50 protein-coding genes (1 of these 50 running past the window's edge) are annotated in these 53179 nt (G+C 64.5%); 25 read left to right on the forward strand and 25 right to left on the reverse strand.

Annotation, left to right across the window (positions count from 1 at the left end; all coding sequences use genetic code 11):
• On the reverse strand, positions 1–863 hold the 5' portion of the coding sequence (locus F3N42_RS01100; RefSeq protein ID WP_150862532.1) for a glycoside hydrolase family 43 protein. Its footprint begins 151 nt before the window's first position; the window shows 863 of its 1014 coding nt (coding positions 1–863); it begins with the start codon at positions 861–863; the stop codon falls past the left edge of the window.
• 88 nt (positions 864–951) lie between these two features.
• Here F3N42_RS01100 and F3N42_RS01105 point away from each other — a divergent pair, with 88 nt between their 5' ends.
• Together F3N42_RS01105 and F3N42_RS01110 are read left to right on the forward strand one after the other, a co-directional pair.
• Complete coding sequence (locus F3N42_RS01105) at positions 952–1869, forward strand: DMT family transporter (protein ID WP_150862534.1); 918 nt, start codon at positions 952–954, stop codon at positions 1867–1869.
• 54 nt (positions 1870–1923) lie between these two features.
• A complete protein-coding gene (locus F3N42_RS01110) occupies positions 1924–2703 on the forward strand; it encodes a ThuA domain-containing protein (protein WP_150862536.1) in 780 nt (259 codons plus the stop codon).
• Positions 2704–2728: 25 nt separating this feature from the next.
• Here the strand turns inward: F3N42_RS01110 and F3N42_RS01115 are convergent, their stop codons facing one another.
• A complete protein-coding gene (locus F3N42_RS01115) occupies positions 2729–3271 on the reverse strand; it encodes an NADPH-dependent FMN reductase (protein ID WP_150862537.1) in 543 nt (180 codons plus the stop codon).
• A 47-nt stretch (positions 3272–3318) separates the two neighbouring features.
• Here F3N42_RS01115 and F3N42_RS01120 point away from each other — a divergent pair, with 47 nt between their 5' ends.
• Together F3N42_RS01120 and F3N42_RS01125 are read left to right on the forward strand one after the other, a co-directional pair.
• Positions 3319–3585 (forward strand): DksA/TraR family C4-type zinc finger protein, encoded by a 267-nt coding sequence (locus tag F3N42_RS01120; protein ID WP_150862538.1) that lies wholly within the window; start codon positions 3319–3321, stop codon positions 3583–3585.
• Between the two features lie 70 nt (positions 3586–3655).
• The gene (locus tag F3N42_RS01125; protein ID WP_150862539.1) at positions 3656–5365 is read left to right on the forward strand and encodes a vWA domain-containing protein; all 1710 of its coding nucleotides are present in this window, start codon (positions 3656–3658) and stop codon (positions 5363–5365) included.
• Positions 5366–5415: 50 nt separating this feature from the next.
• Here F3N42_RS01125 and F3N42_RS01130 read toward each other — a convergent pair whose 3' ends face one another.
• The 3 genes from F3N42_RS01130 to F3N42_RS01140 form a co-directional block, all read right to left on the reverse strand.
• The gene (locus F3N42_RS01130) at positions 5416–7260 is read right to left on the reverse strand and encodes a right-handed parallel beta-helix repeat-containing protein (protein WP_150862540.1); all 1845 of its coding nucleotides are present in this window, start codon (positions 7258–7260) and stop codon (positions 5416–5418) included.
• Positions 7261–7335: 75 nt separating this feature from the next.
• Positions 7336–8352 (reverse strand): DUF2235 domain-containing protein, encoded by a 1017-nt coding sequence (locus F3N42_RS01135; RefSeq protein WP_150862541.1) that lies wholly within the window; start codon positions 8350–8352, stop codon positions 7336–7338.
• On the reverse strand, positions 8352–9770 hold the full coding sequence (locus F3N42_RS01140) for an alkaline phosphatase (protein WP_150862542.1): 1419 nt from the start codon (positions 9768–9770) through the stop codon (positions 8352–8354). The genes F3N42_RS01135 and F3N42_RS01140 overlap by 1 nt, the downstream gene beginning before the upstream one ends.
• A gap of 130 nt (positions 9771–9900) precedes the next feature.
• Between F3N42_RS01140 and F3N42_RS01145 the strand changes: the two genes are divergently transcribed.
• On the forward strand, positions 9901–10353 hold the full coding sequence (locus tag F3N42_RS01145; protein ID WP_150862543.1) for a CBS domain-containing protein: 453 nt from the start codon (positions 9901–9903) through the stop codon (positions 10351–10353).
• On the opposite strand, the gene F3N42_RS01150 is transcribed toward F3N42_RS01145, so the two are convergent.
• Positions 10347–10637 (reverse strand): DUF3579 domain-containing protein, encoded by a 291-nt coding sequence (locus F3N42_RS01150; RefSeq protein ID WP_150862544.1) that lies wholly within the window; start codon positions 10635–10637, stop codon positions 10347–10349. The two genes, F3N42_RS01145 and F3N42_RS01150, sit on opposite strands and share 7 nt — an antisense overlap.
• A 178-nt stretch (positions 10638–10815) precedes the next feature.
• Positions 10816–12681 (reverse strand): DUF885 domain-containing protein, encoded by a 1866-nt coding sequence (locus F3N42_RS01155; protein ID WP_150862545.1) that lies wholly within the window; start codon positions 12679–12681, stop codon positions 10816–10818.
• A gap of 89 nt (positions 12682–12770) precedes the next feature.
• Here F3N42_RS01155 and F3N42_RS01160 point away from each other — a divergent pair, with 89 nt between their 5' ends.
• Entirely contained in the window at positions 12771–13433 is a 663-nt protein-coding gene (locus F3N42_RS01160; RefSeq protein ID WP_150862546.1) for a Fe2+-dependent dioxygenase, read from the forward strand.
• A 22-nt stretch (positions 13434–13455) separates the two neighbouring features.
• On the opposite strand, the gene F3N42_RS01165 is transcribed toward F3N42_RS01160, so the two are convergent.
• Entirely contained in the window at positions 13456–14535 is a 1080-nt protein-coding gene (locus F3N42_RS01165; protein WP_150862547.1) for a hypothetical protein, read from the reverse strand.
• 76 nt (positions 14536–14611) lie between these two features.
• Positions 14612–15958, reverse strand: a complete 1347-nt coding sequence (locus F3N42_RS01170; RefSeq protein ID WP_150862548.1) for a GntP family permease — start codon at positions 15956–15958, stop codon at positions 14612–14614.
• Between the two features lie 124 nt (positions 15959–16082).
• On the opposite strand from F3N42_RS01170, the gene F3N42_RS01175 reads away from it, so the two are divergent.
• From F3N42_RS01175 to F3N42_RS01185, 3 genes are read left to right on the forward strand one after another with little or no spacing between them, the layout of a single operon-like run.
• The gene (locus F3N42_RS01175; protein ID WP_150862549.1) at positions 16083–16616 is read left to right on the forward strand and encodes a gluconate 2-dehydrogenase subunit 3 family protein; all 534 of its coding nucleotides are present in this window, start codon (positions 16083–16085) and stop codon (positions 16614–16616) included.
• Positions 16613–18301 (forward strand): GMC oxidoreductase, encoded by a 1689-nt coding sequence (locus tag F3N42_RS01180; protein ID WP_150862550.1) that lies wholly within the window; start codon positions 16613–16615, stop codon positions 18299–18301. Before F3N42_RS01175 ends, F3N42_RS01180 begins: the two co-directional genes overlap by 4 nt.
• Positions 18298–19053: a 3-keto-disaccharide hydrolase gene (locus F3N42_RS01185; protein WP_150862551.1), complete on the forward strand. Its 756-nt coding sequence runs from the start codon at positions 18298–18300 to the stop codon at positions 19051–19053. The genes F3N42_RS01180 and F3N42_RS01185 overlap by 4 nt, the downstream gene beginning before the upstream one ends.
• A 5-nt stretch (positions 19054–19058) precedes the next feature.
• Here F3N42_RS01185 and F3N42_RS01190 read toward each other — a convergent pair whose 3' ends face one another.
• Entirely contained in the window at positions 19059–19241 is a 183-nt protein-coding gene (locus F3N42_RS01190) for a hypothetical protein (protein ID WP_150862552.1), read from the reverse strand.
• Between the two features lie 86 nt (positions 19242–19327).
• Between F3N42_RS01190 and F3N42_RS01195 the strand changes: the two genes are divergently transcribed.
• Both F3N42_RS01195 and F3N42_RS01200 read left to right on the forward strand, forming a co-directional pair.
• Complete coding sequence (locus tag F3N42_RS01195) at positions 19328–20404, forward strand: glycoside hydrolase family 88/105 protein (RefSeq protein WP_191621152.1); 1077 nt, start codon at positions 19328–19330, stop codon at positions 20402–20404.
• A 48-nt stretch (positions 20405–20452) separates the two neighbouring features.
• Positions 20453–21577 carry a mechanosensitive ion channel family protein gene (locus tag F3N42_RS01200; protein WP_150862554.1) on the forward strand — a complete coding sequence of 375 codons (1125 nt, stop codon included), beginning with the start codon at positions 20453–20455 and terminating at the stop codon, positions 21575–21577.
• Here the strand turns inward: F3N42_RS01200 and F3N42_RS01205 are convergent.
• Entirely contained in the window at positions 21562–23325 is a 1764-nt protein-coding gene (locus F3N42_RS01205; RefSeq protein ID WP_150862555.1) for an N-acyl-D-amino-acid deacylase family protein, read from the reverse strand. The two genes, F3N42_RS01200 and F3N42_RS01205, sit on opposite strands and share 16 nt — an antisense overlap.
• A 79-nt stretch (positions 23326–23404) precedes the next feature.
• Here F3N42_RS01205 and F3N42_RS01210 point away from each other — a divergent pair, with 79 nt between their 5' ends.
• The 7 genes from F3N42_RS01210 (at position 23405) to F3N42_RS01240 (ending at position 30232) form a co-directional block, all read left to right on the forward strand.
• Positions 23405–24496, forward strand: coding sequence for a serine hydrolase domain-containing protein (locus F3N42_RS01210; RefSeq protein ID WP_191621153.1), 1092 nt, complete (start codon positions 23405–23407; stop codon positions 24494–24496).
• 126 nt (positions 24497–24622) lie between these two features.
• The gene (locus F3N42_RS01215; RefSeq protein WP_150862601.1) at positions 24623–25675 is read left to right on the forward strand and encodes an SAM-dependent methyltransferase; all 1053 of its coding nucleotides are present in this window, start codon (positions 24623–24625) and stop codon (positions 25673–25675) included.
• Positions 25672–26457 (forward strand): DUF1295 domain-containing protein, encoded by a 786-nt coding sequence (locus F3N42_RS01220; protein WP_150862557.1) that lies wholly within the window; start codon positions 25672–25674, stop codon positions 26455–26457. Before F3N42_RS01215 ends, F3N42_RS01220 begins: the two co-directional genes overlap by 4 nt.
• Positions 26457–26984 carry a lipocalin family protein gene (locus tag F3N42_RS01225; RefSeq protein ID WP_150862602.1) on the forward strand — a complete coding sequence of 176 codons (528 nt, stop codon included), beginning with the start codon at positions 26457–26459 and terminating at the stop codon, positions 26982–26984. The genes F3N42_RS01220 and F3N42_RS01225 overlap by 1 nt, the downstream gene beginning before the upstream one ends.
• Complete coding sequence (locus tag F3N42_RS01230) at positions 26981–28258, forward strand: NAD(P)/FAD-dependent oxidoreductase (RefSeq protein WP_150862558.1); 1278 nt, start codon at positions 26981–26983, stop codon at positions 28256–28258. Before F3N42_RS01225 ends, F3N42_RS01230 begins: the two co-directional genes overlap by 4 nt.
• On the forward strand, positions 28227–28994 hold the full coding sequence (locus tag F3N42_RS01235) for a DUF1365 domain-containing protein (protein WP_150862559.1): 768 nt from the start codon (positions 28227–28229) through the stop codon (positions 28992–28994). The genes F3N42_RS01230 and F3N42_RS01235 overlap by 32 nt, the downstream gene beginning before the upstream one ends.
• Entirely contained in the window at positions 28994–30232 is a 1239-nt protein-coding gene (locus tag F3N42_RS01240) for an SAM-dependent methyltransferase (RefSeq protein WP_150862560.1), read from the forward strand. Before F3N42_RS01235 ends, F3N42_RS01240 begins: the two co-directional genes overlap by 1 nt.
• Here F3N42_RS01240 and F3N42_RS01245 read toward each other — a convergent pair whose 3' ends face one another.
• From F3N42_RS01245 to F3N42_RS01260, 4 genes are all read right to left on the reverse strand, one after another.
• Positions 30233–30895 (reverse strand): DUF6134 family protein, encoded by a 663-nt coding sequence (locus tag F3N42_RS01245; RefSeq protein WP_150862561.1) that lies wholly within the window; start codon positions 30893–30895, stop codon positions 30233–30235. It abuts the gene before it with no gap.
• A complete protein-coding gene (locus tag F3N42_RS01250) occupies positions 30892–31401 on the reverse strand; it encodes a DUF2878 domain-containing protein (RefSeq protein WP_150862562.1) in 510 nt (169 codons plus the stop codon). Before F3N42_RS01250 ends, F3N42_RS01245 begins: the two co-directional genes overlap by 4 nt.
• Before the next feature lie 87 nt (positions 31402–31488).
• Positions 31489–32775 (reverse strand): sensor histidine kinase, encoded by a 1287-nt coding sequence (locus tag F3N42_RS01255; protein WP_150862563.1) that lies wholly within the window; start codon positions 32773–32775, stop codon positions 31489–31491.
• Positions 32765–33451 (reverse strand): response regulator transcription factor, encoded by a 687-nt coding sequence (locus F3N42_RS01260; protein WP_224784620.1) that lies wholly within the window; start codon positions 33449–33451, stop codon positions 32765–32767. The genes F3N42_RS01255 and F3N42_RS01260 overlap by 11 nt, the downstream gene beginning before the upstream one ends.
• 245 nt (positions 33452–33696) lie before the next feature.
• On the opposite strand from F3N42_RS01260, the gene F3N42_RS01265 reads away from it, so the two are divergent.
• The 4 genes from F3N42_RS01265 (at position 33697) to F3N42_RS01280 (ending at position 37932) form a co-directional block, all read left to right on the forward strand.
• On the forward strand, positions 33697–34770 hold the full coding sequence (locus F3N42_RS01265; protein WP_191621154.1) for a DUF4397 domain-containing protein: 1074 nt from the start codon (positions 33697–33699) through the stop codon (positions 34768–34770).
• Between the two features lie 161 nt (positions 34771–34931).
• Positions 34932–36992: a TIR domain-containing protein gene (locus F3N42_RS01270; RefSeq protein ID WP_150862565.1), complete on the forward strand. Its 2061-nt coding sequence runs from the start codon at positions 34932–34934 to the stop codon at positions 36990–36992.
• A gap of 60 nt (positions 36993–37052) precedes the next feature.
• Positions 37053–37472, forward strand: coding sequence for a hypothetical protein (locus F3N42_RS01275; protein WP_150862566.1), 420 nt, complete (start codon positions 37053–37055; stop codon positions 37470–37472).
• A gap of 256 nt (positions 37473–37728) precedes the next feature.
• Positions 37729–37932: a cold-shock protein gene (locus F3N42_RS01280; protein WP_150862567.1), complete on the forward strand. Its 204-nt coding sequence runs from the start codon at positions 37729–37731 to the stop codon at positions 37930–37932.
• A 118-nt stretch (positions 37933–38050) separates the two neighbouring features.
• On the opposite strand, the gene F3N42_RS01285 is transcribed toward F3N42_RS01280, so the two are convergent.
• The 5 genes from F3N42_RS01285 to F3N42_RS01305 are packed head-to-tail and all read right to left on the reverse strand — an operon-like array spanning position 38051 to position 44089.
• Positions 38051–41005: a M14 family metallopeptidase gene (locus F3N42_RS01285; RefSeq protein ID WP_150862568.1), complete on the reverse strand. Its 2955-nt coding sequence runs from the start codon at positions 41003–41005 to the stop codon at positions 38051–38053.
• Between the two features lie 42 nt (positions 41006–41047).
• Complete coding sequence (locus tag F3N42_RS01290) at positions 41048–41839, reverse strand: HEAT repeat domain-containing protein (protein WP_150862569.1); 792 nt, start codon at positions 41837–41839, stop codon at positions 41048–41050.
• Positions 41836–42768 carry a HEAT repeat domain-containing protein gene (locus F3N42_RS01295; protein WP_191621155.1) on the reverse strand — a complete coding sequence of 311 codons (933 nt, stop codon included), beginning with the start codon at positions 42766–42768 and terminating at the stop codon, positions 41836–41838. Before F3N42_RS01295 ends, F3N42_RS01290 begins: the two co-directional genes overlap by 4 nt.
• Before the next feature lie 50 nt (positions 42769–42818).
• Positions 42819–43559, reverse strand: a complete 741-nt coding sequence (locus tag F3N42_RS01300; RefSeq protein WP_150862571.1) for a hypothetical protein — start codon at positions 43557–43559, stop codon at positions 42819–42821.
• Complete coding sequence (locus tag F3N42_RS01305; protein WP_150862572.1) at positions 43556–44089, reverse strand: RNA polymerase sigma factor; 534 nt, start codon at positions 44087–44089, stop codon at positions 43556–43558. The genes F3N42_RS01300 and F3N42_RS01305 overlap by 4 nt, the downstream gene beginning before the upstream one ends.
• A gap of 241 nt (positions 44090–44330) precedes the next feature.
• Here F3N42_RS01305 and F3N42_RS01310 point away from each other — a divergent pair, with 241 nt between their 5' ends.
• Positions 44331–44852 carry a glycine zipper 2TM domain-containing protein gene (locus tag F3N42_RS01310; protein WP_150862573.1) on the forward strand — a complete coding sequence of 174 codons (522 nt, stop codon included), beginning with the start codon at positions 44331–44333 and terminating at the stop codon, positions 44850–44852.
• On the opposite strand, the gene F3N42_RS01315 is transcribed toward F3N42_RS01310, so the two are convergent.
• From F3N42_RS01315 to F3N42_RS01325, 3 genes are all read right to left on the reverse strand, one after another.
• A complete protein-coding gene (locus F3N42_RS01315; protein WP_150862574.1) occupies positions 44849–45643 on the reverse strand; it encodes a thioredoxin family protein in 795 nt (264 codons plus the stop codon). The two genes, F3N42_RS01310 and F3N42_RS01315, sit on opposite strands and share 4 nt — an antisense overlap.
• 124 nt (positions 45644–45767) lie before the next feature.
• Positions 45768–47933, reverse strand: coding sequence for a catalase/peroxidase HPI (katG, locus tag F3N42_RS01320; RefSeq protein WP_318190942.1), 2166 nt, complete (start codon positions 47931–47933; stop codon positions 45768–45770).
• 196 nt (positions 47934–48129) lie between these two features.
• A complete protein-coding gene (locus F3N42_RS01325; protein WP_191621156.1) occupies positions 48130–48669 on the reverse strand; it encodes a hypothetical protein in 540 nt (179 codons plus the stop codon).
• Between the two features lie 122 nt (positions 48670–48791).
• Here F3N42_RS01325 and F3N42_RS01330 point away from each other — a divergent pair, with 122 nt between their 5' ends.
• Both F3N42_RS01330 and F3N42_RS01335 read left to right on the forward strand, forming a co-directional pair.
• Positions 48792–49220, forward strand: a complete 429-nt coding sequence (locus F3N42_RS01330; protein ID WP_150862577.1) for an acyl-CoA thioesterase — start codon at positions 48792–48794, stop codon at positions 49218–49220.
• A 123-nt stretch (positions 49221–49343) separates the two neighbouring features.
• A complete protein-coding gene (locus F3N42_RS01335) occupies positions 49344–49985 on the forward strand; it encodes a DUF3313 family protein (RefSeq protein WP_150862578.1) in 642 nt (213 codons plus the stop codon).
• 82 nt (positions 49986–50067) lie between these two features.
• Here F3N42_RS01335 and F3N42_RS01340 read toward each other — a convergent pair whose 3' ends face one another.
• Positions 50068–51750, reverse strand: a complete 1683-nt coding sequence (locus F3N42_RS01340) for a tetratricopeptide repeat protein (protein ID WP_150862579.1) — start codon at positions 51748–51750, stop codon at positions 50068–50070.
• Positions 51751–51794: 44 nt separating this feature from the next.
• Positions 51795–53072: a replication-associated recombination protein A gene (locus tag F3N42_RS01345; RefSeq protein WP_318190941.1), complete on the reverse strand. Its 1278-nt coding sequence runs from the start codon at positions 53070–53072 to the stop codon at positions 51795–51797.
• Between the last annotated feature and the right edge of the window lie 107 nt (positions 53073–53179).

Raw genomic sequence — 53179 nt, forward strand, 5'->3', positions numbered from 1 at the left:
GAGTGGTGCGTGGTCCAGCCCACCACCGGCGTCATGATGGCCCCGCCGTAGGTAAACGGCCCGTAGGGGTTGTCGGCAGTGGCGTAGCACAGCCGGTGCGTGTCGCCGGTGGAGTAAGAGAAGTAGTAGCGGCCCTGGTGTTTGTACACCCAGGCGGCCTCGAAAAAGCGGCGATCGTTGTCTCCGGCCAGCAGCGGCTCGCCGTTCTCATCCAGGATCAGGATCTCCCGCGGCGGCTCGGCAAACGAGACCATGTCGGCGGCCATGCGTGCGACGATGGGGCCGAAGGCCGGTTCGTCGTCGGCGCGCAGGTCGTTGGCCTCGTCGTAGACGTGGTCGCGGTATTTCTGCAGCTGGCCGCCCCACAGGCCGCCGAAGTACATGTAGAACTCGCCGTCGTCGTCCTCGAATACGGCCGGGTCGATGGAGTAGCTGCCGTCGATGGCGGAGGGCTCCGGCGTGAACGGGCCGGCCGGCGAATCACCCACCGCGGCGCCGATCTGGAAGATGCCATCGGCCCGCTTGGCCGGAAAGTAGAAGTAGTACTTGCCGTTGCGGCAGGCCGCGTCCGGCGCCCACATCTGCCGTTCGGCCCAGAGCACATCGTCGACATGCAGGGCCACGCCATGGTCGGTGACCTCGCCGCCGGGGCGGTCCATCGACAGCACGTGGTAGTCCTCCATGCCGAAGTGGTCGCCGTTGTCATTGAAGGGGATGCCGGCCTCGATGTCATGCGACGGGTAGATCCAGATGCGGCCCTCGAACACGTGCGCGGACGGGTCGGCGGTGTAAATGTGCTCTACCAGCGGCTGCGACAGCGCGTGGGCTTTCAGGTGTTCCAGGTCATCTTGGACTTCGGACATGGGGGTCTCCAACGTTGTTTTATTCTGAAAGCTGGGATTCTACGGTGAATGACGCATAATTTGCGGTTTGCGGGGAAATGGCCAGGCGATGGACAGGAAAGACAAACGCGGGATTCTCTTGGCGCTATCGGGGTTCAGCATGTTCTCGATCGGCGACCTGCTGATCAAGTTCCTGGCCGAGGACGGCTTCGCGCCGCAGGAAATCGCCTTCTACCTGCAGCTGTTCTTCCTGCCGATGCTGCTGTTGCTGTCGCCCTGGCTGGGGGGTATTAACGCGGCGCTGCGCACGAAGAACCTGGGCCTGCACCTGGCGCGCTCGCTGTGCGGCGTGCTGATTTTCTTCATGATGATCACCGGTTTCGACAGGCTCGGGCTGGCCATGTCCTATACGCTGATCTTTGCCGGGCCGTTTTTCGCCACGGTGCTGTCGGCGCTGTTCCTGAAGGACAAGGTCGGGCGTTATCGCTGGATCACGCTGGCGACCGGCTTTATCGGCATCCTGGTGGTGCTGCGCCCCAGTACCGACAACCTGGACCCGACGGCGCTGGGCATCCTGCTGGCGGCGTTCCTGTTTGCCGTCACCACCATCCTGGCGCGGCGCATCGGCGAGCATGAACCGCTCCTGGCGTTTTCGCTGTTCGGCTCCGTTGTTTCCATGACTGTATTCGCCGGCCTGACCTTCTGGGACGGCGAGGCGAATATCCCGGTGGGCCGGCAATGGGGACTGCTGGCGCTGATCGGCGCCTTCCACGTGACCGGCAGCCTGATGACCGCGCGCGCGTTCTCGATGACTGAAACCGCCCTGGTGGCGCCGTTCCATTACGTCCAGTTGCTGTGGGGCACGCTGTTCGGCGTGCTGATTTTCTCCACGGTGCCGGATGTCTGGACCGCGCTCGGCGCCAGCATCATCGTCATGAGCGGCCTGTTCCTGATCTACCGCGAGTACGTGCGTCACCGCATGCTGACGGCCGGCGTGACTTCGCACGGCGGCTTCGGCCAGGACTGAGCGGGCTCGTTTATACTCGGCAGAAATTCCAACCCCATGGCTCGAGAAAAACACATGCCCAGACTGATCCGCTTCGCCCTCATCGCCACGTTTGCGCTGGCGCTCCCGCTCACCACGCTGGCCGGGGACGGCCCGTCGAAGGCCGTGTTTGTATACGGCGGCTGGGATGGTCACGCGCCCAAGCGCTTCCGCGACCTGGTGGTGCCGTGGCTGGAGTCCGAGGGCTTCGAGGTGACGGTCTCCGACTCGCTGGACATCTATGCCGATGCATCGGTCATGGCGGAAGTCGACCTGGTCGTGCACCTGTGGACGCAGGGCGAGATCACGAAAGAACAGTTCGAGCCGCTGCGTAACGCGGTACAGGAGCGTGGCGTCGGGCTGGCCGGCTGGCACGGCGGCCTGGGCGACTCCTTCCATCGCAACCAGGAGTTCGAGTACATGGTCGGCGGCCAGTGGGTGCGTCACCCGGGCAACGACGGCGTGCGCTTCACCGTGAACATCATCGACCACGACGATCCGATCACGGCCGGCCTGGATGATTTCGAGGTGGAGACCGAGCAGTACTACATGCACGTCGACCCCAACAACCACGTGCTGGCCACCACGTCCTTCGTGACTGATTTCGAGCCCTGGGTGAAGGGCACGACGATGCCGATCAGCTGGACACGAATGCACGGCAATGGCCGCGTGTTCTACACCGCCCTGGGCCACCAGCCCGAGGTCTTTGACGTGCCCGAGGCGTTCACGATGCTCAAACGCGGCATCCTCTGGGCCAGCCGCAGCAAGTACGAAGACACGCCGGACCTGGTCTCACCCGTCTACCCGGTGGAATAGGCGCCGTTCAGGCGCGGCCGCCGGGTCAGCCGGCGGCCCATTCGATATAGCCGTTGATGAGCCGGTCGAGGCGCTTGCGCGTGTCCTCGTCGGCGAGTTCGCCTGCATCGTCAAAGGCCTTGTGCGCGGTGCCCAGCGCGAACTCGGGTGCGCAATAGACCGGGGTCAGGGTGGCCGCGAGCACGTTTTTCAGATGCGCCTGCATGCGTACGCCGCCGGTCACGCTCATCGACGCGCTCAGGATCACGGTCGGCTTACCGACCAGCACCGATTTGTAGCCAGGGCGCGAGGCCCAGTCGATGGCGTTCTTCAGCACGCCGGGGATGCCGTAGTTGTACTCCGGTGACACCAGCACCAGGCCGTCGGCCTTGTCGATGGCGTCTTTGAGCGCGGCCACGGGGCCGGGCTTGTCATCGCCGTCCAGGTCCTGGTTGTAGAGCGGCAGCGTGCCGATGTCGAAATGATTCACGGTTGCGCCGGCATCTGCAGCGCAGCGGGTGGCGGCGCCCAGTAAGCTGGTATTGAAGGATTCCGCCCGCAGGCTGCCACTGATACCCAATAGGTTCATAATGTCGTGTCCGGAAATTGATACTGGTAGGAGGCAACAGTCTACGTATGGCTGGAGGGTTTGCAAAAGACGGCGCCGTGCAGGACCAGATCGACGCCACCGTGGAAGATGCGGTCAACCGCTCCCGGCAGGGCCTGCCGCGTGGTGAAAGCCGCCGTGAATGCGAGGAGTGCGGCGAGGCGATTCCCGAGGCGCGCCGACAGGCGCTGCCCGGCGTTCGCCTGTGCGTGGCCTGCCAGGCCGAGCAGGACAAGATCTCCGGGCCGTTTAGTGGTTATAACCGCCGCGGCAGCAAGGACAGCCAGCTGCGCTAATTCGCGTTAACCCCGTTTCCGTGTCTGCTCCGTCTTAACAGGTGAACCACTGCCTGAAAGGAGTACGACCATGATCGCCATTCAACGAACCCTTGTTGCCATCGGTGTGGCCGCCGCCGTTGCCGCCTGTTCGGAGTCCGCGCCGGAGCGGCGGCAGGCGGAATCGGAGCGGCCCGAGCCTGCGACAGTGACCGAAATGCGGGCTCACGAGCCTGACGCTAACGAGCCCAGTCCGGCGCTATCGGGTATTGCCCTGAAGCCGTCGAGCCCGGCGGATCGTCATTGGCCGAACGAGAGCCCGCCTTCCGCGCCGCCACGGTCCCCCGAACCGGGCTACCACGGGCCGGCACAGGACCGTGAAAACTACGCCGACTTTGACGATAACGGCGTCGTGCTGGCCCGTCTCCAGCCTGTCTCCACCTTCAGTATCGACGTCGACACCGGTGCCTACAGCAACGTGCGGCGTTTCCTGAATGAAGGCCGGTTGCCGCCACCCAACGCGGTGCGCACCGAGGAACTGGTCAACTACTTCAGCTACGACTACCCGGCAGAGCCCCGCCCCGGAGAGCCGTTCAGCCTGGCCACCGAACTCGGTGCCAGCCCCTGGCATGAAGGCCGTCACCTGCTGCAGGTGGGCCTGCGTGCGAATGAACCCGGGGGCGGCGACGTACCGGCCAGCAACCTGGTGTTCCTGGTGGATGTTTCCGGTTCGATGGATAGCCCGGATAAGCTGGGCCTGCTGAAGACGGCACTGAAAATGCTCAGCCGACAACTGGATGCCGACGACCGCGTCAGCATCGTGGTGTATGCCGGTGCCTCCGGCGTGGTGCTGGAGCCGACGGCCGGCAACGATACCGGCGCCATCGAACGGGCCCTGGACCAGTTGCAGGCCGGCGGCGGCACGAACGGCGCGGCGGGTATCGAACTCGCTTACCGCCTGGCGCGCCAGGCGTTTATCGACGGCGGCATCAATCGCATCCTGCTGGCCACCGACGGTGACTTCAATGTCGGTATGACTGATTTCGAGAGCCTGAAGCAGCGGGTCAGCCGCGAGCGGGAGAGTGGCGTCAGCCTGACCACGCTGGGATTCGGGCGGGGCAACTACAACGACCACCTGATGGAGCAACTCGCCGATTCCGGCGACGGTAATCACGCCTATATCGACACACTGAACGAGGCCCGCAAGGTGCTCGTGGACGAGATGTCCTCGACGCTGCAGACGGTGGCCCGGGATGTGAAGATCCAGGTTGAGTTCAACCCACGGGTGGTGCGCGAATACCGCCTGGTGGGGTACGAGAACCGGGCACTGGCCGCCGAGGATTTCAATAATGACCGCGTGGATGCCGGCGAGATTGGTGCGGGCCACACGGTCACAGCGCTGTACGAACTCAGCCTGGTGAACGGCGGCACCCCGGCCGTCGACCCGCTGCGCTACGGACAGCAGGGAATGCCGGCACCGTTGAATAGCGAGTTTGACGATGAACTGGCCTTCGTCAAACTGCGCTACAAGGCGCCTGGTGAAGACCGCAGTGTGCTGATGAGTCGCCCGGTGTTCAGCCGTGACCGGGTCGAGGACCCTGCGGATCACTCCGAGGATTTCCGTTTTGCCGTGGCCGTGGCCGGTTTTTCACAACTGTTGCGGAACAATACCGCCATTGCCGACTTCGACTTTGACGGGGTCCTGGCCCTGGCCACCCCGGCACGGGGTGCCGATCCGTTTGGCTATCGAAGTGAGTTTCTCAACCTGGTCCGCACCGCGCAGGTGCTGAGCCAGCGGTAAGCGTGACTGACGGCCGGCCACGTGGGTGGCCGGCCGTGAACGACAAAGCTTCAGTCCCGGCCTGGATACGCACCGACGGTAGCTGCTTCCCCGGCCCGCCAGCCCAGCAGTTCCAGTACCTCGGCCGGAACGCGGTCGGACGACTGGGTTTCGATGGGTTCGCGCAGGTTGAACCGACCCAGGTCAGGACCTTTGAACACGGTTCGTAGAGACTGCGCCATGACCTGGCCATGCGCTTCCCAGCCAGGTGTGGTGGTTTCCAGCGCATCAAGATCCGTGACGTTCTCAATGCAGTTCTCCGTGCCCGCAGGGCTCAACTGCACCAGCACGCTGCCGCTCAGTATGGTGCGATCGCGCACGTAGACATTGCCGTCGACTATGTCCGCCTGGGGCTGGTCGAGGCGGTCGCATAACTCTGCGGGCTGCTCGAATTCCAGCAGCGGGCGTTCATACTCCGGCCCGACGACCAGCAGGTTGTTGACGAACACATGGCCGTCGCGTTCTTCAACGCCCGGCCCGGTAGTCACATGCCAGCCGAAATGGTCGTCACCGTCGCCGCGACGGTCGCGGCGGAATTCGGCGGAGCTGTTGATAAACGTGTTGTGGTAGACCTTCACGTTGGCCGCGTTCAATACAAATACGCCGTTGTAGTTGTCGACGAAGACATTACCGGCGACCGTGGCGCCATCGGAAATCTCGAACATGAAGCCGTCGTGGGTGTTCTCGATCCAGTTGTTGATGATCACGCCGTCACGGTTGCCGACGTCATACCAGACGCCGTTCGAGTTGGGGTGGTCGATAACCAGGTTGTCCCGAAACGTCACCCGCCGGGTCTGGTTGAAGATTTTCACCGCGGAGGCGTAATAGCCGGTCAGGTTTTCAATGTTGTTGCGGCGGATGATGTTCTTCTCCAGCAGCACGTCGGAGGAGCCGATCACGTAGATGCCCTCGGTGCCGGTATCGCTGACCAGGGTGTTGCGGATCACCAGTCCGTCGCCGCGGAAGTAGCCGGCCACGCGCGAGCAGTAGGAGATGTCGAGGTTCTCCAGCACGGTGCCGGTGATGTCCTTGCCGAACTCCGACGGGTCTTTCAGCCCGACCGGCTCGTCCGTGGGTTCCTCGTGCATGGTGATCTGGCGCTTGCCTTCCACTTCCAGGCAGCGATAGGCGTACTGGGTGATTTTCAAGCCGCGGATCACCGGGCCCTGGCCGTCGTTGGACTTGCCGTGGACATCGGCGCTGGTGCGGATGATGGCGCCGTCATGGGCGGTGATCTCCACCAGCCGGTCGGTGGGGTCAGTGCCCAGGTAGACGTAGCCGTTGTCCTGGTCGATGAAGTACGAGGTCTCATCCAGCTCGCCTTCCCAGCCCACGGAGCGCAGGTGCACGCCGTCCAGGAACACCATGTCGTTATCGAAGCGGTGCAGGGGTGTGCGCATGCCTTCGCGGTTGCGCCGCCACCAGCCCATGGGCTCGGTCGGGAACAGGGTTTCCCACTTCGTGCGCCAGACGCCATCGCGCAGCGCTTCCCACTCCGTGGCCACCTGCGTGCCTTTCAGCACCGGGCGCTCGTCGCGGTAGGGCTGGATGGTGACGCCCTGGTTCAGGCGCAGGCCGCCGGTGCGGTAGGTGCCGCCGCGCAGGATGATGGCGTCATCGGTCACCACGCGGGCAATCGCGGCGTCCAGGGTGGTCGGCGCGTCAATGTCGGTGCCCGGTGATTGCGCGTTACCATCGGGGGCGACGAAATAGGTCGTACCAGCCCCGGCGGGGAGCGTGTAGTCCTGGTCAATGGGACCGTATGGGCCACCCGAGGGTTGTGCCAGGGCGGTGGAAAGAAAAGCCCAGCCAGCCAGGAGTGCCAGCGGGTTTATCAAACGTCGGGTGGGAGCCATGTGCGTTCCTGATAGCGCTATCATTTGTGCCGATAACACTAGCAGATCACCGGGCACCCCGGAACCCGGCAGGGTTCAGGGTTCGATATCCACCTGGCTCCAGTCGCCATCGACGGAATCCAGCAGGGCTTTCAGCGGCCGGCAGCGTGACCGGTAGCTGGCCACGTCGTCGTCCCAGCGCTGTTTGACCGAGATATGCACCGGGCCGGTGATGGTGCGGTCATGGCGGCCGCGCAGGCGATAGATATTGCGGCGGCTGTTATACAGCTGGCCGGCGTGATCCGGCCGGATCCGCTCCAGCGCGTGGGCCTCGAAGCCGAGCCCGAAAGCGCTGGCCTCGTCGACCATCCATTTCAGTGCGGTATCGCTCAGGCCGCGGTCGTCGTAGGAACCGCCGACGTTGCTGTGCACACCCGAAAACCACACCTGCTTCAGGTCGATGCCCGGTTTCGGATCCCACAGCGTGGGCGTGAAATCCTCGCGGTACTCGTCGATGGCCACGGCATGTCGGGCATGATTGATGATCTTGCTGGGTTCAGTGTCGTGGAACAGGAACTCTTCCTCGCCCAGCGTGCCCCAGAACGGCACCGGGATACCCAGTGCGCCGACCGTGTCCCAGGCGCCGACAAACTCGATGGGCGTGATGTCGCTCCAGGCATAGTCGGCGCGAAAGGCAGTGGGCTCAGGGGCGTTCGGGCCGCTGGCGTCGCTGCGCTTGCGGTACATCTCGTAGGCGTCCGGAATGCGGCTGGCATGCTCGCGCCGCAGCACGCCGCAGTTGCGGATAAAGCCGGCCAGTGAGCGCGCGGTATAGGCGCCGCGGCTGAAACCGAACAGGAACAGCTCGTCGCCCTCGTCAAAGTTGTGCACGATGAAGCGGTAGCAGTCCATGATGTTCTTGTCGATGCCGACGCCGGTGATGCCGCCGGTCATGGTCTTGCGGTCGGTGCCCACGCCCCAGTCATAGAAGGCTACCTGCTTGACGCCGTCATGGCTGGGCGCGACCCCGCGCGCCAGGTGCAATACGTTGGTTTCGCCGCCTTTCTCCGGCGAGTTCCAGGTGCCGTCGGTGAAGATGGCCAGGCGTTTCATCAGTCGGCTGTTGTGCCGGGTCGCCGGACCATGCGCATCAGGAACGCGCCCAGGTCCTGGTTCTGGACCACGCCGGACAGCTGTTCGCTGCCGGGCCCGGAGGCGTATAGCGGCACGTCCATGCCGGTGTGGCCGGAGGTGGTCCAGCCGGTGTTGGTGCGCAGGTCGAAGAGTTCGTTGATGGCGGCGAACACGGCGGCCGATTCCCGCTCCGTGGTGTCGAGCAGGGCCTGCTCACCCTCGGTCAGATCGAACTCTACGAACGAGGCGACCACGGCTGACAGGGCCTGGTCTCCGGCCAGGAACTGCTCCGTCATGACGGCGGGCGTGACCGATGTCTGCCGCAGCGGTTGGGGCAGCCAGGCGTAGATGCCGTCACGCGCCAGGCTCAGGCCACCGGTTTCGTGGTCGGCGGTGATCACCACCAGCGTGTCGCCGGCGTTGTCGGCGTAGGCCAGCGCGGCTTCGATAGCCGCGGTGAAGCCTTCCATCTCGCTGACGACGCCGGCGATGTCGTTGCCGTGCGCGGCCCAGTCGATCTGGCTGCCTTCCACCATCAGGAAAAAGCCGTCGGGATGGTCGGACAGGATATCGATGGCTTTTTGCGTCATGTCGGCCAGGGTCGGCACGGTGTCCGGCCGGTCCCAGTGGCGCGGCAGGCCGACGGGCGCGAACAGCCCGAGCAGGCGATCGTCATCGGCGGCCAGCAGTTGATCGCGGTCGCTGACCAGTGTGTAGCCGGCCTTGTCGACCAGGTCAGCGGCGACATCGCGGTCCTCGCGGCGGAAATCCTTCACGCCGCCACCCAGGATGACCTGGGCCACGGGCGCGCCGTTGGCCTGGTTGTCGAAAAACTGGTCCGCGATGTCCGCGTAATCGCGCCGCGAAGGCGCGTGGGTCACGAACGAAGCTGGCGTGGCATGGGTGACCTGGGAGGTCGACACGACGCCGGTGCCCAGGCCCTGCCGGGCCGCCAGTTCCAGCACCGTCGGCAGGCGCTCACCATGATGGCTTTCGCTGATCTTGCCGTTCACGGTGTCCTTGCCGGTGGCGTAAGCGGTGGCCGATGACGCCGAGTCTGTCACCTCGTAGGGCGCGTACTCACAGCCCAGGCGGTCGAGATCGCTTTCGCACGACGGCGAATGCGGGTCGGTCGCAACGCTGCCCACCAGCAGGTGGTCGAAGGGCAGGGGACTCAGGCCCTCCACCTGCGGATCGTCGGCGTACTCCCGGTAAGACTTGACCTGCGCAAAGCCCATGCCGTCGCCCATCAGGAAGATGACATTGCGCGGCTGCAAAGCGGGTGCGGGTGCGGCAGCTTGTGGTTCCACATTGGCCACATTGTCTGAATGTGCACAGGCGGACAACAGGGTCACGGAAGCCAGGGGCGTCAACAAAAGGCGGGCGATTGTTCGCATGATGGACCGGGCGGTAACAGAGTGAGCGACCAATTATACGACCAGATGGCGCCGAACCGAACGCAAAAACTGACCGGCGGCCGGGCAGCCAGTATGATCAGGAGCCGAAGGCCGAAACCGGAGATGCCCCATGCACATCAGCGCGATCCTCAAGGACAAGGGCGATGTCGTCCATTCCACGTCGCCGGACCAGTCGCTACAGGGTGTGGTCGATACCCTGCTGGGGCTGCGAATCAGTTCGCTGGTCGTGCTGTCTCCGACGGGCGAACTGCTGGGTATCGTCACCGAGCGCGATATCGTGCGCACACTGAAATCCAGCCCGGATACCTGGATGACCGTGCGCGTGGAAGAGGTGATGACGCGCGAGCTGTACGTGGCTGGCCCGGATGACTCGCTGGGCACGGTGATCAGGGAAATGCGCGAGCGCCATATCCGTCACCTGCCGGTCATTGTTGACGGGAAGCTGGCCGGGGTGCTGTCGATCCGCGACCTGATCGCCTCGTCGATGACCGAGCTTGAGCGCCACAACGATATGCTGAAGCGCTACATCAATGACTGGCCGCAGGACGGCCCGGGTCAGTGAAGGCAGACCGGGCGGTCGTCCTGGTCGAAGGTCTGTAGTGCGTTGTCACGGGCGAACTCCGTGACGAAACTGAAGGTGATGGGGTCGGTGTCGCGCAGTCGCATGTCCACGACAATGCAGCGGGCATCGTTTTTCATCTTTACGCTCAGCAGCGGGTTGAAGGCGATCCGCCCGTTGCGGTCATAGTTGGCCACGGCGTAATAAAGCCGCTCGGTCCAGTCACTGGGCCGGAAACGGCGACCATCGTGAGTAGTGCCGATAATGTAGATCGAATGGGCTTCCATGTCGGTCTCCGCCAGGCGTTATACCTATAAGCAAGCAAAACCCGCACCAACTCTGAAACACCTTGTGTCTCAAAGGGATACGGGTTTTCTCGGGTTTTGGTTCGCACCAGCCTGGGGCCGCGCGGCCGGGCGCGGCGTCCATACGGGTGCGAACGGGGTCGAAATTTCGGGCGGTATTTTACTGCTTGCTGGCTATCCAGTCATCTATCACCTGCTCCAGGACCACCATCGGCATGGAACCGTTTTTGAGCACCTGGTCGTGGTACTCGGCGATGGAGAAATCGTCGCCCAGGGCCTGGCGCGCGCGTTCACGCAGTTCGAGCAGGGTGATCATGCCGATCTTGTAGCTCAGCGCCTGGCCGGGGATGACGAAGTAGCGCTCAATCTGGCGCTCAATATCGGCCGGCGCCATCGGCGTGTTGGCGGTCATGTAGGCGATGCTCTCCTCGCGCGACCAGCGCTTGGCGTGCATGCCGGTGTCGACCACCAGGCGCACGGCTCGCTTCATCTCTTCCGACAGGCGGCCGAAGTCGCGCATCGGCAGGTCTTCGTACAGGCCGATTTCCTTGGCCAGCCTTTCCGTGTACAGCGCCCAGCCTTCGGAATAGGCGCTGTAGCCACCGAATTTGCGGAACTCGGGGATGCCGGTCAGTTCCTGCTGGATGGCCAGCTGGAAGTGATGCCCCGGCGCGCCTTCGTGGTAGGCCAGCGAGTTCATGATGTGTTTCTGCACCGCGTTCATGTCCTGCATGTTCACGTAGAAAATGCCGGGCCGTGAACCGTCCAGCGACGGGCGGTTGTAGAACGCGGTGGACGAGCCCGCCTCGCGCCACGGTTCCACGCGGCGCACTTCCAGCGGCGCCTTCGGCAGCACGTTGAAGTAGTCCGGCGCGATGGTCATTACGTGGTCGATGAGTGCGGTGGCCTCGGCCAGGTACTCGGCGCGGCCCTCATCGGTGTTGGGGTAGTAGTTTTCCGGTGACGTGCGCACGAATTCGAAGAACGCCGCCAGGTCGCCCTCGAAACCGACGCTGGCCTTGATGGCCTCCATCTCCGCGCGGATGCGCTCGACCTCGGCCAGGCCCATTTCGTGGATCTCGTCCGGGCTCATGTCGACCGTGGTCCAGTAGTTCGCCATGGCCGCGTAATACGCGTCACCGTCCGGCAGGTCCCAGACGCCGTTGTTGTCATCGGCGATGGCCTGCAGGCGCGTCAGTTCCCCGATCAGCGCGTTGTAGCCCTGGCGGAATGGGCCGCTGAGGGCGTTGGCTGCTTCGTTGAGCAGGATGGCGGTGTCTTCATCATCCAGTTCCAGGGCGTCGACCTTGGCGCGGAAATCGGCCAGCAGCACGCCGTCCTCGGCGGTTTCGTCAAACGGCGCGCCGGTGAGCATGTTGGCGGCCACGGGCAGGGCGCGCGGGTAGACCATCATCGGCGGGACCACGCCGATGGCCTCGCTGGCCTGGAGCTTTTCAACGTACTGCGCCATCAGCACGTCCACGCCGCGCAGGCGCTCGATGTAGGCTTCCGCGTCGGCGCGGTTGTCGACCTTGTGTACATTGCGCAGGAAGGTCGGCACAGAGCCAGCGATGTTGCGCATCTGCGAGACCGCGTAGCGGTGGTGGCGCCACGGGAACAGGGCCAGGTCGCGCTCCAGGTTGTTCTCGAAAATCAGGTAGCTCAGCCGTGACGACTCGTCCAGTTGCTCAAAGTCGAAGTCCGAGCGCAGCCGGGCCAGGTCGGCCTGGGCCTGTTCGTTCATCTGCACCGCCCAGGCTTCGGACTCGTCATCCCACTTGCCGTAGTCCTCGGTCTTGCGACCCAACTGGGCCTGGAACTGCGGGCTCTGGGCGACATCACGCTCGAAGATCTCGGTGAAGAAATCGGCCAGGCGCTGGTTCTCATCGGTCTCGGCCGATTCCACCTGCGCTGCCGGCGCCACCTGTTCGGTGGTGGCCGTGGGCGCCGGTTCGGTGTCACCGGACGGGCCGCAGGCGGCCAGGAAAAGCGCGGGGAGGGCGAGCAGTGAGGTCCAACGGGTCATGTCTTCAGCCTTGAATGCGATCAGCGGCACAGCTTACGTCAATCGGCGTCCGGTTATAATGCCCGCCCGGGTGTCCAAGGCCAGAATTCATGTTCCATATCATCGATCCGCTGCTGTCCGCCGAAGAAGTCACGCGCCTGCGCGAGCTGTCAAAGACCATCCGTTTTGAGGACGGCCGGCAGAGCAACCCGGACTACACGCTGAAGAACAACCTGCAGCCCAGCCCCAACGATGCCGGCTACCAGGAAGCGGCCAAGCTGGTGCAGACCGGCCTGGCCCGCAACGAGTATTTCCGCGACTACTGCCTGCCGCGGTTCGTGGCGCCGCCGATGATGACCAAGTACGAGCCCGGCATGTCCTACGGCGAGCATGTCGATTCAGGCATCCTGAACTTTAACCCGCCGATCCGTATCGACATCAGCTGCACGGTGTTCATTTCCGACCCGGAGGACTACGACGGTGGCGAGCTGAACATCCGCATGGGTGATCGCGATATCAAGGTGAAGGGCAAGGCCGGCACCGCCGTGCTGTACCCGTCCACCACCTACCACCAGGTGCTGCCGGTCACCCGTGGAGAACGGCTGGTGTCCATCACCTTTATCGAGAGCAACGTCCGCGATGCGCAACAGCGCGAGATCCTGGTCGAACTGACCGAGTTCCTGCATGAAAATGCCGCCAGAGTGGGCCAGGAGCAGCAGATGCGCCTGGAGTACGTGCGCACCAACCTGACGCGCATGTGGCACGGCAAGTGAAAGCCCGGAAAGTAAGAACGGCTCAGTCCTGACCGGTTCGGTCGTCGGTGGTGTAGCCAAACGCGGCCAGCGCGTCAGCAAGTATCGCGTGGTCGTCGGCGAAGGCGGCCAGCCAGTCCAGCCCTTTCCTGATTTCCGCAGTGTTCGCGGCACGCGAGTCGCGCAGCCGCTGCTGCCGTTGCTCGGCCGAGAACGGATAGTCCGTGGCCTTCGAGTAGCGCCCCAGCACCGGGTTGGCCAGGATGCGGCCCAGCGCCGGCTCGTCGATGGGCTGGCCGAAGTGGGCAGCCATGGCCTGCAAGGTTGGGCCTGGTTGGGCCAGGTAGTGATCGAAGTCCACGCGCAGCACGCGGCCGGCGGCGGCCTGGTCCGCGCCCTGCATGGCCACCAGTTCGGCGGCGAAGGTCATCGCCGCGATCTCGCCGGGCGATAACGCATGGACCGGCACCAGTTCCGCACCCGTGGCCTGCGACAACCCGGCCATGCGTGGCTTGGCGCCCCCCAGCAGGTCGACCACGTAACCTTCCGCGCCCAGCACGGTGGCGATGTACGCCTGCGGCGACATGGCCAGGCAGACCGCCCGGTCGTCGGAGAAGCGCGCCAGCCAGGGCGCGGCCAGCAGGCTGCAGAAACTGGTCGCCTTCAGCACGGCCGTTTGCCCGGCTGCCGGCGTTCGCGCCCACAGCGCCCGCATGAACGCGGCGCCGTCGAGAATCTCGCCGGCGGAGCGGGGCGACCAGGGCAGGTCGCGTTCGGCCCAGAGAAGGGCCAGGTCGCGCAACGGCAGCGGCTCGCGCAGGCTGAACAGGCCGTCCGCCAGCGCCAGCGCCCGCGACAGTAGCGTCGAACCGCAATGGCCGATATGGAAGATCAGTCCCAGCCGGCGCGGCGGCGCGGCCGACACCATGGGCTGCAGTTGCTCAAAAGTGAACCACGCGCCCTGCGTGCCCGGCTGGATCGCGCGCTGGTCCAGGAATGCGGCCTGCTCGTAGAACGCCGGGTCGACCTGCAACAGCTGGACCTGCTGCACCAGCCAGTTCACCTGGAACGGGTACAGGCGGGTGTCGGCCATCAACTGGCGCAGGTCGGGTTGTGCCGTCATCGCTTGGGGTCCGTCAGGGCGTTGCGAGGGGGCACATGATAAAGGAGCGGCCGCCCGATGTGGCGTGCGCGCTTGCTCAGGCCACCCCGCCCCACAGCCACCAGGCCAGGTTGACCAGGATGGCCGCGCTGATGCCCAGCAGGCCGGTGGCCACGGTGTGCAGGCGCAGGCCCTGCGACACCGACATGTCGGACAGCTGGGTGATGACCCAGAAGCCGCTGTCGTTGGCATGTGAGAACACCGCAGAGCCGGCACCGATCGACAGCACCACGAGGGCGCGGCCCAGGTCGCTGTCCACGCCCAGGGGGCCCAGCAGCGGTGTGACCATGGCGGCGGTCGTGACGATGGCGACCGTGGCGGAACCCTGCGCCACGCGGATGGCGGCCGCGACCACGAACGGCAGCCACAGGCCCAGCGTGGCACCGCCCAGTGCGGTGCCCAGCAGCTCGGCCACGCCAGCGCTGCGCAGCATCATGCCGAACACACCGCCGGCACCGGTGATGACGATGATCACCGCCGCGGCGCGTACCGCCTTACCCGCGGGCCCGTCCATCGACAGCATCGCCAGGCCGCCGCTGGCCGGTAGCCGCACGGCAAAGCCCAGGCCGATCAGCAGCGCGATCAGCGGTGAGCCGATAAAGGAAACCACGCCGGCCGCCGCTCCCTCGCTGAGCAGGCCCAGGTAGTCATTCATGGTCTTGACCATGATCAGCAGCAGCGGCACGAAGATGGGCAGTGACGACTTCAGCGCGCCGGGTGCCGGGCCGGTCTCGGCACGGTCCGCGGTCGCCTCGGCCACCCTGGGTTTCGGATCAATCCAGATTCTTGAGCCCATCCAGCGCGCCCAAAACACGGGTGGCACCACCGAGAGCAGGGCGATAGGCGCACCCCAGGCGATGACCATGCCCAGGTCCGCATTCACCAGTTCGGCGGCGGCGATGGGCCCCGGCGTGGGCGGCACCAGGCAGTGACTGGCGGTGGTGCCGGCGGCCAGCGCCGTGGCGGTGACCGCCAGCGACAGGCCGGCGCGGCGGGTCAGCGCCCGGTTCAGCGATTGCAGGATGATGAAGGCGCTATCGCCAAACACCGGGATCGAGGTGACGAAACCGACCAGGGCCATGCCCCAGGTGACCCGCTTCTCGCCCAGCCAGCGCATCACCCGGTTGGCCAGCGCGTAGGCGCCGCCGGACACCTCCAGCAGCGCGCCGATCATGACGCCGACGACAATGATCGGGCCGACTGCCCCCAGCGTATTGCCGAATCCTTCCTTGACGGCCGTGACAATGGCGTCACCCGGCATGCCGGCAAGCAGGCCGAAGCCGATGGCCGAGAGCATCAGCGCCAGGAAAGGGTGCAGGCGCAGTTTGACGACCGCGACGACGATAAAGGCCACGGCCAGGGCGAGCAGGAGCAGGAGCATCATTGGCGGCTATCCTCCTTTTATGGTGTTATGGTGACAGCGCTAGACAAGCCGCCCCAAAGCATACGTGATTCCGGGCCACATCGTTGCAGTATGATGTCCGGAGCAAAACAACAACGAGGCTCAAATGCAAAGACGAGATCTTCTCAAAGCCATGCTGGCCGGTACCACCGGCGTGGCCGTGGCCGGCCTGCATCGCGCCGTGCTGGCCGATGCCGACTTCGACGCGGCCCCGGCACACCCCTTCCTGGACGCGCGACAGAAACGCGCCATCAAGGCCCTGTCGGAACTCATCATTCCGCGCACGGATACGCCCGGCGCCATCGATGCCGGCGTGCCGGCCTTCGTGGCGCTGATGTTGTCCGACTGGTATTCGGAAGACGAGCGCGCGCCGGTCATTGACGGCCTGGCGTCACTCGACCAGGCTTGCAACGACCAGTGGGGCATGGATTTTGCCGACTGCAGCACGGCCCAGCAGACCGAAGTTTTTGCCGCAACCGAGGGCAGTGAGTTCTTCAAGCTGTTCCGCCAACTGGTGGTGATGGGCTACACGACCTCCGAGGCCGGCCTGAAAACGCTGGCCGACTTCAATCCCATGCCCGGCACCTACCGGGGCGACGTGCCCGTGGCCGAGTTGCCGCGACAGGTGGTGATGCAATGAGCGCCCAATTCGACGCCATCGTGATCGGCTCCGGCATGACCGGCGGCTGGGCCGCCCGCGAACTCACCCGCCGCGGCCTGAAGACCCTGGTGCTGGAGCGTGGTCGCGAGATCGAACACATCAAGGATTACCAGGGCGAGCACAAGGGCCCGTGGGACTACACGTTCCGCGGCAAGATTCCGCCAGACGAGGCGAAGAACGATTACTTCATCCAGAGCAAGTTCGGCTGGTGCAGCGACTTCAACAAGCAGTTCTGGAACAACGACCGGCTGAACCCCTACGTCTACGACGAGGACAAGCCCTTCAACTGGGTGCACACCGACGTGCTGGCCGGGCGCAGCATGGTCTGGGGCCGCCAGGTGTACCGCTGGAGTGACCTGGATTTCGAGGCCAACAAGCGCGACGGCCATGGCATCGACTGGCCGATCCGCTATGCCGATATCGAGCCGTGGTACGACTATGTGGAGAACCACATCGGCATCAGCGGCGAAAAGCTGGGCCTGCCGTACCTGCCGGACGGGCAGTTCCAGAAGCCGATGGAGCTGAACGTGGTGGAGAAACACGTCCGACGCACCATCCAGGACCAGTTCCCCGGTCGCGATATGACCGTGGGGCGCGTGGCCATCCTGACAGAGCCCCATAACGGCCGCGGGCCGTGCCACTACTGCGGGCCGTGCGAGCGTGGCTGTTCGGTCAGTGCCTACTTCAGCGCGCTGACGGTCACGCTGCCCGACGCCAAGCAGACCGGCAACCTGACCCTCCGCACCGACGCGGTGGTGGAAGGCCTGGACGTGGACCCGGCAAGCGGCCGCATCACCGGCGTGCGCGTGATCGACGCGAAGGACAAATCACGCGAGACCTACAGCGCAAAGCTGGTATTCCTGTGCGCGTCGACCATCGGCAGCACGCAGGTGCTGATGAATTCGGCCACAGACGCCCACCCCAACGGCCTGGCCAATGGCAGCGGCGTGCTGGGCAAATACATGATGGACCACACCTTCGGCACCGGCATCACCGGCATCATGCACGGCTTCGATGACCGTACGACTTACGGTTTCCGCCCGAACGGCATCTACGTGCCGCGTTTCCGCAACCTGGACGGCCAGGACGACCCCGGCTTCCTGCGCGGCTACGGCTTCCAGGGTGGCGCGGTGCGCGAAGGCATCGTGCAGAACGCCGAGCAGCTGACCGGCTTCGGCCCGGACTTCAAGAAGCAGCTGGGCAGTTATGGCCGCTGGCGCATGAGCTACTACGGCTTTGGCGAGATCCTGCCGTACGCCGACAACCGGATGATGCTGGACCCGGTGAAGAAGGACCGTTTCGGCATCCCACAGGTGCGTTTCGACACCCATTACCACGACAACGAGAAGCGCATGATCGACGACATGCTGGTCGAGGGCGAGGCCATGCTGAAGGCGGCCGGCGCTACCGACATCGTCAAGTGGCCGGGTGGCATGACCATGGGCAGCGGCGTGCATGAAATGGGCACGGCGCGCATGGGCCATGACCCTTCGGAGTCGGTGCTGAACGGCTGGAACCAGGCCCACGAAGTCCCCAACCTGTTCGTGACCGACGGCGCCTGCATGACCTCGGGCTCATGCGTCAACCCGTCGATCACCTACATGGCACTCACGGCCCGTGCGGCCAACTACGCGGCCGACCGGCTGGCGGAGGGCGCGTTATGAAAATGAAGTTGGCGATTTCCCTGACCGGCAGTGTCCTGCTGCTGGCCTCGACCCTGGCCTGGTGCCAGGACATGGCCCCCGAGGAAACCGAGGTTTGGGAGCCGGAGCCACCCGTGGTGACCCCAGGCGATGCCGGCGCACCGCCTTCCGATGCCATTGTGCTGTTTGACGGAAGTTCGCTGGACGCCTGGACCCAGGGCGGCAACGAAGCGCCCACCTGGACCCTGTCCGGCGGCGCCATGACCGTCAACGGTGAACACGGTGGCAAAGGCAACATCCAGACGAAACAGGGTTTCGGCGATGTGCAGTTGCACATCGAGTGGCGGACATCACCCGAGGATCGCGATGACGGCCAGGGCCGCGGCAACAGCGGCATCTTCCTGATGGGGCTGTACGAAGTCCAGGTGCTGGACTCGTTCGAGAACCGGACCTACTCCAACGGCCAGGCCACCAGTGTCTACAAGCAGCACATCCCGCTGGCGAACGCGATGCGGCCGCCGGGAGAATGGCAGGTGTACGACATCATTTTCCGCGCGCCGGCGTTTTCAACCGACGGCGAACTCGAGTCTGCGGCCACCGTGACCGTCATTCACAACGGCGTGCTGGTGCAGGATCACGTGGAGATCCGCGGGCCCACCGTGTATATCGGCGAGCCCGCGTACCAGCCGCATGAAGACCGTCTGCCGCTGGCCCTTCAGGACCACGGCGATATGGTCAGCTATCGCAACATCTGGTTGCGCGAGCTGGAATGACCCCGTCAGCCGCCGACCCGGCGTGAACGCAGGAACGGGTTGCGGTAGTCCCGTTTGTCAGCGCTGGACTCACACGTCGTGTCCGCGTGGGTCGTTGCCGATGTGTCCGTGCTGGCACCGTGATACGAACAGCCGGTTCCGTGGGCGACGATGACGCACAGCCCGAATATTTTCAGGGAAGTTTTCATGGTTAATGTCCTGGTAATGTTTTCAACGAGATGCATTCTGCTCGTGCGCCGTTTGACCGACCGTAGCGCTACCGTGGCAACGCCCGTTGAAATTCCACGTTCGGGGCAAAGCGTTGTTCCAGGGTGTAATGCTGGCGGTCGGGCTGTCGGGCGGGGGATTTGCCGGGCCGGCTCTTGCGTCGGACCCGGCAGACATTGGCGAGTTGCTCAGCCGCAACCTGTTGGCCCGCGACTACATGTTCTACGGCGATGAAGCATTGCATTACGCCGAGGCTGCGGCGGCCGTAGGCGCCTTGCGTTACGCGGATATTGCCGATGACGCGGATCTTGAGCAGGCGCTGGTTGATCGCTACGCGCCGTTGCTGGATAACAACAGCGAACTGGTCAGTCGCCGGGCGCACGTGGATATGAGTGTGCTTGGCATCGTGCCGTTGCAGATCGCCATCCAGACGCGGTCGGAGCCCCACCTGGTGCAGGGCCTGACCTTCGCGGATCGCCAGTGGGCCAACCCCCTTGAAGACGGCCTGACCGCGGAAACCCGCTGGTGGATCGACGACCTCTACATGGTCGGCATGCTGCAGATCCAGGCGTATCGCGCGACGGGCGAACCGAAATATGCCGACCGGGCCGCGCTGCAGTTGTCCGCTTACCTGCCCAGGCTGCAGCATGACAGCGGCCTGTTCTGGCACAGCCCGGATGTCCCGATCTTCTGGGGGCGTGGTAACGGCTGGGTCGCCGTGGTGATGGCCGAGGTGCTGGCTGCATTGCCCGCCGACCACCCGCTGCGCCCGGAGATCCTCGTTCGGTACCGGAAAATGATGAATGCGCTGCTGCCTTACCAGGATGAAAACGGCATGTGGCGGCAGGTTGTCGATGAACCCGGGTTCTGGCCGGAAACATCGGGCACGGCCATGTTCGCCTATGCGATGGCGACCGGTATTGATTCCGGCCTGCTCGATTCGGCAACGTTCGAACCCGTCGTCAAGGCGGCGTGGAGTGGCCTCTCCGGCTACATCGACGCCGATGGCAACGTGGGGGAAGTCTGCGTGGGCACCGCCAAGAACAATGACCTGCAGTTCTACATGGATCGGCCGCGCGTGTCCGGTGATATGCACGGACAGGCGCCCGTGCTATGGCTTGCCGTGGCGCTCGACGCTCCCTGACGGGCCCTTACCCTTGTAATCCACGGTCGTTGGTTCCATGCAATAGGGATGCAGGAACAATCCGAATCGACAAGTGCGGTGACCGGTTTCTTTGACCGGTCGGTTGAATTCTTCCAGCGCCACGGTCACGAGGACTGGCTTCTGGCGGCCGGTGTTGCCGTCGCGACCTGGCTGGTACTGCGAGGCATCCTGTGGGTGCTCAACCGCTACCTTTCCAGGGTGGCGGACAAGACGTCGACGCGCTGGGACGACAATTTTGTTGCCGCGCTGAAGAAAACCCGTTTCTGGTTCCTGGTGATTATTGCGACCTGGACAGGGTCACTGACGATGGCGCTGGCCGAAGGCCCGCGTTCGGTGATTAACACGCTGTTGGTGCTTGCCCTGATTATCCAGGGCGGTTTCTGGATCAACAGCATGCTGAAGGCCGAGGTTAAACGTCACCGGGCCTATGCGCGGGAGAACAACCCCGGCTCGGTGTCGACGATCTCCATGGTCGGCTTCGTGGTCCAGCTGGTGCTGTGGTCGACCGTGGTGCTGCTGTTGCTGGACAACCTGGGTGTCGATATCACGGCACTCGTGGCCGGGCTTGGCATTGGTGGTGTCGCCGTGGCGCTGGCCGTGCAGAATATCCTGGGTGACCTGTTCGCGTCGCTTTCCATCGTTATCGACAAGCCGTTTGTCGTCGATGATTTCCTGGTGGTCGGCGACTTCCTGGGCAGCGTCGAACACATCGGCCTGAAGACCACACGGCTGCGCAGCCTGTCCGGCGAACAGCTGGTTTTTTCCAACAATGACCTGCTGACCAGCCGCATTCGCAACTATGGCCGGATGGCCGAGCGTCGCGTGGTGTTCAGCCTGGGCGTGACGTACCAGACGCCGATCGAGAAGCTCAAACTGATCCCGAATATCGTCAGGGAAGCGGTCGAAGCGGAAGACAACACCCGCTTCGACCGGTCCCATTTCATGAAATACGCCGACTTCTCGCTTAATTACGAGTCGGTGTTCTATGTCGGCTCGCCGGACTACAACATCTACATGGACATCCAGCAGGCGATCTTCTTCCGTATCCACGAACGGTTTGCCGAAGAGGGCATCGAGTTCGCATACCCGACGCAGACCCTCTATGTCAGCCGGGAAGACGGCGAACGCGAGGGCGATCAGTCGGCGTCATAGCCCGGGCCGCGAATGAACCGCCCCGGGGTTGCGCCGGTGTGCTCGCCGTCGCGCAGTACCGGAACACCGTTGACGAGCACATCGCGAACGCCGGTGGCGTACTGCTGCGGCTCGGCGAACGTGGCGTGGTCGGCGATGGTGGCCGGGTCGAACACCACGATGTCGGCAAAGTAGCCTTCTTCCAGCGCGCCGCGGTCGGTGATCTTCAGGTTGGCGGCGGGGAAGGTCGTCAGGCGGCGGATGGCCTCGGGTAGCGTGATGACCTGTTCTTCGCGCACATACTTGCCCAGCAGCCGGGCCACGTTGCCATAAGCGCGCGGGTGCGTGCTGGACAGCAGGAACACGCCTTCAGGCGCGCTGGACTCGGCGTCTGAACCGAAGGCCATCCAGGGCAGGGCGATCTTCTTCTTAACGTTCTCTTCCGACATGATGAAGTACACCGTGCCGACGCGGCTCTCGTCCTCGATGACCAGGTCCATCATGGTGTCGATGGGGTCGGTGCCGCGCATTTGCGCCACTTCTGCCAGTGTCTTGCCGGTCAGCGGCTTCAGTTCCGGGTTCTTGAAGCCGATCAGGATCAGGCCCTCGGCGCCGCCGGCGGCCAGGTACAGGTTTTCCCACTCGTCGCTGGGTGTGGTGATTTCCTCGTGCATCTTCGCGCGGATTTCCGGGTCTTTCAGGCGCTCGATCCATTGCGCGTCGCCGCCTTCCTGCACCCAGGGCGGCATCGAGGCGTCCAGCCCGGTGGCGCCGGCGGTGTAGTTGTACATGTCGGCGGTGATGTCCAGGCCCTCTGCGCGGGCGGCCTCGATCATATTGATGGCCTGGTCCATCTTGGCGTGGTTATCGATGCCCGCCGCCTTCAGGTGGTAGACCTCGGCGCCCAAACCGGCCTCGCGGCTGATGGTGATCAGCTCTTCGAGTGCTTCCAGGAACTTGGCGCCTTCGCTGCGCATGTGCGAGATGTAGCGGCCGCCGTACTCGGCGGCGACTTCGCTGAGCGCGATCAGTTCGGCGGTATCGGCGTAGAAGGCCGGCGCGTAGATCAGCGATGAGCCGACGCCCATGGCGCCTTCTTCCATCGCGTCGCGCACCAGCTGGCGCATGCGGTCGAGCTCTTCGGGCGTCGGTGCGCGGTCCTCGTAGCCCAGTTCGTGAATGCGGATGGTGGTGGCGCCCACAAACGAGGCCACGTTGGGCGAGATGCCTTTCTCTTCCAGGAACTCAAAGTAACCGCCGAACGTGGTCCAGGGGATGTCGTACTTGATGTCCCATTGCTGCTTCAGGGCCTCTTCGCGCATCGATTCGTTGATGGGGCCCATGGTCCAGCCCTCGCCCATCACCTCCAGGGTCACGCCCTGGCGGATGTCGCTCTGCGACTTGCCATCCTCGATCAGCGACTCGGTGGCCCAGCTGAGCATGTTGATGAAGCCGGGCGCGACGGCCAGGCCGGTGGCGTCGATGGTGGATTCCGCGCTGCCCAGGTCGCTGCCTATGGCGACGATGCGGTCGCCTTCAACCGCGATATCCGCGCTGTAGGGTTCACCGCCGTGACCGTCGTACACGGTGCCGCCGGAGATTAGCAGGTCAAACTGTGGCGGCGCAGGGGTTGCAGCCTGCTCGACAGGCTCTTGCTTGCCGCAAGCGGCCAGGGCGAACAGCGATACGGCGACCAGTGATGACAACAGCGGCAGTTGGCGGGGGGTGTGCGGCACGGAACGTTCCTTGTGATGGTTGTGATGACTCATTGTAAGCACACTCTCCCGCGCCACGCGCTTTTCATCTATGGTGACGGCAGTGAAATGACAGGAGTGCGAGATGAATCCGATGGGTCGACGTTTTCTGGCCTGCGTTGCCCTGACGTTGTGCCTGCTGGCACCGGTCGTGGCACAGGCACGTGATCTGTCCCACACCGCCCGTGCGGAGGCCGTCGCCAGTGCGTTTTTTGAGCAATCGGGCTCGCCGGGGTTGGCGGTATCCGTGGGCCTGAACGGCCAGCTGGCCTGGTCCGCCGGCTATGGCATGGCCGACCTGGAGCAGGGTGTTTCGGTGGACCCGGCGACGACGAAGTTTCGTATTGGCAGCGTCATCAAGCCGATGACCGCGGTAGCCATCGCCCAGCTGGTCGAGGCCGGTAAGATCGACCTGGACGCGCCGGTGCAGGCGTATGTGCCGGCCTTCCCGCTGAAATCCGCGCCCGTGACCACGCGCGGCCTGCTGGCCCACCTGGCGGGCATTCGCCATTACGCCGGCGACGAGTTCATGCTTCGTGAGCGCTACGACACCGTGGATGCCGGGCTGGCGATCTTCATGAATGATCCTTTGGTCAACGCGCCGGGCAGCGCCTACGTGTACTCGTCCTACGGCTACAACCTGCTGGGCGCGGTCATCGAGGGCGCGTCCGGGCAGGACTACCTCGCCTACATGCGTGACCACGTGACCGGGCCCATGGGCATGAACGATACGGAGCCGGACTGGTTGGCACCGATTATTGCCGGCCGTGGCCGTTACTACGTCCAGCGGGACGGTGAAATCTTCAACGCGCCGGAGGTCGACAACAGCTACAAGTGGGCCAGCGGCGGTTATGTCGGCACCAGCGAAGACCTGGTTCGCTTTGGCCTGGCCATGCTCCACCGGCCCGGATTGAGCGAGCAGACGCTGGACACATTCTGGACCGAGCAGTCGACGACCGGCGGCGAGCCCACGGGCTATGGCCTGGGCTGGCGGGTAACCCGAGATGACGCCGGGACACTCTGGATCGGCCACGGCGGCGGTTCCGTGGGCGGCACGACCACGTTCTGGTTCCAGCCTGAAACCGGGTTCGTGCTCGCGGCCATCAGCAACCTGTCGCAGTTCGACTTTGGCACCTTGCCGGCCGAGCTGTCCGCCGCCTTCACGGAGACCATGCCGGATCCTTGACGCCCCGTTCACAACGGCGCGGGTAACGTCGTCACCTGGATAAGGCGCCTGCCGCGCCCCGGAGACAACGACGTGAGCAGTATCAGCGAGACCCAGGCACAGGGCACATACTTCACCGAGCGGGCCATGGCCTGGGCGGAAGCGGGGCGTGTGCCCGATGCGCTGGTCCGTGCCGGCATTCGCCACCTGTGTCGCCGTCGCCTGGCCGACATCGGCGCCGACCGCGACGACCTCGCCGACCAGCGGACGGAACGTTTCGCCAGGCAGATGTCCGCCTCGCCGATCGCACTGGTGCCCGACCTGGCCAATGAGCAGCACTACGAGGTGCCGTCGGCGTTCTTCGACCTGGTGCTGGGGACCCATCGCAAGTACAGCTGCGCCTGCTGGGATGAAGGCATCACCCACCTGGACGCCGCCGAGGCGCGGGCGCTGGAGGTCACCTGCGAGCGTGCCGCCCTCAGTGATGGCATGGACATCCTGGACCTGGGGTGCGGCTGGGGAACGTTGTCCTTGTGGATGGCCGAGCGCTATCCCGCCAGCCGGATCCTGGCCGTCAGCAACTCTGCGCCCCAGCGCAGGCATATCGAAGCGGAAGCCGCGCGTCGCGGCCTGGGCAACCTGCAGGTTGTCACCGCCGACATGAACCATTTCCAGCCGGAACGGCGCTTCGATCGCGTTGTTTCGGTGGAGATGTTTGAACACATGCGCAACCAGGCGCGGCTGATGGAGCGTATTGCCGGCTGGTTGCGCCCCGGCGGCCAGTGTTTCATCCACGTGTTCTGCCATCGCAGCACGCCGTATGCCTTCGAGGACAACGGTCCGGGTGACTGGATGAGCCGGCATTTCTTCTCCGGCGGTATCATGCCCAGCGCAGACCTGTTGCCGCGCTTCCAGCAGCACCTGAAGCTGCGGCGGCGGTGGAGCTGGAGCGGCCGCCACTACCAGCGAACATCAAACGCCTGGCTGGCAAACCTGGACGCGCGGCGCGAGCAGGTTCGCGATGTGCTGGTACCGGTTTACGGGGCCGACCAGGTCGAGCGCTGGATTGGCCGCTGGCGCATTTTCTTCATGGCCTGCGCGGAACTGTTCGGCATGAATGACGGCCATGAATGGTTCGTCAGCCACTACCGTTTCGGCCGCCAGGCCGACAGCCCCGACCGCACGGCAGCACCGTCATGATCGACTGGACACTGTATGGCGTGGTCCTGGCCGCGCTGCTGGCCTTTGCCATCCTGGCGTGGCTGTTCAGCCTGGTACGAAATGACGTCAGCATCGTCGACAGTTTGTGGTCATTGATGATCCTGGGCTGTGCGGCGGGCTACGCCGCTCTCGCTGGTGACATCAGTGGGCGCGGCATCCTGTTGCTGGTCATGGCCGGGGCATGGGCCTTCAGGCTGAGCGCCTATATCACCTGGCGCAACCACGGTGAAGGCGAGGACCGGCGCTACCGGGCCATGCGTGAACGGCGCGGGCCATCATTCCGTTACTCCAGCCTGTATATCGTCTTCGGCCTGCAGGCCGTGCTCGCCTGGGTCATCGCCCTGCCGCTGGTCGCCGGCGTGGCCAGCCAGGCGCCGCTGGGCTGGCTGGACCTGGCCGGCGTGCTCACCTGGGCGGTGGGGTTCGCGTTCGAAGCCATCGGCGACGCGCAGATGGCCCGCTTCCAGGGCGACCCCGCCAATCGTGGTGAGGTCCTGGACACGGGCTTGTGGCGCTACACACGCCACCCGAACTACTTTGGCGAGTGCGTCCTGTGGTGGGGGTTCTTCCTGCTTGCCGCCGGAGGAGGCGCCGCCTGGACCGTGGTGTCGCCGGTGCTGATGACGCTGCTGTTGCTGAAGGTTTCCGGCGTCAGCCTGCTGGAAAAGGACATCGGCGAGCGACGCCCCGCGTACGCCCGCTACGTCCGCCAGACCAATGCATTTATCCCCGGGCCGGCCCATTCGGAACCGGCATCGTGATGGCGCGCGGGGCAGGGCGCTGGTTCGCATGGCTGCCCGCCGTGCTGGTGCTGGTGGGCTGTGGTGGCCGACCGACGCTGGAGCCGGTCGACCAGGTCGACCTGCCGCGTTTCATGGGTGACTGGTACGTCATCGCGCACATTCCCACGTTTGTCGAGGACGAGGCCTACAACGCGGTCGAATCGTACCGCCTGGAGCCCGACGGCAGCGTGGCGACCACGTTCACGTTCAACCAGGGCGGCTTCGATGGAGAGCTAAAGGAGATGAACCCGCGCGGCTTTCCGGACCCGGCGCAAAACAACGCGGTCTGGGGCATGCAGTTCATCTGGCCGTTCAAGGGCGACTACCGTGTCGCCTACCTGGACAACGATTACTCGATCACGATCATAGGCCGCAACAAGCGCGATTACGTTTGGCTGATGTCGCGCTCGAAAACGATGCCGGAGGCGCGCTATCGCGACATGGTCGATCGCATCGAGGCCATGGGTTACGACATTTCCGAACTGCGCCGGGTGCCGCAGCGATGAAGGTGGCCGTGGTGGGTACCGGCATCGCCGGCAACGTGGCCGCGTGGAAACTGTCGCAGCAGCACCAGGTGACGGTGTTCGAGGCCGACCAGCGCATCGGCGGCCACAGTCACACGGTCGATGTTGAACTGGACGGCCGGCACTTCGCCGTCGACACCGGGTTTATCGTTTTCAACGACCGCACCTACCCGAATTTCGTCGAGCTGCTGGATCAACTGGGTGTGGCTTCGCGGCCCACCGAGATGAGCTTCAGTGTTCGCGATGATCGCGCCAACCTGGAGTACAACGGCACGTCGCTGAACGCGCTGTTCGCACAGCGCGGCAACCTGGCACGCCCGGCGTTCTGGAAAATGATCGCCGACATCCTGCGGTTTCACCGCGAAGCGCCTGCCGTGCTGGCGGCGGACGCGGAAGACATGGCGCTGGATGAGTGGCTGGCCCGGGGCGCCTACGGCACGACCTTTCGAAACCGCTACATCCTGCCCATGGGCTCCGCCATCTGGTCGTCGTCACGCGACGAGATCGGGCGCATGCCGGTGCGATTCTTCGTGCGGTTCTTCAACAACCACGGCCTGCTGTCGGTCCGCAACCGGCCCACCTGGCGGGTCATCGAGGGCGGCTCGCGAAATTACGTCGACCCGCTGGTGGCGGGGCACCGTGACCGAATCCGCCTGGGCGCGCCGGTACAGGCAGTGCGCCGCCTGCCCGGGCAGGTCATGGTCAAGGCCAGGGGTTGCGAGGCGGAGACTTTTGACCACGTGTTCCTGGCCTGTCACAGCGACCAGGCACTGGCCATGCTGCAGGACCCCAGTCGCGCCGAGCGGGAGGTGCTGGGCGCCATTCCGTACCGGCGCAACGAGGCCGTGCTGCACACCGATAGCGCCGTGCTGCCACGGCGGCGCCTGGCCTGGGCCGCCTGGAACTATCACCTGGACAGCGACCCGGATCGGCCGGCCGCGGTTACCTACAATATGAATATCCTCCAGCACTTGCGCGCGCCGGAGGCGGTTTGCGTCAGCCTGAACCATACCCAGGCTATCGATGAGTCACGGGTGCTGGGCGCGTGGCACTACGCCCACCCGGTGCTGGGCCCGGCCTCGATCGCCGCGCAGGCGCGGCACCAGGAAATCAACCAGGGGCGGCGCACCAGTTTCTGCGGCGCGTACTGGCGCAATGGCTTTCACGAGGACGGCGTGGTCAGCGCACTGGACGCCGTCAGGCACTTCGAACAGGACCCGGCGCATGTTGAGCGCGATCTACAGCGGACGGGTTGAGCATTGCCGGTACACACCGGTGGAGCATGCCTTCACCTACCGGCTGTTCATGCTCTACCTGGACCTCGATGAACTCGACCGGGTATTCGCCGGCCGCTGGCTCTGGTCAACCCGGCGCTCGGCGCTGGCGCGTTTTCGCCGCGCCGACCACCTGGGCGACCCGGAACGCCCGCTGGCGGACTGCGTGCGCGACCGCGTGGCGGCCGACACCGGCTTCCGTCCCGAAGGCCCCATTCGCCTGCTCACGCACCTGCGCTACTTCGGCTACGGTTTTAACCCGGTGAGTCTCTACTATTGTTTTGGCGCTAATGAATGCCTGGAAGCGGTGGTCGCCGAGGTCAACAACACGCCCTGGGGCGAGCGCTGCGTCTACGCCCTGCGCTGCAATGGCAGTGGCCGGCCGGGCACCGTCGCGCATTTTCACCCGCAAAAGCGCATGCATGTCTCGCCCTTCATGCCGATGTCGCTGCGGTATGACTGGCACCTGCTGGTCCCGGGCGAACGCCTGGGCGTTCACATGGGCCTGCGTGACGGTCACGAGCGGCTGTTCGATGCGCGCCTGGATCTTGAGCGGCAGCCCATCAATGGCAGGACGCTCGCGGGCGCGCTCACACGCTTTCCCCTGATGACGACGCAGGTCATCACCGGCATTTACTGGCAGGCGCTGAAATTGTGGTTGAAGGGCGTCCGCGTTTACGATCATCCGGACAAACGCCGGAACCTGGAGCGCGCCTGATGAAATCGGTCAGCCTGTCCTCCGGCCGTCACCTGGCCGGGACCCCCAAGCCAAGGATGCTGGAGCGCCTGGCGCGCAGGGCCGTGCGCCGGCAGTTGCAGGCGCTCGAGCATGGCCAGTTGCGGCTGGAGGAGGGCGATCAACGCGACACCTTTGGTGAGCCGGACGTGGGTCCGGTCACCTTAACCGTGAACGATCCGGTGTTCTGGTCCGATATCGCCTTTGGCGGTTCCATCGGTGCCGGCGAGGCCTACATGGCCGGCGGCTGGGACTGTGACGACCTGGTTGGCCTGGTCCGCCTGTTGCTGCGTAACCGCCACGTCCTGGAGGGCATGGAGAGCGGCGGCGCCCGGCTGACCGCGCCGCTACAGCGGCTGTTTCACCGTATCAACCGCAACAGTCGCCAGGGCGCGCGCCGGAACATCGCCGCCCATTACGATGTCGGCAACGACTTCTTCGCGCTCTGGCTGGATGACACCATGATGTACTCCAGCGCCGTGTTCAGCCGTCCGGACATGACGCTGGGCGAGGCGCAAATCGAACGATTAAAGCTGGTTTGCGAACGTTTGCAACTGCAGCCGGACGACCACCTGCTGGAGATCGGCACGGGTTGGGGCGGGCTCGCCATCTACGCGGCCAGTGAGTATGGCTGCCGGGTTACGACGACCACGATCAGCGCCGAGCAGCATGCCCTGGCCACCCTGCGTGTCGCCGAGGCCGGCCTGCAGGACCGGATTACCATTCTGCAGAGCGACTACCGCGACCTGGCCGGGCAGTACGACAAGCTGGTCAGCATCGAGATGATCGAGGCCATTGGCTGGCGCCAGTACGACACCTATTTCCGCCAGTGCCGCGACCTGCTCAGGCCCGGCGGCAAGGCGCTGATCCAGGCCATCACCATCGCCGAGGCGCGCTACGAGCAGGCGAAACACTCGGTGGATTTCATCCAGCGCTACATCTTTCCCGGTGGCGCCTTGCCATCGGTCAGCGCCATGGTGTCATCGGTAGCCCGGCAGCGGCATCTGGATGTCGTTGGGCTGCATGATATCGGCCTGCACTACGCGGAGACGCTGCGGCACTGGCGCGAGCGTTTCGAAGCGAAGCTGGATGCTGTGCGTGGGTTGGGCTACTCAGAAACCTTCATCCGCATGTGGCGCTACTACCTGTGTTACTGCGAAGGGGCCTTCCGGGAACGCGCCATCAGTGATGTGCACCTGGTCTTCGACAAGACCGGCTAATCAACCTGAGCTGACTGGAACATAGCGTATCGTGCGGCCGCCCGGGGCCGGGGCCTGCAGCCCGATCCAGCGGCCGTCGTCCGGGGTGTGCCACACCGTGATTTCCCCGTCCGACCAGTTTAGCTCCCGGCGTTCCGCCACGACTTCGTCGCCGTTAAGCGCCAACCTGTCCGGCATCGCCTGGCTGACGGTCACGTCAACCGTTTCGCCGGTCTGGGCGTTGATCATCGGCCCGGAGCGGAGCGCATCGACATCCCAGTACGCGAAGGTCCTGGCGCACCCCTGCAGCGTGTAATCGGACCCCTGGGCCCGGCTGATGGCGACCGCGCCCTCGGCGTGGCGTACATCGACACGGTGCTCGTCACCGTCATCATCGGTACTGGATTGCAGCGCCATCAGGCAGTCGTCCTGCCAGGTTTCAACATTGTCGTGTCGGTAGCGATAGGCGGTCAGGACCCACCAGGAGACTTCGAATCGGGCCTCGATGTGGACCCGGGTCGTATCGCCTTCGGCGTGAACATCGAACCGGTGATGACCGATCTCCCGGTCGTCGAGGTAGACCTGGAAGTGTAGGGACTCGGTCAGTACCGGGTCGCTGGCAGTCGCGGTTGTGGACGCCACCAGCGCCAACATGACGGCGTGGCAGCCTGCCTGGCGCATCATGCCGGGGACGCCTGCCGTGGCGCGGACAGACCCACAAGCAACGGCAGCAGCACGGCCCAGCCGGCGGCGATCACGGCGAGCGCCGCGGTCGGGTGAGTGAACACGACGGCGCCCAGCTTTTCACCGGCGACGAAGGCCAACGGGCCGCCGACGGCGCCCAGGGCCGCGGCCAGCAGGGGGCGCTGGCGAATCCACGCCAGGCTGTAGTGAATGGTGCAGGCGAAATTGGCCCACAGGGCGATCATCCACAGCGGTGCCAGGCTGCCCGGCCCCGGGGCGGTCGGGTAGGCCACCAGCCCGGTGGCAAGCAGCCCGGTTTCCCAGGCCGTGCCTATCAGGACTGCCGCCAGCAGGGTACGAAGCTCGCGCTGCCGCTGGCTCGCCGCCACCAGGTGGGCGGTGACAATCAGCGTCACCGCCAGAACGCCGACCCAGGGTTGTCCCTGTGCGGCGAACCAGACGCAGGCCAGCCAGCCGATGTTGTAGAGCAGGAAATTCTTGATCATGGTGATACGTTGCCGGGTTTTTGGATGGCCCCAGATTGCGCCTGTGCCGGTGAAGGCGGTGTGCAACGCGGGTGAACGCCGCGTGAATCAGTCGCTGGCTTCGAACCGTGCGTCCGGGAATCGCAGCGTCACCGTGGTGCCCTTGCCCGGTGTGGAATCGTAGTCGACCGACCACTCGAATCGCTCCACCAGCCGCTTGACGATGGTCAGTCCCACGCCAAACCCGCCACGCTGGCGGCCGCGACTGTAGAAAGCGTCAAAGATGCGCTGCAGCTCTTCGGCGTCCATGCCAATGCCGGTGTCCTGCACGATCACCTGTCCATCGGCGATGGTGATTTCGACTTCGCCCTCGTCGGTATAGGCGAAGGCGTTGCGCACCAGGTTGCCGATCACCGCCTCGACCACTTTCGCCGGCGCCAGGACCGACAGCTGGCCCTGCTCGAGCAGCCGGGATGCGATCGGCTTGTCGGGATGAACGATGCGCAGCCGCTCCAGTTCCGCCGTGGTGATCTCGTTGACGCTGACCCATTCCCGGTCCAGCCCCTGGTCGGCGTTGCGGGCCAGCAACAGGAAGGTATCGGTGAGCCGCAGCATGTCGTCGGCATTGCCCTTGATACGCTGCGCATGCTCGCGGTCACGGCTGTCTTCGGGCAGGGTCTTCAGCAGGCGATCGGCGGCCATGCGAATGACCGTCAACGGGGTGCGCAGCTCGTGGCTGGCGTCGCGCGTGAACCGGCGCTCGCGGGCCGTGAACTCGGTCACACGCCGGACCAGGTCCTGCAGCGCCTGGCGCAGAACGCTGATCTCGGCATCCTCGGTGTCGTCGGAAGCCAGCTCGAAATGACCCGGCTGCCATTCGCCGGGGTCCAGTTGCTCGACCCTGTGCGCCAGCGAGACGATGGGTGATACGGCGCGCCGCGACACCCGGTAGGCACCCCAGGTGGACAGGTAAATAACGAGCAGTGCCAGCGTCAGTGGCACCAGGCCGAACAGCATGACCAGCTGGTCGACCTGCCCGACTTCGAATTCCAGGTAAAGCCGGTGGCCGTCGCGGTCTTCGACCAGCACGAGCAGGTCACGCGGCACGGACATGTCGTGCAGGCCGGGTTCCAGCGTGCGCAGGTGCGCGGGCAGGGTGGCCGGGCCATCCAGGTAGGCCGTCATGTTGCGCGTGTCCGGCAACTCGGCGGCCGGGTTGGCGTCGTATCGCTCCCAGAAATAGCTGGCTTCACCCTCGAGCGCCGTTTCGATCAGTACATCTTCAACCAGCCTGGCGGCGACAAAAATGCCGACCACGACGGCGAGCGTGATGTACAGCGCCTGCAGAAGCAGGCTGCGGCCGAGCCGCCGGTTCAGGCCGCGATTACTGGTCATCCGGGTCGGCGAGCCGGTAACCCAGGCCCTGCAGGGTGTGCAGCAGCGGCTTGTCGAAGGGTTTGTCGATCACCTTGCGCAGGTTGTACAGGTGGCTTCGCAGGGCATCGCTATCGGGCACGATGTCGCCCCAGACCGCGCGCTCCAGGTCACGCCGGCTCATGACCCGCGGTGACACCTTCATCAGCGTGGTGAGCATTTTCAGGCCGATGGGCGTGAGCGTCAGCGGCTGGCCCTGGCGGCTGACTTCCCAGGTGCCGGTGTTGACCGTGAGATTCGCTACCCTCAACACCTGGCTGGTCATCTCACCGGAGGCGCGCCGCAGCATGGCGTGCAGGCGGGCGTCCAGTTCCTCCATCTCGAAGGGCTTGACCAGGTAGTCGTCGGCGCCGGCCTCGAGCCCGGCCACCTTGTCTTCCAACGTGTCGCGCGCGGTCAGCATCAGGATGGGGGTGTCGCGATGGGCCTCCTGGCGGAACTTGCGGCACAGGTCCATGCCATCCAGCCCCGGCAGCATCAGGTCGAGCACGATGGCATCGAAGGGCTCGGTCACCGCCAGGTGCAGCCCGGTGATGCCGTCGGCGGCGTAGTCGACCTCGTAGCCGGACGTCTCCAGGTGGTCGCCCACCATGGCGGCAATGTCGTGGTTATCTTCAATCAGCAGGATGGTGGTCACGGTTCTGCGCCCCTCTTTACATCAACACAATTGTAGTCGCGTCCACGTGAAGGCCATGTAAAGCCCATGACCGGCCCCGCCCGGGTCACGATTTCACGCCGGCTTGACGCCCGTCAAGGCCGAAGCATTGCGTCTTCATGACGAGTTCACTGCCCATTCACGGCCCGCGTGGAGACTTGTCGACGTGCTCAGCGGCCCCGCGCCGCCGGGCCACTACCGGACTTCATCAACGAGGAGAAGCAACCATGAAATTACGCACGCAGGCTTTGACCGCCCTGGTCGCCCTCGGTGTCAGCGGCATGGCTTTTGGCCAGGCCCGCGTCACCGTCGCTCACTTTGCCCCGTTCGCCGACTCGCTGGACGCGACGTCCGTGAGCGTGGTGCTGAACGGCACCACCGCGCTGGAAGATGTGAAGTTCAAGGACTTCACGGACTATATTGAACTGGACGCGGGTGACTACACCATCGACATTGTCCCGACCGGCGCGGCAGACCCGGCCATCACCGCCGACTTCACGCTGACCGACGGCATGGACTACACCGTCTTCGCGACCGGTAACGGCAGCAACCAGCCGCTGGAGCTGATGGCACTGGCCGATGACAACACCATGCCGGCGGCCGGCAACGTCAAACTGCGCGTTTACCACGCGGCGCCGTTTGCCGACACGCTGGAAGCCACCGAGGTCTCCATCCGCACCGCGGGCGGCGACATTGTCGGCGGCCTGCAGGGCGTGCCCTACGGTGTCGGCAGCGACTACCTGGAAGTCCCGGCAGGCACTTATGACCTGAAAGTGGCGTCCAATGACGGCCTGGTCAACTACATTGACCCGTTGCCCGTCGACCTGCCGGACGGCGCTATCGTCACCATCTTCGCCGTGGGCGACGGCGGCAACCAGCCGCTGGGCCTGATCGCGGTGCCGGTGGGGGAACTGCCGCTGCGTACCCCGGTTGACGAGTCGGCTTCAGGCATTTTCCAGCTACTGGACGACCAGGGTGAAGTGGTTCCCGGCCACGGTTTCAACTTCTTCTCACTGGCCGGCCAGAACCGTGCCGTCGGCGACTGGCTGTTTTATGACGAGATGGGCGAGCCCACCTGGCTGACCTTCGACAGCGGCGGCGGTGGCTTCGACGGCGAGATCACCACGGCCACGCTGTATCGCACCACGGAAATGGGCGGCCCGCAGACCGAAGACATTGGCACCATCACCATCGGCGTCGAGTCATGCCAGACCCTGGTCGCCGAAGTGACGATGGGCGATGACGCGCCGGTGATGTACTCCGGCAACCGCCTGACCCCGACGGCCAGTTGCCCGTTCTGACGGCATAGCACGCACTCCTTCCAAAGGGCCGTCCCCCTGGCCCAAGGTTTTCCGCCGGCCTCGTGTCGGCGGTTTTTTTTGGGCGCTGAACACGTCGCGGCAGCAGGCAAGCTAAAGGTGAGGCGGTATACTCGGCCTATCTTCAGGGGCAAGGGGACCGTATGCGCTACGAGGCGTTCATCAGCTATAGCCACAGGGACAAGGCCTGGGCGCGCTGGCTGCAGAACGCGCTGGAGCGCTACCGCCTGCCGAAGGCGCTGCGCGACCAGAACGGTCGCGATGGTGGCAAACGTTTGCGACCGTTCTTTCGCGACGATACCGAACTGGCATCGTCGGAAGACCTGACCGCCGCCATCACCCAGGCGATGGAACAGTCGGCGGCACTGATCGTGATCTGCTCGCCGCACGCCGCCGCCTCGCGCTGGACCAACAGGGAAATCCGCGCTTTTCGCAAGATCGCCCCCGACCGGCCCATCCTGCCGCTAATCGTCGAAGGTGGTCCCGAGCGCGACGCCCCCGACTGCGCCTTCCCCGAAGCCATGCTCTTTGACGACGCCGGCAACCCGCGCCCCGAGCCCCTGGCCGCTGACCTCCGCCCTGGCGCCGACGGCAAGCGCGGCGCACAACTCAAGCTCATCGCTGGCCTGCTGGGCGTCGGCGTCGATGCCCTGCGCCAGCGCGACCAGCAACGCCGCATGCGCGTCATGGGCGCCGCTACCGCCGGCGCCATGGCCGTCAGCGTCGTGACCATCACGCTGGCCATCCTGGCCGTCCAGGCCCGCAACGAGGCCGACGTCCGCCGCGGCCAGGCCGAAAGCCTGATCGACTTCATGCTGGTCGACCTGCGCGACCGCCTGCAGCCCATCGGCCGCCTGGACGTGCTCGATGCCGTCGGCGACGAGGCCAGTGAATACTTCAACGCCCTGGGTGACCGCGGCACCGACGAGGAATTGCTCAAACGCGCCCTGGCGCTGCGCCAGCTGGGCGAGGTGGAGTTTGCACGCCGTGATTTTCCTGCCGCCCTTCAGGCGTTCGAGGACTCGCGTGAGCTGACCGCGGCGCTACTCGCCAGGCATCCGGACAACGCCGAGTACCTGTTCGAGCAGAGCCAGGCAGAGTTCTGGGTGGGGTACGTGGCCTGGCAGAACGACGACCTTGATGGTGCAGAACTCTCCTTTCAGCGCTATCACGACCACAGCCAGCGATTGTTGGCGAATGAACCGTCCAACGAAGACTACAAGCTCGAAATGGTTTTTGCCCTGACCAACCTTGGCGCCCTGGCACGTGCACGGGGCGATCGAGAGGCAGCGCTCCAATTTATTCAGTCGGCCAACCGGCTGAATGAAGAATTGCTGGCGAAAAACCCTGGTGACGATACGTTGAGGGAAGAGCTTGCCCAGGGATATTCATGGGAGGGGTCGGCGCGTCGCGACCTTGGGGACCTGAGTGAAGCAGACCATGCGTTGGCAAGGTCTGAAGAACTGTTTCGGTCGCGCTGGAATTCCAGGGAAGACATGCGCTCCGGCGAGCGCCTGGCCTATCTGCTTGGTATACGCGCGGATTTGCAGTGGAACCTGGGCGATGTCGATAAGGCGCATGACATGGTTTCAGAATGCCAGTCGATTTTTGACGAGCTTGTTACTCATGATCCATCGAATGACTCCTGGGCGCACGCCAACCAGAGGTGCCGGGTCTGGGTTGCCGAAGCCAAGTTCTATATGGGCCAGGTCGAGGCAAGCCGACAGGTTCTGGATGACGTTTACCAGCGACTCTCAAATGATGGTCCTGCCTCGAAGCAAGGGGCGGAGCTCAATGCGTTATTGACTCAGACGGTATGCCTGCAATCCCAAATGGACTTTCGGCTGTCATCAGGCGCAGACGCTATCGGTCGGGCAGAGTCGTGTGTCCAGCATCGCCAGGCGTTAATGGACGCCAGTGATCAGTACACGGCGAATGTCGACTTTGCCCTGGCACTGGGCTCACTAGGCGCTGTCCTGGCGGCGCGGGGCTTCGATGATGAATCAAGACGAGCCTGGCAACGCGCGCTTGATGAGCTTGATGTCGAACAAATGCATACACCGAAAAGCCGGGCGGTGCTTGCCACGCTTCTTTCACGCATGGGAGATAGCGAGGGTGCGCAGGTTCACTGGCTTTATCTTGAAGAGATAGGATTCAGTGACCCACGTTATCGACCAACATTTGACGAGTTGGCCCGTAATTAGCCCAGAGATTCGATCCATTCGGCCAAAATCCCACAAACGAAAGAAAAAGGAGGCGTTCTTATGACCACGACACTTTCCGATGTAACCCTGGATATCAGGAGTTCCAATTGTGGTTCGCCCGCGTTTGCCAAGGCGGCTACCCTGGTGGCATCCACGTCAAACCCGCAGTCACTGAGTTACAGCTACCAGTACGCCGGTGGGAGTGACACCCAGGGCAATGAAACCGTCCCGAAGGGACAGGGGGAACAATCTTTCCTGGTCAAGCTGATCGCTGATTCGCGTTATCACCTGGTTGACGTCTCCTTCGGCACAGGAAACACACAGTTGAGCAAACACGATCAGGATACCTACAAGGTAACGATCAAGGATGCGGATGACGCGGTTGAGACGGACTATTACCAACTGTCTGTGAAGGACACCTCCAACGGCGACTGCACCTTTTTGTGTGACCCCCGCGTGACCAACACCGATCCTGATTGAGTGACCTTGCTCCGGTGGCCTCAAAGGGGGGGCACCGGGTGGGCTGTCACAAAAGTTTCTCTTGCTATTCAGGAATTTTAGGCCTACAGTTCGCTCCGCACGTACCAGGCAGCTTTAAGTTGGAGCGCCGCGTGCTAACGAAAGATTAGTTGCAGTACCCTTTTCTCAGAAGTCCCATATTGGTAACCCCATTATTTCGATTTTCTTGAGACGCGCGATTGATCCGTCGTTTTTATTGATATTCAAGGAAATTGACATGCAGAACGGTACCGTTAAATGGTTCAACGAAGCCAAGGGCTTCGGTTTCATCGCTCCTGAAGATGGCGGCAAGGACGTGTTCGTCCACTTCTCGGCCATCCAGGCTGAAGGCTTCAAGGTGCTGACCGAAGGTCAGGCCGTGACCTTCAAGATGGAAGACGGCCCGAAGGGCCCGCAGGCGACCCAGGTCGTTCCTGGCTGAAGCCGGCTTTCCGGACTTCGAAAAAACCCCGCCATCGGCGGGGTTTTTTTTGGCCTGAGTGTTGGGGTCAGAGTGGACTCCGACCCGACTCTGAGTCCACTCTGACCCCTTCGCTTCGTCAGGGCGAGATCGGCGCGTCGGCGCCCAGTCCCGGCCCGTAGACCAGCGCGTTCAGCAACAGCCGGTTGGTGCCGTAACTGGCGCCGCGGAACATCGGCGAGCCAGCGAACAGGATCAGTTGGCCGTCGCCAACGGATTCGCGGGTGACCCAGGCGGCGTTGGCGACGCGTTGCGCGGCTTCCGGCCACAGCAGGCCGCTCATGCGCAGGCGTAACTCGTGCTGTTCGGGCAGGGCGGCCCAGCCGACGCGGGTAGTGCCTTCACCGTTGTCACTGCTGACGCCGGCGGCATTGAGTATGCCCTGCCAGCCGCTGGGCTCGACTTCGCGATACACACCCAGGCGCACCACGGCGCGGCTCTCATCGCCTGACATCAGCAGCGGGTTGTTCTGTACCAGCACCGGCAGCACCTCGCCCACGCCGCTGGTGAGCCAGTGGTGCTGGTCCACGCGCGCGGCGACATAGGCGCCGGACGGCATGAACTGTGCCTGCCAGGCATCCATCTGCTTCAGTTCGTCGGTCTTGGGCCGGGCCGGCGCCTTGCGCCAGGGGTAGTCGACCTCAACCGGGGCGGTGTGTGACCAGATGGCGTCGTCATCAAGGCTGACGTTGTTGGCCAGCCACTCGCGTTGCAGGCGGGTTTCATAGTCGTCCAGCTTGTCGAGCACGCTGCCCAGGGTTCGGACGCTGCTGAACTCCGCGTCCGCGTCGGTCAGCGCGCCGGTGGCGCCGTCGATGGCAATCAGCGTGCCGCCGGCACGGGTCCAGGTCTTCAGCGCGTCGCGCTCGCTGTCGGACAACTGCCCCCAGTACAGGTCCGGCAGCACGATGACGTTGTAGCGCCGCAGGTCCAGGAAGCCGAGCATGTTGCGGTCCAGGTGCGAATGGCGGATGCCCAGGTGCCGGTCGATGCTGTGCCAGATGGTGCCGTAGTCGTAGCCGCTGGTGCTGCCGCGGGTGACGATGGCGATCTGCGGACGTTGAAGCGCCACGAAATGATGACTGCCGGCGTCGGCAAACTCACCCTCGCCGGCGCCGTTCGTGAACGCGGTGACGGGCAGGTTCAGTTCATTCGCCGTATCCGTGACGCGCGTAGCCAGTTGCTGCCAGTGCCCGTCGGCATCGACACCTGCCTCGGGCGGGTTGTCGTAGCGCAGCACGACCACGCTGCCGCGTGGCGAGTCAGTACCGTCCAGCCGGGTGGCCTCGTCGGTCAGGCGCACGCGCACGCCCTGTTCCAGCAGGCGGGCGGCGAAGCCCACCGAAGCGTCGTCCAGGCCGGAGGCCAGCCAGCCCATGCCTTCACCAACAGCCTCTGGTGCCGGGTTGTCGGCCTCGGAAACTGCCCACGGCGCCAGGCCGGCACGCAGGTGGCTGGGTACCTCCAGCGTTTCCAATCCGAACATCATTCCCAGGTTCCAGGCGGTGGTGTCGTACATGATCGAGTCGCCGTCGCGCAGCACGCCCTCGCGCTCGCGCCGCAGCACTTCGTCACTGATTGGCGTGTCGAACTCCAGCATCGTCGCCAGCAGGCGGGCTTCCGGCTGGCGGTTGGGAATGACCAGGCTGCCGGCCGGAACATCGTAGCGGTCAACGGTCTCGCCCAGCTGGTTGGTCGCGCCAGACACGGTGAAGGCGTCATCGGCGCGGAAAATCTCGAAACCCTGCCATGCCAGCACGTCGGCCAGCGTGTCCAGGCGCGTGTGGTTGCCATTGGCCATGACCACGAAGCTGCGGTTGCCGTACGGGCCGCCGGACGACACGTTGGCGCGGCGGTCGGCCAGGTAGTCGCGGTACATCGCTTCGTGGTGTTCCGCCAGCGTCGACAGGTTGGCGAAGGTGCTGGTCACGTGGTGGTGCACGGCCTCGGCATAGGTCACAACGCGGCCATCGCCACGGCGCACGCCGTCTTCGGAGTAGCGCGCCTGTTCGTAGAGGATGTTCAGCGCGCCACGATACTGGCTATAGGTGGTGTAACCGGGGTACAGGTCGTCGAAATACTCGCGGTTGAAATAGGGCCAGGTGCGCTGGTCAAACTCGCGGCCCTGGTCTGCGGCAAAGACCTCGCCCCATTCACCCAGGTAGTCGGGCCGATGGGCGTTGATGGGCTGCGACGACGGGGAGAAATGGTAGGTTTCCTGGCTACCCATCTCGTGCCCGTCAATGACAATCTGCGGGTACCAGCGGTTGATGGCGTCGACCTTGCCACGCGTCTCCGGGTTCACGCCCAGGATGTAGTCACGGTTCAGGTCGTACAGGTAATGGTTGCCGCGCCCCCAGGGCCAGGATTGGCGGTGCAGCAGTGACTGGTCATCCACGTTAGGTGCGGCGCCACGGGCTTCCTGCAGCGACTTGGTGAAGCGCGCGCGGCCGTCTGGGTTCATCACCGGGTCGATGATGATGACCAGTTCTTCCAGCAGCGCGGTCACGGACGGGTCGGTCGAGGCCAGCAGGTGGTAGATCGACATCAGCGCGGCATCGGCGCCGGATGATTCGTTGCCGTGAATCGAGTAGCCCATCCAGGCGATGCCGGGCAGCCGGCTGATGATCGTGTCGGCGTCGCCACCGGACAGTTCACGGGGGTCGGCCAGCCGGGCCACATCGGCCTGGATTTCGTCGCGGCGGCCGAGTTTGTCCGGCGTCGAGATGATCACGTGGTACAGGTCGCGGCCCTCGTGCGTGGTGGCGTAGGGCAGCATCACGGCGCGATCGCTGGCGTCCACCATGGCGGTGATGGCGGCGATCAGCTCATCGTAGGTGGCCGGGCGTTTGCCGGGCGTGAAGCCGAGCAGGTCCTCGGGCACCGGAATGGCCGGGTCATGCTCGCCCGGTAGCAGGGCGGTGTGGTATTCGAGCTCGGGGAAGGGCGTTGGCGCCAGGTTGTCGCGCGCGGCCAGCGTCGTGCTGGCAAGCAGGGTGAGGGCGGTCAGAAAGCAGGTAACGGAACGGCGCATGGGACATCCTGGCGGCTGGGAGCAGCCGCCAATCTATGTCCGCTAAGGTGACCCGGTCAATAGCGCCTGGATGTAATCAACGCCCTCGGGGCTGTCAGCCTGCGCCAGCCAGAACAGTGCGTGTTTGCGGTCGTGCATGTCCTGGCGGGTGTTCTCGATCAGCGCGATCAGCACGTCGATGCGGTCCGGCGCGGGTGACTGGGCGTAGGAGAAGATGGCCTGCTCACGGATCTTCTCACGGTCACCGGCGGTCATCAGCTCGAGCAGCACGTCGCGGGTTTCTTCAACGCGCAGCTGGCCCATCCAGAAAATCGCGTGCTCGCGGGTGCGGGGGTCGTTGCCGTGCAGGGCCGTTTCGACCAGTTCATTCCGGGCCTCGGTGCCGGCATGCAGCGCGACGGCCATCATCCGGTCGTCGGTGTCGCTGTCGCCCAGCCAGGCCAGGCTGTCGCCGGTGGCGACCGGGCCCAGGTTGGTCCAGCCGTCCCGCGCATGAACCTCGCAACCGGGGCTGAAGGGCCGCAGTTTCGTGATTTCGCCGCCCTCGACCCGCGCGAAGAGGTTCATCACTGAGCCGCCTGCACCGCCCGCACCCGTCGTCACTGCCTGTGGCTCCGCTTCATCCACGTGGTCGACAGAAAAACCATCCTGGTCCAGGTCACAGGCCATGCGGGTGGGACGGTTGTTGTTCCAGGTGTGACAGCACCATTCGCCGCGGGTCTCCACGGCGTCAATCTGCCAGCGGTACCAGCCGTCGGCCGCGAACGGGGGGCGAGCGTCGGCGCTGACCAGGGTCGCGGAGAGTCCCAACGTGAAGACGAAGGCGCGGATCACGGCTGGACTCCGTTGTCGCCGCCACCCAGCGCCGCGTCGATGGCCTCCATGGCGGCGTCACTGTCCATGATGACCAGCAGGCGCAGCAGCTCGGCCTTCTCCTGGTCATTTCCGGCGGAACGGAACAGGTCGAGCGCCAGTTCCTCGTCGTCCGCGATCAGGATGCCGTTGCGGACCGCCTCGCGAATGCCCGGGTCATCCGTGTCCAGGTAGATTTCGCGGAAGGCCTCGCTGATGTTGTCACCACCGGCGATACCCAGCCCTTGCAGTGCCGCCTTCTGGCGCAGCGGGTCACTGCCGTCCCTCGCCATGACCAGCAGGGTTTCGGTGTCGCCGGCGATGGCATAGGCATCGATCAGGGATTCCATCGCGCCCGGTCTGTCGCGCAGTTGCTGCAGCATGTCGGTGGCGCCCATTACGCCCAGTTGCTGGACCGCGGCCTCGAATTCCTCGTCGCTGCCGGCATTCGTGGCGATGGCGAACACGGATTCCTTGTCGCCGGCAATCATGTAGGCCTCGAGCACGGCTTCGCGGACCGCCATGTCACCGGCGCTGTAGACGTCGGCCAGTTGCGCGGTGAGTGCCGGGTCGCCATTGATGCCGATGGAGCGGATGGCCTCCAGCTGCAGCTCGCCATCACTGTTCTGCGCGTACTCGAGCAGGGTCTGTTCGGCCTCGGGCAGGTCGATCTGGCCCAGTACGAACAGCGCGCGGGACTTGAGTTCGTCACTGCTGTCGCCGGCCAGCAGGCGCTGAACCACGGGCAGGGCGCGCTCGGAAGGCGCTACCATCAGCGCCTCGATCGCGACCAGTTGCAGCGCCTCGGTGCCATCGTCCTGGGCCTGGGCGTGAACCGTGGACAGGGCAACCATGACGGCAAGCGCGGGTGCGGCCAGCCGCGTGGTGGTCATCTGTGGGGTACGTTTCATGTCTAGTTTCCTTCGTTTGGCCGGGGCAGGGCCCCGGCGGGTCATCCTGATCAGATCGTCGTTGGCTTTGATGCCGGCTGCTGCAGCCGGGTTAGCACGGCGTTCAGCTCGAAAGCCAGTTGCCGGCGTAGCGCCTCGGCGTCCTCGGGGGAGGTTTCGGCATCGGCCAGTCGCAGCAGGATGGGCTCGATGGCGCGCATCACGCGCGCGATGTCCGGGGCTTGCTGCTTCTCGGCGGCGCGCTCGAACAGGCGGTTCTGGGCAATGATCTGTGCCAGCAAGGCGTCGCGGTCGGCCGCGTCGCGCTGGCCCAGGTCAGCCAGCTCACTGCGGCTTTCGCGCAGGTACAGCTGCAGACCGCGCTCGAAAGACGCAGGCTGGGCCGTTGGTACCGGGTCCGTCACCGGTTCAATGGCAACGGGCTTCGGCCCGATACCGGGCCCCGGCCCCGGCGCCTGTCCAGGCACCCAGATACCGATGCCAACACCCAGCGCCAGCACCGCGGCAAAGGCCGCGCCCAGGCCAAGCAGCGGGCGGCGGGTGGTTGAAGCGGCCGCCTTCTGGCGTTCAAGGCGTGCTTCTCGTTCGAGCAGGTCATGCCACTGGTGCTTGCGGTGCCCGGGTGCGGGGGTCAAGGCATCGCCGGTCAGGGACTCCAGCTCCGCGACCAGCTGCCGATAGCGGGCCGCCAGAACGGCATCGGATGCCAATGCGGCCTCGACAGACCGGCGTTCGTCGTCGGTCAGGCCGTCGCGCCAGTAGTAGAGGGTGAGTGTCTGGTCGTCGATCATGATGCGCTCCTCAGGCCACTCATCGTGACCCGCAGCTTCTTGACCGCCCGGAACAGGGCTTGCTTGACCGTGCCCAGGCTGGTGGTGAGTTCGGTGGCGATTTCCTGCAGCGTCCACTGCTCCAGGTGTTTGAGGATGAAGCACACGCGCTCCATCTCCGACAGCCCGCGCAGTGCGCTTTGCAGCGAGGTGTCCAGTTCGTCGTAGTGGTGCGCGACATCGGGCGTGGGCTGGTCGTCGCACGAATCCGTCTCCATCGCCTGCCAGCGCTCGGGGTGGCGCGCGCGCACCAGCGACAGCGCCGAGTTGACCGCAATGCGATGGATCCAGGTGTCGAGTTGCGCCTCACCGGCAAACTGGCTGCGCTTTCGCCAGGCATTGAGCAGGGCGTCCTGGACCGCGTCACCGGCGAGTTCCGGGTTGCGTGTAATACGCAGGCACGCGGAATACCAGTAGTCACCGCGCCGGGCGATGGCCTGGTGAAACGCCGACTCACTCGGCGCCCCGGAGTCGTCAGTCTGGGCTCTCATGCGTATTGGATGCCTGGGGTGCAGCGTGGGTTAGCAACAATCCGGAATTTTTTCGTCCCCGATCACTTTTTCAGTGTAACGGTTACCTTGCACGGGTAATTGTTACGCGCGTTCTGGAAAGTCATTGATAATGTAAGTGCATGAAAAATATGGGATATGATATCTGGCATGGAGTTTGCTGGGTGTTCTGCAGCGATGGGCGTGCCCTTTCGCGATTCGACAGACAGACAGGAGAAAGACCATGAACAGGCAAACCCTGACCGGAGTGATGATTGGCGCCGTGGCGGTGACCGCCATCGGTACGTTTGCAGGCGTCCAGCTGAACCAGGACCCGGCGTTCGCGGAAGTGATCGACGTCGAACCGATCTACACCACGGAATCCGTGCCACGCGAGGCCTGCCGCGAGGAACTGGAAACCCGACAGAAGCCAGTCAAGGACAAACACCAGGTCACGGGTACCGTGGCCGGTGCGGTGATCGGCGGATTGTTGGGTAACCAGGTGGGGGATGGCAGTGGCCAGGATATCGCCACCGCCGCAGGCGCGGTAGCGGGCGGCTACGCCGGTAACAAGGCCCAGGAGAAAATCCAGGAAAACAATACGGAGCAGGTGCCGAAGACCGTCTGCGAAACCCGGTATGACACCTACCAGGAGCAGGCGGGTTTCATGGTGACTTACGAACTGGACGGTGAGCGTCACCGGATACGTATGGATGAAGACCCCGGCCGCCGCATTCCGGTGGAGGATGGTGAGCTTCGGATCTAGTCCAGGTACAGCGAGTACTCGGGGAAATCCAGTTCGATCGGATCGGCTCCTGAACTCGCCTGCTGGTGGGCCTGGCGGCGCAGTTCCGCCAGGTCCACGGTGATCTGCGCGCGCATAGCCGCAAGGCTGTCCCATTTTTCACGAAACCCGGGGCCGGGTCGTTCACCATCCAGGTCGCGCATCATGGCGCCGATATCGGCATACGCGGCGTAGATCCGCTCGGCCTGCTCGCGCTCGAAGGCATCGATGTCCGCCAGTGCGGCGGCCAGTTCGGGTGATGTCGCGGGGGCGGGTGGTGGCGGCCCCGGCGTATACGCGTCGAAATAGTCGATGGCGTCACTGGCAGACATTGATGCGGCATTTCGCCAATAGGGCAGCGTGTTGCGATTCAGCACGGTGTCGCTTGCCGGTTCAATGACCAGCACCGTGGGTGTGCCGTAAATGACGGGTACGTCCCAGGCCTGGATCACGTCGCGTACAAAATCGTAGTAGCCCACGTTGACGCGCTGCACAACATAACGCTCGTCCACCAGGGCCCGGAAACCCGGGTCGGCCAGCAGGTCGATGAATCCGCGGCTGTCGTGACACCAGTCGGCCCCCATGACCACCATCAGCAACTTGCCCCGGTCGCGTGCGACTGTGCGGGCCGCTTCAATGGAATTATGGATTTCGGAGTAGCTGGACGTTTCCGGGTAAAGGGTTGGTTCACCGGGTGAGCTGGCCAGTGCCAGCGGTGACAGGACGGCCAGGATCAGGGCCAGGATCAGGGTTTGAGACAACTTTCGGAGCATGGGCCACACGCGATATTCGCCGGGAACGGGTGGGGCATCATATCCCGTATTGGCTGTTGACGATCCACAGCCGGGATAGCAGTGGCGCCGCCCATGCAGGCAGCGCCACTGATCAGGCCTTGGATTACTTCACGTCGAAACGGTCCGCCGTCATGACCTTGGTCCAGGCGGCCACGAAGTCGTCGACAAAACGGTCACTCGAGTCGTCCTGGGCGTAAAACTCGGACACGGCACGCAGCTCGGAGTTGGAGCCGAACACCAGGTCGACCGGTGTGGCGGTCCATTTCACGGTGCCGGATTCACGGTCCTTGCCCTCGTACAGGCCGTCGGTCGCTGACTTGCTCCACACCGTGGACATGTCGACCAGGTTGACGAAGAAGTCGTTGGACAGGGTGCCCGGTGCGTCCGTGAATACGCCATGGGCGGTGTTGCCGTGGTTCGCGCCGAGTACACGCAGGCCGCCGACCAGCGCAGTCATTTCCGGCACGGTCAGCCCAAGCAGTGCGGCGCGCTCGACCAGGCCTTCGGCCGGTGTACGCGGGAAGTCCGGTGACAGGTAGTTACGAAAACCGTCTGCCTTCGGCTCCAGCCAGGTGAACGAATCGGCGTCGGTCATTTCCGCGGTGGCATCGGTACGACCGGCCACGAAGGGCACGTCAATGTCATGACCGGCATCGGCCGCGGCCTTCTCGATGGCGGCGGCGCCGCCCAGGACGATCAGGTCGGCCAGGGACACCTGGGTGTCACCGGCGTCATCGTTGAAGTCGGCCTGGATGGCTTCCAGCTTGCCCAGCACCATGGCCAGTTCTTCCGGCTGGTTGACGGCCCAGTCTTTCTGCGGGGCCAGTCGCACACGAGCGCCGTTGGCGCCGCCACGCATGTCGGTCTGGCGGAAGGATGCCGCCGAGGCCCACGCGGTGCGGACCAACTGCGGGACGGTCAGGCCGCTGTCGAGGATGGCCGCTTTCAGGTCGGCCACGTCATCGGCATCGATGGTGTCGTAGTCCGCTGCCGGTACCGGGTCCTGCCAGATGTAGGTCTCTTCCGGCAGCCAGTCACCCAGGTAGCGCGAGGTCGGGCCCATGTCGCGGTGGGTCAGCTTGAACCACGCGCGGGCGAAGGCGTCTTCGAACTCTTCCGGGTTCTTCAGCCAGCGCTGGGTGATCTCGCGGTAGGCGGGATCCTCGCGCAAGGCCAGGTCGGTGGTGAACATGATTGGCTGGTGACGCTTGTCCGGGTCATGCGCGTCCGGTACCAGGCCGGCACCGCCGCCGTCCACCGGCACCCACTGCTGCGCACCCGCGGGGCTGGCGGTCAGCTCCCACTCAAAGCCGTACAGGTTCTGCAGGTAATTGTGCGTCCATTGCGCCGGGCTCACGGTCCAGGCGCCTTCCAGGCCGGAGGTGACGGTATCGGCACCCTTGCCGGTGCCGCATTTGTTGGTCCAGCCCATGCCCTGGTCTTCCAGCGGGGCGGCCTCGGGGTCGGGGCCGACACACTCGGACGGCTTGTGGGCGCCATGCGCCTTGCCGAAGGTATGTCCACCGGCGATCAGCGCGGCGGTTTCCTCGTCATTCATGGCCATGCGGCCGAAGGCCTCGCGAATGGCCTCGGCGGCCAGCAGCGGGTCGGGGTTCTTGTGGGGGCCTTCCGGATTAACGTAGATCAGGCCCATCTCGGTGGCGCCGAAGGGGCGCTCCAGGGTACCGTCGTCGTTACGGCGCTGGGACGTCAGCCACTCACCTTCGGCACCCCAGTTCACTTCTTCCGGCTCCCATTCATCGGCGCGGCCAAAGGCGAAACCGACGATCGGAAAACCCATGTCTTCCATGCCGATGGTGCCGGCCAGGACCATCAGGTCGGCCCAGGACACGGCGTTGCCGTACTTCAGCTTGATCGGCTGAAGCAGGCGGCGGGCCTTGTCCAGGCTGGCGTTGTCGGGCCAGGCGTTCAGCGGCGCGAAGCGCTGCATGCCGCCATCGGAGCCGCCACGGCCGTCGATCAGGCGATAGGTGCCCGCGGCGTGCCAGGACATGCGGATAAAGAACGGGCCGTAGTGACCGTAGTCGGCCGGCCACCAGTCCTGGGAGTCGGTCATCAGGGCTTTCATATCGGCCTTGAGTTCGTCCAGGTCCAGCGTGGCGAAAGCCTCGGGGTAACTGAAGCCGGCGCCCATCGGGTCGGCCGAGCCGGACGAGTCACGGAGCGGCTCGAGCTGCAGGCGGTTGGGCCACCAGTAATCGTTGTCGCGCACGACCGTGTCGGCCATGGCCGTGGTCGTTGAGCCCATTGCGCACACGAGCGCGACGGAGATCGCGGTACGCAGTTGCTTCATTGTTTTCATCCTGATCCTCACTGTGTGAAGGCCGGCAGGGGCGCCGGTCGTGGAATCAGTATATTTTTCGGTGGCTTGCGAGCGCCAATTGAAAATATTGAATGAATTGGTAGCTGTTTTCTATGGGCGCCTGGGCATTGGCTTTCCGCGCTCAGCCCTTGCCTTTCCGATGGTAGGTGGCTACAAACACGGGCGCCCATTCGCCGGTTTCGGCGTTTTTTTGCAGTAATTCCTGCAGCACCGTGCCATCGGCCTGCGGGGTCCAGCGGCCGCGGAACGGATGACGTTCGCCGCTTGCGTGGTAGACGGCGTCGCCCTCGAGCACCATCACGCCGTTGTCGTCCAGGCCGCCGCTGTAGTCAATGATGAAGGCCTGGCTCACCCATACTTGCCGCCACAAGCCGGACTCCGGGTCGTAAAAGTTGTAGCTCTGGCCGGTGCCGCCCTGGGCGCTGGTCCATTGTTCCAGTAGCAGGCAGCCGCCTTCCTCGCGACTGATGACATTGGTCCCCACCTGTTGTTCACCAGCGATGACATCCCACTCGCCAACCCAGAAGTCGAAGGCCCGGTAAGCCGGGTTCGCCTGGCAGGGGTGCGGTGTATTCGGCGTTTGCTGGGCCTGTGCAACAGGTAAGGCCATGGCAGTCGCAAGGATCAAACATGGAAAGATGGTGTTGTGGAGCCGCTTCATGGCGTTCCCCTCCCGGTCTGTGGATGCCCTGCACCCAGTCTAGCGAAGCAGACGCGTGGCCAGCGGTCGCTTCATGGCGAAAACCCACGCCCTGTCCCGTTGCGCTGGGCTAGAATCCGGGGATGGAAGAGAAAACCAAGGGTCGACTGACCATGCGGGTGGTAGCCATGCCCGCCGATACCAACCCCTCCGGTGACATTTTCGGCGGCTGGGTGTTGTCACAGATGGATAACGCCGCCGGCATCTGCGCCGGCCAGCGCGCGCAAAGCCGCGTGGTGACCGTGTCCATCGACGGCATGAGTTTCATCCGCCCGGTCAAGGTGGGCGACATCCTGGGTGTTTATACCTACGTCGAATCGGTGGGTACGACCTCGATGGTGATCAATGTCGAAGCCTGGGTGCGGCGCCAGCGCATCGGTAACCGTGAAAAGGTCACCGAGGGCAAGTTCAAGTTCGTGGCGCTGGATGATGAGGGAAATTCTACGCCGGTTCCGGCGGAGCACACCCTGCCGGCCTATGTTCGCGAGAACCTGGCCTTCGGCGCGGGCTAGCCATGCGAGGGACGCGGTCAGGGGTCAGGGTAAGGGGTCAGAATCACGACTCTGACCCCTTACCCTGACCCCGACGTTGGTTGTGCTATTCTCACTTAACACTCACACGCAGGAGCGGGCTCCATGAATCGAATCAAGACCCTATTGACTGTTGGTGTGGTCGCGCTGGCGACCAGTGGTGCCGCCCTGGCCGGCAAGGCCGGTGAGCCGTGTGAGGAAGGCATGGAGCGCATCGACAGTGAACGCTTCTCGCAGATGTACCGCCTGGCCGATGCCCGGCTGGGCGACTACCGCGCGGTGATGATCGAAGATTTCGACGTCGAGTTCGCGTCATGGTGGCGGCGACAGCAGCAGCGCGCCGGCAATTTCGTCAAGCGTTCAGAGATGGACGAATTCACCACCGAGATGGCCCAGTTGGCCACCGAGGTGTTCGAAGAGCGCTTCCGCTCGATGGGTTTTGAGGTCGTCGACCATGTCGACGAAGGTGTCCTGCGGGTCACGCCGAAAATTGTCGACCTGAACTTTATCGTCCCCGACGCGGGCTGGACCAAGTACACCACGGTCCGGTCCGGCAGTTCCGGTGACATGACGCTGGAAGCCACGATCACCGATAGTGTGACCGGCCAGTTACTGGCGACCGTTCGTGACCAGCAGGTCGACCGTGAGCCGGGCAATACCATCCGCAACACCGCCACGACCCGCAAGGTCGCCGCGCGGATGATGGATCGCTGGGCCGAAGACCTGGGCGCCGAACTGTCAGGTTAAGTCCATCTGACAGGTTCGCAGCCATCGCTGATGGCTGCTCAAATGTTGCGAAAAGCCCCGCCCTGGCGGGGCTTTTTCGTTTCTAGAACTGCGACGCCGTCAGCTCAATGTCCGCCTTCTGCCAGGCGATATCGAAATGATGCTGCACTTCGGCGGTGTCCTTGCCCTGCGCCTGCAGGCTCTGGATCAGGCCGTACATGGCCCAGCCGTTGTGCGGGTAAAGCTCCAGGTCACGCCGGTAGACGGCCTCGGCGCGGCTGGGCTGGTCGTCGGCGAGCAGCGCGCGGCCGAGTGTGTGCCGGGTGGGGTAGTACCAGAACGGTGGTTCCGTGTAGGGCAGCTGGTCCTGCACCGCGACGGCATGTTCGAACCGGCCGATGGCGTCGTCCAGGTCACCGTCGGCCATGGCGATTTCTCCCAGCACCAGGGCATCGGCGATGTCGAGCAACTGGGTCGCCGGGTAGGCCAGGGTATCCAGGAAGGTGACATCGGGCATGTCCTTCAGCGCGGCCAGCGCGGCCTCTTCTGTCCGGGCAGCGGCCAGGTCGCCCTTGCGCGCGAAGGCCGTGGCCCGGGCGTAGTGCCAGATGGCGTTGGAGTATTCGAAGTCATCGCGGGGTTGTGGCTCGGCCAGGATGTCGTCCCAGCGGCCAAACTGTGTCAGCGACAGCAGCGGGATGGTGTGGAAAAACTCCACCATCGGGAACTGCTCGATCATCGCCTCGGGCACGTTGGCGGAGACCCGCCGGGCCGAATCGATGGCCAGCTCACTGCGCCCCTGCATGGACGATGCCGCCCACAGGAAATGGATGTTGTGCGGGTAGTACAGCGCCGGGTAGAACCCCTGGGCGTTGCACTGGGCGATGTATTCCTCGTCCACCGCGGCGGCGCGGATATTGGCCTCCGAGGCGTCGTCGTAGCGCCCAACGCGCCAGTAGATGTGGGCCGGCATGTGTACCAGGTGGCCGGCGCCGGGCACCAGGTTGGCCAGGCGGTCGGCCGCGGCCTCGGCGCGCTCGGGGCGGTTCGATGCTTCCACGGCGTGGATGTACAGGTGCAGCGCCAGAGGGTGTTCGGGTGAACGTGCCAGCACGGTTTCCAGCACGCCGATGGCTTCCGCTGCCTCCGGTTTCGGCGTGTCGCCGTCCAGCCAGTAGTCCCACGGCATGGTGTTCATGATCGACTCGGCGAACAGGCTGGCGGCGTCGTCGTCCTCGGGGTATTTCTCGTACAGGGCCCGCATGGCCTTGACGTAGGCCTGGTCCAGCGGCTCTCGGTCGGTACCGGGCTCGCCGTTGTAGCGCGTTGCCAGCGCGTCGATGTAGTCGCGCTCGGCTTCGCTGGCGTGATCTTTCAGCGCCTGGGCCTTGCCGATGGCGGAGAAGGCCTGCACGCGGTCCTCGTCCCCCATGATCGCCTTGCCATCACTGGTGACGTTGATGTTCGGCCCCAGCGCCAGCGCCTCGCCCCAGAAGCACATCGCGCATTGCGGGTCGAGCGTCTGCGCCGCACGGAAGGAGCGCACGGACTCGGCGTGGTTGAAGGCGAAATCGATGACCAGGCCCTGGTCGAAATAGCGCTGGGCATCGGCGCTGGCGGTAGTGATGGCGTGGTGGTGGTCGCCCATGCCCTCGAACAGCGGCGCGCCGGCACGTTGTGCCAGTTCGGTGCCGTGGGCGCCGGGGCGGGTGGATGTGCCGTCAGCGGCAGCTATGGCGGACAGAAACGCCAGCGCTGCGGTCATCAGCAGGATATTTGAATTCATGGGTACGGGTCCTGGGCAGGGTTTCAGAACCAGTATAGGCGCTGTCAGCGGTCTTTCCCGCCTTGACTGGTCCCCGAGTCTGAGCGCCGGCGCAGGTCGTCGAGTTTTTCCTTGATGCGGATCTCGAGACCCCGCTCCACCGGTTGGTAATAGTTCGCCGGCTCCATCTCGTCCGGAAAGTAGCGCTCGCCCAGCGCGACGGCATCCGGCTCGTCGTGCGCGTAGCGATAGCCCTCGCCGTGGCCCAGTTCCTTCATCAGCCGTGTCGGCGCGTTGCGCAGGTGCATCGGAACGTCCAGTGATCCCTTGTCTCGCGCGTCCGCCATGGCCTGGTTGAAGGCCATGTAGACGGCGTTGCTCTTGGCCGCGCAGGCCAGGAACACCGCCGCGTGGGCGATGGCGAGTTCACCCTCGGGGCTGCCCAGGCGCTCGTAGGTTTGCCAGGCGTCCATGCTGATCTGCAGCGCACGCGGGTCGGCGTTGCCGATGTCCTCCGAGGCGATGCGCACCAGGCGTCGGGCGATGTACAGCGGGTCGCAGCCGCCATCCAGCATGCGTGCGAGCCAGTAAAGCGCGGCATCGGGGTCGGTGCCACGGATCGACTTGTGCAGTGCGGAAATCTGGTCGTAGAACACCTCGCCCTGCTTGTCGAAGCGACGACGATGGCCGCTGGCGACTTCGCCGACAATGCCAGGTGTGATCACGCCGTCTTCTGAAAGATCGGCCGAGAGTTCGAGCAGGTTAAGGGCCCGGCGCGCATCGCCATCGGCGGCAGTGGCCAGCTGCTGCAGTGACTCGTCGTCGATGCGGAACGCGCCAGCCAGGCCACGGTCGGTGTCGTAGAGCGCGCGGCGCAAAACGCCTTCAAGGTCGTCCAGTGTCAGCGATTTCAGCACATAGACGCGCGCCCTGGAGAGCAGGGCGTTGTTCAGTTCGAACGACGGATTCTCGGTGGTCGCACCGATGAAGGTGACGGTGCCGTTCTCGACCCAGGGCAGGAAGGCATCCTGCTGGGCCTTGTTGAAGCGGTGCACCTCGTCCAGGAACAGCACCGTGCCGCGGCCGCTGACCTGGTGCTGCTGCTCGGCCTCGCTGACGGCGGCGCGGATGTCCTTGACGCCGGCCATGACCGCCGACAGCGCGATGAAATGCGAGTCCGTGGTGCTGGCAATCATCCTGGACAGCGTGGTCTTGCCGGTGCCCGGCGGCCCCCAGAAGATCATCGAGTGAACGCGGCCCTGGTCGATGGCGCGCCGCAGTGGCTTGCCCACGTCAAGCAGGTGGCGCTGGCCGGTGAATTCCTCCAGGGTAGCCGGGCGCATTCGATCCGCCAGGGGCCGATCGGTACGTTCAGTCGTCGCGAACAGATCGTTCATGGGAGTGGTGGGGTCAGAGTGGGGTCAGAGTCGACTCTGAGTCGACTCTGACC

It is taken from the genome of Marinihelvus fidelis (genome assembly GCF_008725655.1).
In the GTDB taxonomy this organism is placed as follows: Bacteria; Pseudomonadota; Gammaproteobacteria; order Xanthomonadales; family SZUA-36; genus Marinihelvus; species Marinihelvus fidelis.

Excerpts from the sequence above, each read along its gene's own strand:
- F3N42_RS01105 (WP_150862534.1), top strand. The coding sequence starts at position 952 with ATGGACAGGAAAGACAAACGCGGGATTCTCTTGGCGCTATCGGGGTTC.
- F3N42_RS01110 (WP_150862536.1), top strand. The coding sequence starts at position 1,924 with ATGCCCAGACTGATCCGCTTCGCCCTCATCGCCACGTTTGCGCTGGCG.
- F3N42_RS01115 (WP_150862537.1), bottom strand. The coding sequence starts at position 3,271 with ATGAACCTATTGGGTATCAGTGGCAGCCTGCGGGCGGAATCCTTCAAT.
- F3N42_RS01120 (WP_150862538.1), top strand. The coding sequence starts at position 3,319 with ATGGCTGGAGGGTTTGCAAAAGACGGCGCCGTGCAGGACCAGATCGAC.
- F3N42_RS01125 (WP_150862539.1), top strand. The coding sequence starts at position 3,656 with ATGATCGCCATTCAACGAACCCTTGTTGCCATCGGTGTGGCCGCCGCC.
- F3N42_RS01130 (WP_150862540.1), bottom strand. The coding sequence starts at position 7,260 with ATGGCTCCCACCCGACGTTTGATAAACCCGCTGGCACTCCTGGCTGGC.
- F3N42_RS01135 (WP_150862541.1), bottom strand. The coding sequence starts at position 8,352 with ATGAAACGCCTGGCCATCTTCACCGACGGCACCTGGAACTCGCCGGAG.
- F3N42_RS01140 (WP_150862542.1), bottom strand. The coding sequence starts at position 9,770 with ATGCGAACAATCGCCCGCCTTTTGTTGACGCCCCTGGCTTCCGTGACC.
- F3N42_RS01145 (WP_150862543.1), top strand. The coding sequence starts at position 9,901 with ATGCACATCAGCGCGATCCTCAAGGACAAGGGCGATGTCGTCCATTCC.
- F3N42_RS01150 (WP_150862544.1), bottom strand. The coding sequence starts at position 10,637 with ATGGAAGCCCATTCGATCTACATTATCGGCACTACTCACGATGGTCGC.
- F3N42_RS01155 (WP_150862545.1), bottom strand. The coding sequence starts at position 12,681 with ATGACCCGTTGGACCTCACTGCTCGCCCTCCCCGCGCTTTTCCTGGCC.
- F3N42_RS01160 (WP_150862546.1), top strand. The coding sequence starts at position 12,771 with ATGTTCCATATCATCGATCCGCTGCTGTCCGCCGAAGAAGTCACGCGC.
- F3N42_RS01165 (WP_150862547.1), bottom strand. The coding sequence starts at position 14,535 with ATGACGGCACAACCCGACCTGCGCCAGTTGATGGCCGACACCCGCCTG.
- F3N42_RS01170 (WP_150862548.1), bottom strand. The coding sequence starts at position 15,958 with ATGATGCTCCTGCTCCTGCTCGCCCTGGCCGTGGCCTTTATCGTCGTC.
- F3N42_RS01175 (WP_150862549.1), top strand. The coding sequence starts at position 16,083 with ATGCAAAGACGAGATCTTCTCAAAGCCATGCTGGCCGGTACCACCGGC.
- F3N42_RS01180 (WP_150862550.1), top strand. The coding sequence starts at position 16,613 with ATGAGCGCCCAATTCGACGCCATCGTGATCGGCTCCGGCATGACCGGC.
- F3N42_RS01185 (WP_150862551.1), top strand. The coding sequence starts at position 18,298 with ATGAAAATGAAGTTGGCGATTTCCCTGACCGGCAGTGTCCTGCTGCTG.
- F3N42_RS01190 (WP_150862552.1), bottom strand. The coding sequence starts at position 19,241 with ATGAAAACTTCCCTGAAAATATTCGGGCTGTGCGTCATCGTCGCCCAC.
- F3N42_RS01200 (WP_150862554.1), top strand. The coding sequence starts at position 20,453 with ATGCAGGAACAATCCGAATCGACAAGTGCGGTGACCGGTTTCTTTGAC.
- F3N42_RS01205 (WP_150862555.1), bottom strand. The coding sequence starts at position 23,325 with ATGAGTCATCACAACCATCACAAGGAACGTTCCGTGCCGCACACCCCC.
- F3N42_RS01210 (WP_191621153.1), top strand. The coding sequence starts at position 23,405 with ATGGGTCGACGTTTTCTGGCCTGCGTTGCCCTGACGTTGTGCCTGCTG.
- F3N42_RS01215 (WP_150862601.1), top strand. The coding sequence starts at position 24,623 with ATGGCCTGGGCGGAAGCGGGGCGTGTGCCCGATGCGCTGGTCCGTGCC.
- F3N42_RS01220 (WP_150862557.1), top strand. The coding sequence starts at position 25,672 with ATGATCGACTGGACACTGTATGGCGTGGTCCTGGCCGCGCTGCTGGCC.
- F3N42_RS01225 (WP_150862602.1), top strand. The coding sequence starts at position 26,457 with ATGGCGCGCGGGGCAGGGCGCTGGTTCGCATGGCTGCCCGCCGTGCTG.
- F3N42_RS01230 (WP_150862558.1), top strand. The coding sequence starts at position 26,981 with ATGAAGGTGGCCGTGGTGGGTACCGGCATCGCCGGCAACGTGGCCGCG.
- F3N42_RS01235 (WP_150862559.1), top strand. The coding sequence starts at position 28,227 with ATGTTGAGCGCGATCTACAGCGGACGGGTTGAGCATTGCCGGTACACA.
- F3N42_RS01240 (WP_150862560.1), top strand. The coding sequence starts at position 28,994 with ATGAAATCGGTCAGCCTGTCCTCCGGCCGTCACCTGGCCGGGACCCCC.
- F3N42_RS01245 (WP_150862561.1), bottom strand. The coding sequence starts at position 30,895 with ATGATGCGCCAGGCAGGCTGCCACGCCGTCATGTTGGCGCTGGTGGCG.
- F3N42_RS01250 (WP_150862562.1), bottom strand. The coding sequence starts at position 31,401 with ATGATCAAGAATTTCCTGCTCTACAACATCGGCTGGCTGGCCTGCGTC.
- F3N42_RS01255 (WP_150862563.1), bottom strand. The coding sequence starts at position 32,775 with ATGACCAGTAATCGCGGCCTGAACCGGCGGCTCGGCCGCAGCCTGCTT.
- F3N42_RS01265 (WP_191621154.1), top strand. The coding sequence starts at position 33,697 with ATGAAATTACGCACGCAGGCTTTGACCGCCCTGGTCGCCCTCGGTGTC.
- F3N42_RS01270 (WP_150862565.1), top strand. The coding sequence starts at position 34,932 with ATGCGCTACGAGGCGTTCATCAGCTATAGCCACAGGGACAAGGCCTGG.
- F3N42_RS01275 (WP_150862566.1), top strand. The coding sequence starts at position 37,053 with ATGACCACGACACTTTCCGATGTAACCCTGGATATCAGGAGTTCCAAT.
- F3N42_RS01280 (WP_150862567.1), top strand. The coding sequence starts at position 37,729 with ATGCAGAACGGTACCGTTAAATGGTTCAACGAAGCCAAGGGCTTCGGT.
- F3N42_RS01285 (WP_150862568.1), bottom strand. The coding sequence starts at position 41,005 with ATGCGCCGTTCCGTTACCTGCTTTCTGACCGCCCTCACCCTGCTTGCC.
- F3N42_RS01295 (WP_191621155.1), bottom strand. The coding sequence starts at position 42,768 with ATGAAACGTACCCCACAGATGACCACCACGCGGCTGGCCGCACCCGCG.
- F3N42_RS01300 (WP_150862571.1), bottom strand. The coding sequence starts at position 43,559 with ATGATCGACGACCAGACACTCACCCTCTACTACTGGCGCGACGGCCTG.
- F3N42_RS01305 (WP_150862572.1), bottom strand. The coding sequence starts at position 44,089 with ATGAGAGCCCAGACTGACGACTCCGGGGCGCCGAGTGAGTCGGCGTTT.
- F3N42_RS01310 (WP_150862573.1), top strand. The coding sequence starts at position 44,331 with ATGAACAGGCAAACCCTGACCGGAGTGATGATTGGCGCCGTGGCGGTG.
- F3N42_RS01315 (WP_150862574.1), bottom strand. The coding sequence starts at position 45,643 with ATGCTCCGAAAGTTGTCTCAAACCCTGATCCTGGCCCTGATCCTGGCC.
- katG (WP_318190942.1), bottom strand. The coding sequence starts at position 47,933 with ATGGGCTCAACGACCACGGCCATGGCCGACACGGTCGTGCGCGACAAC.
- F3N42_RS01325 (WP_191621156.1), bottom strand. The coding sequence starts at position 48,669 with ATGAAGCGGCTCCACAACACCATCTTTCCATGTTTGATCCTTGCGACT.
- F3N42_RS01330 (WP_150862577.1), top strand. The coding sequence starts at position 48,792 with ATGGAAGAGAAAACCAAGGGTCGACTGACCATGCGGGTGGTAGCCATG.
- F3N42_RS01335 (WP_150862578.1), top strand. The coding sequence starts at position 49,344 with ATGAATCGAATCAAGACCCTATTGACTGTTGGTGTGGTCGCGCTGGCG.
- F3N42_RS01340 (WP_150862579.1), bottom strand. The coding sequence starts at position 51,750 with ATGAATTCAAATATCCTGCTGATGACCGCAGCGCTGGCGTTTCTGTCC.
- F3N42_RS01345 (WP_318190941.1), bottom strand. The coding sequence starts at position 53,072 with ATGCGCCCGGCTACCCTGGAGGAATTCACCGGCCAGCGCCACCTGCTT.